38 protein-coding genes and 1 tRNA gene are annotated in these 50,075 nt (G+C 64.6%); 10 read left to right on the top strand and 29 right to left on the bottom strand.

The genetic code is table 11. The annotated features are described in order from the left end of the window. The 4 genes from PMI38_RS04645 to PMI38_RS04660 form a co-directional block, all read right to left on the bottom strand. Positions 1 to 569, bottom strand: a 569-nt coding sequence (locus PMI38_RS04645; protein WP_008091264.1) for a LacI family DNA-binding transcriptional regulator, incomplete at its 3' end; no start/stop codon positions are given. A gap of 4 nt (positions 570 to 573) precedes the next feature. Next, positions 574 to 1,569, bottom strand: coding sequence for an ABC transporter permease (locus tag PMI38_RS04650; protein WP_008091267.1), 996 nt, complete (start codon positions 1,567 to 1,569; stop codon positions 574 to 576). Then, on the bottom strand, positions 1,566 to 3,116 hold the full coding sequence (locus PMI38_RS04655) for a sugar ABC transporter ATP-binding protein (RefSeq protein WP_008091268.1): 1,551 nt from the start codon (positions 3,114 to 3,116) through the stop codon (positions 1,566 to 1,568). The genes PMI38_RS04650 and PMI38_RS04655 overlap by 4 nt, the downstream gene beginning before the upstream one ends. An 18-nt stretch (positions 3,117 to 3,134) precedes the next feature. Next, positions 3,135 to 4,091 (bottom strand): sugar ABC transporter substrate-binding protein, encoded by a 957-nt coding sequence (locus PMI38_RS04660; protein WP_008091270.1) that lies wholly within the window; start codon positions 4,089 to 4,091, stop codon positions 3,135 to 3,137. 321 nt (positions 4,092 to 4,412) lie between these two features. Here PMI38_RS04660 and PMI38_RS04665 point away from each other — a divergent pair, with 321 nt between their 5' ends. Together PMI38_RS04665 and PMI38_RS04670 are read left to right on the top strand one after the other, a co-directional pair. Next, positions 4,413 to 5,501 carry an asparaginase gene (locus PMI38_RS04665; protein WP_008091271.1) on the top strand — a complete coding sequence of 363 codons (1,089 nt, stop codon included), beginning with the start codon at positions 4,413 to 4,415 and terminating at the stop codon, positions 5,499 to 5,501. A 139-nt stretch (positions 5,502 to 5,640) separates the two neighbouring features. Beyond that, positions 5,641 to 5,883, top strand: a complete 243-nt coding sequence (locus PMI38_RS04670; protein ID WP_008091274.1) for a DUF1654 domain-containing protein — start codon at positions 5,641 to 5,643, stop codon at positions 5,881 to 5,883. Positions 5,884 to 5,902: 19 nt separating this feature from the next. On the opposite strand, the gene PMI38_RS04675 is transcribed toward PMI38_RS04670, so the two are convergent. Both PMI38_RS04675 and PMI38_RS04680 read right to left on the bottom strand, forming a co-directional pair. Further along, the gene (locus tag PMI38_RS04675) at positions 5,903 to 6,328 is read right to left on the bottom strand and encodes a hypothetical protein (RefSeq protein ID WP_008091275.1); all 426 of its coding nucleotides are present in this window, start codon (positions 6,326 to 6,328) and stop codon (positions 5,903 to 5,905) included. 87 nt (positions 6,329 to 6,415) lie between these two features. Beyond that, a complete protein-coding gene (locus tag PMI38_RS04680) occupies positions 6,416 to 6,988 on the bottom strand; it encodes an SPOR domain-containing protein (protein WP_008091277.1) in 573 nt (190 codons plus the stop codon). Between the two features lie 298 nt (positions 6,989 to 7,286). Here PMI38_RS04680 and PMI38_RS04685 point away from each other — a divergent pair, with 298 nt between their 5' ends. Together PMI38_RS04685 and PMI38_RS04690 are read left to right on the top strand one after the other, a co-directional pair. After that, positions 7,287 to 7,496, top strand: a complete 210-nt coding sequence (locus PMI38_RS04685) for a hypothetical protein (RefSeq protein WP_008091280.1) — start codon at positions 7,287 to 7,289, stop codon at positions 7,494 to 7,496. 72 nt (positions 7,497 to 7,568) lie between these two features. Beyond that, on the top strand, positions 7,569 to 8,219 hold the full coding sequence (locus PMI38_RS04690) for a HEPN domain-containing protein (RefSeq protein WP_008091282.1): 651 nt from the start codon (positions 7,569 to 7,571) through the stop codon (positions 8,217 to 8,219). Between the two features lie 362 nt (positions 8,220 to 8,581). On the opposite strand, the gene PMI38_RS04695 is transcribed toward PMI38_RS04690, so the two are convergent. After that, positions 8,582 to 8,658: transfer RNA gene (locus tag PMI38_RS04695), tRNA-Val, on the bottom strand. Positions 8,659 to 9,007: 349 nt separating this feature from the next. On the opposite strand from PMI38_RS04695, the gene PMI38_RS04700 reads away from it, so the two are divergent. Next, positions 9,008 to 11,119 (top strand): 3-hydroxyacyl-CoA dehydrogenase NAD-binding domain-containing protein, encoded by a 2,112-nt coding sequence (locus PMI38_RS04700; protein ID WP_008091284.1) that lies wholly within the window; start codon positions 9,008 to 9,010, stop codon positions 11,117 to 11,119. A 98-nt stretch (positions 11,120 to 11,217) separates the two neighbouring features. Here PMI38_RS04700 and PMI38_RS04705 read toward each other — a convergent pair whose 3' ends face one another. From PMI38_RS04705 to PMI38_RS04755, 11 genes are all read right to left on the bottom strand, one after another. Beyond that, complete coding sequence (locus tag PMI38_RS04705; RefSeq protein ID WP_043273045.1) at positions 11,218 to 12,570, bottom strand: DUF1329 domain-containing protein; 1,353 nt, start codon at positions 12,568 to 12,570, stop codon at positions 11,218 to 11,220. Between the two features lie 165 nt (positions 12,571 to 12,735). Further along, positions 12,736 to 13,890, bottom strand: coding sequence for an acyl-CoA dehydrogenase family protein (locus PMI38_RS04710; protein ID WP_008091288.1), 1,155 nt, complete (start codon positions 13,888 to 13,890; stop codon positions 12,736 to 12,738). Positions 13,891 to 14,146: 256 nt separating this feature from the next. Continuing rightward, positions 14,147 to 15,814 (bottom strand): AMP-binding protein, encoded by a 1,668-nt coding sequence (locus PMI38_RS04715; RefSeq protein ID WP_008091290.1) that lies wholly within the window; start codon positions 15,812 to 15,814, stop codon positions 14,147 to 14,149. 119 nt (positions 15,815 to 15,933) lie between these two features. Then, positions 15,934 to 17,046 (bottom strand): CaiB/BaiF CoA transferase family protein, encoded by a 1,113-nt coding sequence (locus PMI38_RS04720; protein ID WP_008091291.1) that lies wholly within the window; start codon positions 17,044 to 17,046, stop codon positions 15,934 to 15,936. A 51-nt stretch (positions 17,047 to 17,097) separates the two neighbouring features. Continuing rightward, the gene (locus PMI38_RS04725) at positions 17,098 to 17,553 is read right to left on the bottom strand and encodes a MaoC family dehydratase (RefSeq protein WP_008091292.1); all 456 of its coding nucleotides are present in this window, start codon (positions 17,551 to 17,553) and stop codon (positions 17,098 to 17,100) included. Positions 17,554 to 17,584: 31 nt separating this feature from the next. Then, on the bottom strand, positions 17,585 to 18,724 hold the full coding sequence (locus PMI38_RS04730) for an acyl-CoA dehydrogenase family protein (RefSeq protein WP_008091294.1): 1,140 nt from the start codon (positions 18,722 to 18,724) through the stop codon (positions 17,585 to 17,587). Between the two features lie 15 nt (positions 18,725 to 18,739). Next, on the bottom strand, positions 18,740 to 19,936 hold the full coding sequence (locus tag PMI38_RS04735) for an acyl-CoA dehydrogenase family protein (protein ID WP_008091296.1): 1,197 nt from the start codon (positions 19,934 to 19,936) through the stop codon (positions 18,740 to 18,742). A gap of 9 nt (positions 19,937 to 19,945) precedes the next feature. Then, positions 19,946 to 21,133, bottom strand: coding sequence for a lipid-transfer protein (locus tag PMI38_RS04740; RefSeq protein WP_008091299.1), 1,188 nt, complete (start codon positions 21,131 to 21,133; stop codon positions 19,946 to 19,948). 341 nt (positions 21,134 to 21,474) lie between these two features. Further along, entirely contained in the window at positions 21,475 to 22,275 is an 801-nt protein-coding gene (locus tag PMI38_RS04745; protein WP_008091300.1) for an enoyl-CoA hydratase/isomerase family protein, read from the bottom strand. A 16-nt stretch (positions 22,276 to 22,291) separates the two neighbouring features. Beyond that, entirely contained in the window at positions 22,292 to 23,419 is a 1,128-nt protein-coding gene (locus PMI38_RS04750) for an acyl-CoA dehydrogenase family protein (protein WP_202949536.1), read from the bottom strand. 150 nt (positions 23,420 to 23,569) lie between these two features. Next, complete coding sequence (locus tag PMI38_RS04755) at positions 23,570 to 26,281, bottom strand: LuxR C-terminal-related transcriptional regulator (RefSeq protein WP_008091305.1); 2,712 nt, start codon at positions 26,279 to 26,281, stop codon at positions 23,570 to 23,572. 164 nt (positions 26,282 to 26,445) lie between these two features. On the opposite strand from PMI38_RS04755, the gene PMI38_RS04760 reads away from it, so the two are divergent. The 5 genes from PMI38_RS04760 (at position 26,446) to PMI38_RS04780 (ending at position 33,138) form a co-directional block, all read left to right on the top strand. Beyond that, entirely contained in the window at positions 26,446 to 27,219 is a 774-nt protein-coding gene (locus tag PMI38_RS04760; RefSeq protein ID WP_008091307.1) for an enoyl-CoA hydratase/isomerase family protein, read from the top strand. Positions 27,220 to 27,263: 44 nt separating this feature from the next. After that, the gene (locus PMI38_RS04765; protein WP_008091309.1) at positions 27,264 to 28,508 is read left to right on the top strand and encodes a thiolase family protein; all 1,245 of its coding nucleotides are present in this window, start codon (positions 27,264 to 27,266) and stop codon (positions 28,506 to 28,508) included. Positions 28,509 to 28,595: 87 nt separating this feature from the next. After that, positions 28,596 to 29,510 (top strand): SDR family NAD(P)-dependent oxidoreductase, encoded by a 915-nt coding sequence (locus PMI38_RS04770; RefSeq protein WP_008091310.1) that lies wholly within the window; start codon positions 28,596 to 28,598, stop codon positions 29,508 to 29,510. Positions 29,511 to 29,619: 109 nt separating this feature from the next. Beyond that, positions 29,620 to 31,191, top strand: coding sequence for a class I adenylate-forming enzyme family protein (locus tag PMI38_RS04775; RefSeq protein ID WP_008091311.1), 1,572 nt, complete (start codon positions 29,620 to 29,622; stop codon positions 31,189 to 31,191). A 144-nt stretch (positions 31,192 to 31,335) separates the two neighbouring features. After that, entirely contained in the window at positions 31,336 to 33,138 is a 1,803-nt protein-coding gene (locus PMI38_RS04780; protein ID WP_008091313.1) for an acyl-CoA dehydrogenase, read from the top strand. 57 nt (positions 33,139 to 33,195) lie between these two features. Here PMI38_RS04780 and PMI38_RS27465 read toward each other — a convergent pair whose 3' ends face one another. From PMI38_RS27465 to PMI38_RS04840, 11 genes are all read right to left on the bottom strand, one after another. After that, complete coding sequence (locus tag PMI38_RS27465; RefSeq protein ID WP_008091315.1) at positions 33,196 to 35,517, bottom strand: DUF1214 domain-containing protein; 2,322 nt, start codon at positions 35,515 to 35,517, stop codon at positions 33,196 to 33,198. A 100-nt stretch (positions 35,518 to 35,617) separates the two neighbouring features. Further along, entirely contained in the window at positions 35,618 to 36,664 is a 1,047-nt protein-coding gene (locus PMI38_RS04795; RefSeq protein WP_008091317.1) for an NAD(P)-dependent alcohol dehydrogenase, read from the bottom strand. An 18-nt stretch (positions 36,665 to 36,682) separates the two neighbouring features. Further along, complete coding sequence (locus PMI38_RS04800; RefSeq protein WP_008091319.1) at positions 36,683 to 38,140, bottom strand: acyl-CoA reductase; 1,458 nt, start codon at positions 38,138 to 38,140, stop codon at positions 36,683 to 36,685. Positions 38,141 to 38,143: 3 nt separating this feature from the next. After that, positions 38,144 to 39,574: a hypothetical protein gene (locus PMI38_RS04805; protein WP_008091321.1), complete on the bottom strand. Its 1,431-nt coding sequence runs from the start codon at positions 39,572 to 39,574 to the stop codon at positions 38,144 to 38,146. A 199-nt stretch (positions 39,575 to 39,773) separates the two neighbouring features. Continuing rightward, on the bottom strand, positions 39,774 to 40,499 hold the full coding sequence (locus PMI38_RS04810; RefSeq protein ID WP_008091322.1) for a TetR/AcrR family transcriptional regulator: 726 nt from the start codon (positions 40,497 to 40,499) through the stop codon (positions 39,774 to 39,776). A gap of 13 nt (positions 40,500 to 40,512) precedes the next feature. Next, entirely contained in the window at positions 40,513 to 42,486 is a 1,974-nt protein-coding gene (locus PMI38_RS04815) for an alkyl/aryl-sulfatase (RefSeq protein WP_008091323.1), read from the bottom strand. Positions 42,487 to 42,503: 17 nt separating this feature from the next. Then, positions 42,504 to 43,649, bottom strand: coding sequence for an acyl-CoA dehydrogenase family protein (locus tag PMI38_RS04820; protein WP_043273047.1), 1,146 nt, complete (start codon positions 43,647 to 43,649; stop codon positions 42,504 to 42,506). A gap of 38 nt (positions 43,650 to 43,687) precedes the next feature. Next, complete coding sequence (locus PMI38_RS04825) at positions 43,688 to 46,162, bottom strand: efflux RND transporter permease subunit (RefSeq protein WP_008091327.1); 2,475 nt, start codon at positions 46,160 to 46,162, stop codon at positions 43,688 to 43,690. Further along, complete coding sequence (locus PMI38_RS04830) at positions 46,162 to 47,247, bottom strand: WD40/YVTN/BNR-like repeat-containing protein (RefSeq protein WP_008091329.1); 1,086 nt, start codon at positions 47,245 to 47,247, stop codon at positions 46,162 to 46,164. The genes PMI38_RS04825 and PMI38_RS04830 overlap by 1 nt, the downstream gene beginning before the upstream one ends. A 102-nt stretch (positions 47,248 to 47,349) precedes the next feature. Continuing rightward, entirely contained in the window at positions 47,350 to 49,041 is a 1,692-nt protein-coding gene (locus tag PMI38_RS04835) for a DUF1302 domain-containing protein (RefSeq protein ID WP_008091331.1), read from the bottom strand. A 173-nt stretch (positions 49,042 to 49,214) separates the two neighbouring features. Next, complete coding sequence (locus tag PMI38_RS04840; protein WP_008091333.1) at positions 49,215 to 49,961, bottom strand: SDR family NAD(P)-dependent oxidoreductase; 747 nt, start codon at positions 49,959 to 49,961, stop codon at positions 49,215 to 49,217. Positions 49,962 to 50,075 lie beyond the last annotated feature (114 nt).

Below are 50,075 nucleotides of genomic sequence, written 5' to 3' on the forward strand. Positions count from 1 at the left end.
CGGCGCACCTCGGCAGGACCGCCGATATAGGCGATATCGCGGTGGCCCAGTTCCAGCAAGTGGCAGGTGGCCAGGTAAGCGCCGTGTTCATGGTCGATACGCACCAGGTCGGCATCCACGCCTTCCAGTTCGCGGTCGACGATGACCATTGGCGTGCGCACGTTGGCCAGGCTCTGCAGCAAGTCGCTGTCTTCGCCCACCGACGCCACCACCAGGCCATCGATGCGCTTTTCCAGCAGCACGCGCAGATAGCTGCGTTGTTTTTGCGGGTTGTCGTCGGAGTTGCACAGGATCACACAGTAGCCATTGCGCTCACAGGCATCCTCGATACCCCGTGCCAGCTCGGCGAAATAGGGGTTGACGCTATTGGGCACGAGCAAACCGATGGTGGCCGTGCTGCGCGCCTTGAGCGACCGCGCAACGGCGCTGGGTACGTAGTCGAGTTCGACGATGGCCGCCTCGACCTTGAGCCGCACCTGTTCGCTGACCGGGCGGGTCTTGTTCAGTACATGGGACACGGTGGTGTAGGAAATACCCGCGAGTGCGGCGACGTCTTTGATGGTTGCCATGTTTTCAGTTCCGCCGGCTCGCGCGCCGGCTGCGATAAGTGTCGAGCACCACGGCGATGACGATGACCGCCCCGGTGATGATGCGTTTGGTGGGTTCCGATGCGCCGATCTGGGCAAGGCCTGCGGCCAGTACCGAGATGATCAGCACACCGAAGAAGGTACTGATGACCGAGCCGCGCCCGCCCATCAGGCTGGTGCCACCGATGACCACGGCGGCAATTACCTGCAGTTCGAGCCCGGCGCCGGCATTGGGGTCAGCGGCCTCCAGCCGGGAAATCTGGAACAGTGCGGCCAGGCCCGCCAGCAGCCCCATCAGGGCGAACACCAGCACCTTGTAAGGGCGCGGGTCGATGCCGGTCAGGCGCACGGCCTCTTCATTGGTGCCGATGCCGATCAGGTAGCGGCCGAACACCGTGCGGGTCAACACCAACTGGGCGAGGACGATCACCAGCAGGGCGATGATGAAGGCCGGCGAGATGCCAAAGGCGATCGGGTTGGAGAACCAGGCATAGGCATCGCCGATGTAGGCGGTGCGCGAGTCGGTGAACTGGTAGGCCAGGCCCCGGGCCATCTCCAGCACCCCGAGCGAGACGATGAACGAGGGGATGCGCCAGGCCACGGTGACCGCGCCCGTGACACTGCCTGCCAGGGCTGCCACGGCCATGCCGAGCACGGCGGCCGGCAGCACGCCCCAGCCCCAGCCGAGGATCGCCACGCTGACCGTGGACGCCGCCAGCGCGAGCACCGAGCCGACCGACAGGTCGATGCCGCCGATGATCAGCACGAAGGTCATGCCCACGGCCAACACCATCAGGTCGGGTATCTGATTGGCCAGGGTGCTGAAGGTGGCGTAGGACCAGAAGTGGCTGCTGAGCAGCGAGAACAGCACGATCATCGCCAACAAGGCGCCGGCCAGGCCCAGATAGGTACCCAGGCCGAAGTAGGTGCCGCTACGGCGCGCGGCCGTGCTGTCTGTCGTTTCGAGAGGTGGGGTCTTCATGCATCCATCCTGGGCGCTGCATCGTGCAGCAGGGCGTCACGTTTCTGATAGCCGGCGAAGGCGGCAGCGAGCAGCTGGTCCTGGCTCCAATGGTCGCGATCGAAGGTGTCGATCAGGCGACCGGCGCTGAGCACGGCGATGCGGTCACAGATCAGCATCAGCTCGCGCAGGTCGCTGGACACCACCACCAGCGCTTTGCCTTGGCGTGCCAGTTCGGCCAGCAGGCCGTAGATGTCGAACTTGGCGCCCACGTCGATGCCGCGGGTCGGCTCGTCGAACAGCAGCACCTGGCAGTCGCGCTCCAGCCAGCGGCCGATCACCACTTTCTGCTGGTTACCGCCCGACAGCTCGCCAACCGCCTGGGCAGCACCGGCACTGCGGATGCGCATGGCGGCAATCTGCCGTTCGGCAAGGGCCCGCTCGGCGTCGCCATCGAGCACGCCGGCACGGGACACGGCGCCAAGGTTGCCCAAGGCGATGTTGGCGCTGATCGACTGTGACAACAGCAAGCCTTCGCCTTTGCGGTCCTCGGTGATCAGGGCGATGCCGGCCTTGACCGCCGCCTTGGGCGAGTCGATGGTCACTGGCCTGGGCGGCTGACCCAGGGCGATGCTGCCACTGTCGGCGCGGTCGGCACCGAAGATCAGCCGCAGCAGCTCGGTGCGCCCGGCGCCGATCAGGCCCGAGATACCAAAGATCTCCCCTGCCCTGACCTCCAGCGACACGTCACGCACCTTGTCGCCGCGGCACAGGTGCTCGACCTTGAGCAACGGCGCACCGATCGTGCGGCGGCCCAGGTCGATGTGCTCGCCCAGCTCGCGGCCGACCATCAGGTTGACCAGCTCGGTGCTGCTGTAACGTTGGATCGGTTCGTCGCATACCAGCTTGCCGTCGCGCAGCACGACGATGCGCTGGGCAACACGCTGCAATTCTTCGAGCCGATGGGAGATGTAGACGATGGCCACGCCGCGCTGGCGCAAGCGTTCGATCTGCACGAACAGCAACTCCACCTCGCGCGCAGTGAGCATGGCCGTGGGTTCGTCGAAGATCAGCACATGGCAGTCGCCGATCAGGTTGCGCGCGATCTCGACCATCTGCTGATGGCCGATGCCCAGCTCGCCGACCGGGGTGTCCGGGTCGATGGCATCCAGGCCGACTTGGGCCATGGCGGCCGTGGCCAGTTGGCGCAGGCGCTTGCGGCTGATCCAGCCGAAACGGCTGGGCAGGTTGTCGAGGAACAGATTCTCGGCCACGGTCAGGGTCGGCAGGAGGTTGAGCTCCTGCATCACCATGCGCACCCCCAGACGTTCGGCATCGCTGCGGCTGGCGGGTGAGTAGGCCTGGCCGCGATAGGTCATGTGCCCGGTTGTGGGCGTCTCCAGGCCGCTGAAGAGCTTGGACAGGGTGCTCTTGCCCGCGCCGTTTTCACCGGTCAGGGCCAGCACCTCGCCGGCGCGCAGGGTCAGGCTGACATCGCCGAGCACAGGCTGGGCATAGCTTTTGCCCAGGCCGGTGGCGGTCAGTACCCCTTCATTGGCCGTCGACATGGCCGTTTCTCCTGGGCGTCAAGGCTGAGTGATCAGCGTGACCGGGGTCTGGATGACATTGTCGGCATCCACATCCGGTTTTTCTCCCTTGAGCATCTTCAGCGCCGCCTGGATCCCGAAGACGGCTTGCTCGCTGGCAGCCTGGTCGAGGGTGGCGAGTACGCGGCCGTCCTTGAGCATCGGTTTGATGGCGTTGATGTTGTCGTAGCCGACCACTTGCACCTGGCCGGTCTTGCCGGCGGCGCGCACTGCCGAGACAGCGCCCAGGGCCATGCTGTCGTTGCCGGCCAGCAGGGCCTTGAGGTCAGGGTATTCATTGAGCATCGACGCCGCGACGGCATTGCCCTTGTCGATCTCCCAGTTGCCGGACTGCACCGAGACGATCTTGATCTGCGCGGCTTCCATGGCGTCCTTGAAGCCTGCGGTGCGTTGCTGGGCGTTGGTGGTGGTCGGTACGCCTTCGATGATGCCGACCTGATCCCCGGCCTTGAGTTTTTCCTTGACCAGGTAATCGCCTACCAGGCGCGCGCCCTTGCGGTTGTCGGGGCCGACGAAGGGCACGCTGATGCCTTTGCTCTTGAGCACGTCGGGGTCGAGGCGGTTGTCGATGTTGACCACCGTGATGCCGGCGTCCATGGCTTTCTTGACCACGGGCACCAGGGCCTTGGAGTCGGCCGGGGCAATGATCAGCGCCTTGGCGCCGGTGGCGATCATCTGCTCGACGATGCGGATCTGGTTACCGGTGTCGGTCTCGTCCTTGATGCCGTTGGCCACCAGCTCGAAGTCGTCGGCGTGTTCTTTCTGGTAGGCCTTGGCGCCGTCTTCCATGGTGCGGAAGAACTCATTGGCCAGGGACTTCATCACCAGGGCAACCTTGGGCTTGTCTTCTGCGTGGGCTGCAGAAAAAGGCAGGGCGAGGGACAGCGAAGAAATGACGGCGAGCGCCAGCAGGCGACCGGGGAACGGCAGCTTCATGTCAGGTAACTCCGAATCTTGTGATTTTTATCGGATCGCAAACGTTTGCGTTGAGTAACTATGGAAACAGGATCCGCTTTTGTCAAATCCGTTTCGCTTTCCAGCCCAAGCCGCTCGTAGCGCAGATTATCGGGGATTTCTACGAAAAACCGAACAGCTTTTCCTATGCTTGTTCGGAGCCCCGAACGCGAGGGCAATCAACCGCCGCACTAAAGCCTTGTGGGGCCGGTAATAAGGGCAGATTAGACCCTGCTGGTACGAAAACTGCCTTGCATGCTTTGCGACACAGCAAACAAGCTCATTAGGAAGAGAACAATAACCATGAATGTTGCACTCAAGACCTTCGCCCCCAGCGCCCTCGCCCTGTTGCTGATCCTGCCAGCCACAGCGTCGGCCAAGGAAGTTGAAAACCAGCAGAAGCTGGCCAACGTGGTGATCCTTGCCACGGGCGGCACCATTGCCGGCGCTGGCGCCAGCGCTGCCAACAGCGCCACCTACCAGGCCGCCAAGCTTGGCGTGGATAAACTGATCGCCGGCGTACCGGAGCTGGCCGACCTGGCCAATGTCCGTGGCGAGCAGGTGATGCAGATCGCCTCCGAGAGCATCACCAACGACGACCTGCTCAAGCTGGGCAAGCGCGTGGCCGAACTGGCCGACAGCAACGACGTGGACGGCATCGTCATCACCCACGGTACCGACACCCTGGAAGAAACCGCCTACTTCCTCAACCTGGTGGAAAAGACCGACAAGCCGATCGTCGTGGTCGGCTCCATGCGCCCCGGCACCGCCATGTCCGCCGACGGCATGCTCAACCTGTACAACGCCGTGGCCGTGGCCAGCGACAAGGACTCGCGCGGCAAGGGCGTGCTGGTGACCATGAACGACGAGATCCAGTCCGGGCGCGATGTGAGCAAGTCGATCAACATCAAGACCGAAGCCTTCAAGAGCGCCTGGGGGCCGCTGGGCATGGTGGTGGAAGGCAAGTCCTACTACTTCCGCCTGCCCGCCAAGCGTCACACGGTCAACTCCGAGTTCGACATCAAGCAGATCAGCAGCCTGCCGCAGGTGGACATCGCCTATGGCTACGGCAACGTGACCGACACGGCCTACAAGGCGCTGGCGCAGAACGGCGCCAAGGCGCTGATCCATGCCGGTACCGGCAATGGCTCGGTGTCGTCGCGCGTGGTGCCGGCACTGCAGGAGCTGCGCAAGAACGGCGTGCAGATCATTCGTTCATCCCACGTCAACCAGGGCGGTTTCGTGCTGCGCAACGCCGAGCAACCGGATGACAAGAACGATTGGGTCGTGGCCCATGACCTGAACCCGCAGAAAGCGCGCATCCTGGCGATGGTTGCGATGACCAAGACCCAGGACAGCAAGGAGCTGCAGCGTATCTTCTGGGAATACTGATCGAAGCAGGCCCAAGGGCCGGTGTGCCAAGCGCACCGGCCCTGCCGCTACCGACGGTGGCTTTTTGCCTGACACGCTGTTGCGAAAATAACGGCAGTGAAATACTGTATGCGCATACAGCAAAACAAGGAAAATCCCCGTGGCCAGTACCGCTTCCGCAACGCCGAGCAGCTATGAACAACTGGGTGTGCGTATCCAGAAGATCATCAACAGTCCCACCGCCCAACGCAGCCGCGCCGCGCTGATCTTCCGCCTGGCGCACGAGTCGCCGGACGACTGGGAAACCCTGCTCGAGGAAATCGCCGAAAACGACAACGTCACCCTCGCCCACCGCGACGATGGCGGCGTGCAGATTTTCTGGACGGTGCCCAAGGAAGACTGAGCGCGCCTGTGCCTGAGGCTCAGGCCAGCGTCTGCAGGTAGGCGCTGGCTTCCCGGTAACGGGCCAGCCGCGCCAGGTCGGCGGGGCCGGGACACGGGATACGTGAGAGGTCGCTGTTGTCCGCCAGGTCCGCCAGCTTCACGGTGCGGGCCAACGGGTCGACACCCAGGCGCACCACGAAATCCTCGTAGCTTTCGCCCTGTCGCCGGCTCAAGGCGAGCAAGGCGGCGAGAATCTTGAGCGCGAACCCTTCGCGCGCAAGATCGGACAGTGTAAGCGGCGTATCTTCAATGACATCGTGCAGCACAGCGACGATCCGCTGTTCAGGCGTGGAAACCCGCATCATCACCCGCAACGGGTGAAGGATATACGCTGCGCCACCCTTGTCGTATTGCCCTTCATGCGCTCTGGCGGCCACAACGATGGCCCGCTCCAGTGTAGACATGAGGCTCTCCCCGTTCGGCCATCTCCCAACGCAAGCATAGCCGGCTCGGCAGGTAGATGACAGGGTGCCTTTCCCAGAGCCGCGGGGTCAGCGTTGGGCACCATGCTGGATGACGACCGAATCAGTACCCAGCTTGGCCATGACTTCGGCCTTGCGCGCCTGCGCCTCTTCCCGGGTCGGGAACGGCCCCATGAGCACCACCGGCTTGCCATCGCGGTATTCGACCGAGGACGGTATGCCCTTCTCGATCAGCCGCGCGGTCATGTCGCTCAATGCGCCCATGTTCGCGCCCTGGACCACCTCCACATCCCAACCTTCCGGCGCCGGCTGGTCGGCCAGTGCCTCGGCACGGCGCTGCAGGTCGGCACCGCCGCACAGTTCACGGATGCGCAGGTTATCGCCATTGTCGTCGACGATGATCTGGTACTGGCCATCGTCACCCTTGATGGCTACGTAGCTGCGATAGGCTTCGTACTGCCCGGCCTCGTCCTTGCCCCGTACTTGACCGCAGATGGTGCCTTTGGTGTCGATCCGCACGTTGCCGAACTTGGCGGTCTTGGGGTTGTGCAAGTGCTCGGCGACCTGCTTGTGCACACCTTCGACCTCGTTCTCACAGCCAACCAGGGCCAGCACTGCCATTACCACTGCCAGTTTGCGCACGCGTGTACCTCCAGATTCGAAGGGGCGGATTCTAGCATGACGGCCCATGGCCAGGACCGCGACCATACGTTACACCTTGCAACAGCCCTGTCCCGGTCGAACGCCGTACCGGGGCCGCTCTGCGGCCCATCGCCGGCAAGCCGGCCCCCACAGTAAAAGAGCAACCCTCGATGCTCACGCGGTCCCTGTGGGAGCCGGCTTGCCGGCGATGGGCTGCAAAGCAGCCCCCGCGACAGGGCGACACCATCTGTCGTCCTCTCAAGGCACAGTCACCCCACGTAAACCGTGGAGACCCTATATGCCTATACCGCCTCGGCCCCGCACCTTCATCTGCCCGGACTGTCATTGGCAGCGCACCACTATCCCAGCCAGCGACGCGCTGCAGGTGAACATCGACTGGTTCTTCCGCTGCCCGGTCTGCAACAGCGAACTTCAAACCCGGCCGGCCACCCGCGCGGAAATCATGAGGGCGCGGCTGACCCAGTTCTTTTGCCACCCACGCGACTGAACCTTTAATGATAGCCTATGGCCACAAAGCGCCCTGCGCGCACGCTCTCCCGGCCTTAGGAACCCCAGGAATATGGACTATCAGTCGCTCAAGACTCGCCACCGCAACGAACGCGACGCACATCACCCGAACCTTGCGCTGCGCGTTCACCGAGCGCTGAGCTGGCTGCATCGCGCCGAGCAGGCTGAAGACGTGGATGGTCGCTTCATTTTCCTCTGGATCGCTTTCAACGCCGCCTATGCCACCGACATCGATGAACATCATCGGTTGTCCGAACAAGAGGCCTTCAAGGCCTTCCTGCAAAAGCTCTGCCTGCTCGACACCGAGCACCTCATCGAGAAGCTGGTGTGGTCCGAGTTCCCTGGCAGCATTCGTGCCTTGCTGGACAACCCCTTCGTGTTCCAGAGCTTCTGGGAATTCCAGAACGGCAAGATCACCCAGGCCGAGTGGGAGCAACGCTTGCGCGGCGGCAAGCGCGCTGCCCACCAGGCGCTGGCTGAACGCGATACGGCAAAGGTGCTGGGGGTGATGTTCAACCGCATCTATACCCTGCGCAACCAGCTGATGCATGGCGGTGCAACCTGGGATGGCAGCGTCAATCGCTCGCAACTGCGCGACTGCACCAAGCTGCTGGGCAAGCTGGTGCCACTGATCATTCTGCTCATGCTCGACAACCCCAGGACGCTTTGGGGGGATGCCTGTTACCCGGTGGTCGGCGCATAACGCATCACCTTCGCCAGACCTCTGCCCCGCTAGCGTTGTTCCCGTACGAACTCGATATTGGCCTTCACTGGCGCCGGCTTGGGTTGTTGCTTCAGGCCGTCTTCAAGACAGCAAGTAGCCCGCGCACCTGATCGGTCGCGAAGGCTCGGTGTCACTGGGTGCTATCAGAGCGTCACAAAACCTACCTCGATAGTGCCCCGGGTCTTTGAGCAGGGGCAGATCTAATGCGCCTCGGCATCCACGGCCACACCGTCAGGCATATGCAGCGGGACGTGCGTCGCCGGAGGTGACCAAGGGGTAGTAACGGGGAGAGAGTGCAAAAACAAAAAGGGCGATCCTTTCGGATCGCCCTTTCTGAGATTTGGTAGGCACAATTGGACTCGAACCAACGACCCCCACCATGTCAAGGTGGTGCTCTAACCAACTGAGCTATGTGCCTGTCGTGTGGGGCGCATATTAGAGATCGAACACACACCTGTAAAGCGTTTTTTTCAAAAAAATCAAAAACTTTCAGATCCCGGGCAGCGCTTGTGTCCGGTGCCCATCGCCGGCAAGCCGGCTCCCACAGGTACACCACAGGCCATGAAAGCAGTGCTCTACCTGTGGGAGCCGGCTTGCCGGCGATGAGGCCAGTGGATTCGGAAGCAGATCTTGCAGCTCAAACCCCCGAAAAATGCCCCCTCCCCCTCCCTTAAGGGAGGACGCCTGTATGAACCAGATTGGGTCTACTGGACGCTCCGGAAGTCTCCGCGCCCTTGTAAACCATCGTTCCAGTCACAGGAGCCATCATGAACCCATTGATCCATTACCACGTCGACGCCGAGCTAGCCCTGATCGGCCTTGCCCGCCCGCCGGTCAACGCCCTGGGACAGCCATTGCGGGCTGCCCTCCTGGAAGCCTGCGAGCAGGCGCAGGCCGATCCGGCGGTTCGCGCCATCGTGCTGTACGGCGCCAACGGCCTGTTCAGTGCCGGTGCGGACATCAGCGAATTCGGCACCCAGGCCTCCTGCGCGGCACCCGACCTGCCTGGCCTGCTGCAGCGCCTGACCAGCATGGACAAACCCCTGGTGGCGGCCCTCGGTAAACTCGCACTGGGTGGCGGGTTGGAGCTGGCACTGGCCTGCGGCTACCGCATCGGCGAGCCAGGCACACGTGTCGGCCTGCCGGAAATCAACCTCGGCCTGCTTCCCGGTGCCGGCGGCACCCAGCGTCTACCTCGCCTGATTGGCGCTAGGCAGGCCTTGGATCTCATCCTTGCCGGCACGCCAGTGAACAGTGAAACCGCGCTGCGCCTGGGCATCCTTGACCGCGTCGCAAAGCATGCTGACGCGCTGCTCGACGAAGCCTGCGCCTTTGCCCGAGAGCTGCTTGGCGACCGCGCAGCCGCTCGCCCGGATGTGCCTTACCCCGACCCGGCAGGCGGCTTGCCCGATGACTTCTTCGAGCATTTTCTCGAAGCCAATGCCCCTCGCTGGAAAAGCCGCCTGGCGCCCAGGCTTGTGCTCGATGCCCTTCAAGCCGCGTGTCGGTGGCCGTTGACCGAAGGCTTGGCCCACGAACAGGTGCTGTTCAAGCAAGCCGAAGATTCCCGCCAGTCGGCTGCCCTGCGCCATGTCTTCTTCGCCGAACGCGAGGCAGCCAAGGTGCCTTGGATCGAAGCCGACCTGCCACTACGCCCCATCTGCAAGGTGGCCGTGATCGGCGCGGGCACCATGGGCGGCGGTATCGCCATGAACTTCGCCAATGCCGGTATCCCGGTCATCCTCCTGGAGCGTCAACAAGATGCGCTCGACCGGGGGATCGCGCAGATCAACCGCAACTACGCCAACAGCGTAAAGCGCGGCAAACTCGCACCCGAGCAACTCGAACAGCGCACGACGCTGATCTCCGGCACCTTGGACTACGCCGACCTGCGAGACGTCGATCTGGTGATCGAGGCCGTCTTCGAAAAGCTGGAAATCAAGCAGGAGGTGTTCCGCACCCTGGATGAAGTGTGCAAACCAGGCGCCATCCTCGCCACCAACACCTCATCCCTGGACGTCGACCGGATCGCGGCCGTGACTTCACGGCCGCACGATGTCATTGGTCTGCACTTCTTCAGCCCGGCCAACGTCATGCGCCTGCTGGAAGTCGTGAACGGGCGGCAAACCGCAGCGGACGTGCTGGCCACCACCCTGAAGCTGGGCCGCACCATCGGCAAGCTTCCGGTCGTGTCGGGCGTGTGCTTCGGCTTCATCGGCAACCGCATGCTCGAGCCCTATGCGCGCGAAGCCCACCGCCTGGTACTCGAAGGCGCCAGCCCCGCACAGGTCGACAACGTGCTGACGGGCCTGGACCTGAACATGGGGGTGCTGAGCATGCTCGACCTGGCCGGCATCGACGTGAACTTCCTGGTACGCGACGCCAACCGCACGGCAATCAACCACGACGACAGCTACTGCCGCCTGGGCGACGAACTTTACGCCCTGGGCCGGTATGGCCAGAAGACCGGCCGGGGTTTCTACCTCTACGACGACCGCGAGCGGCAGGAAGACTACGAGGTGATCGCCCTGGCCGAGCGCCTGGCGGGAGAGCTGCACATTCCACGACGGCCGATCGATGCCCAGGAAATCCACGACCGCTGCCTGTTCATGCTGATCAACGAGGGTATCCAGCTGCTGGACGAAGGCATCGCCTTGCGCGCCAGCGATATCGACCTGGTGTGGATCAATGGCTACGGCTTCCCGGCCCACCTGGGCGGGCCGATGCACTATGCCGAACAGCTCGGCCTGGACAAGGTATTGCGCGGTATCGAGCACTACCGCCAGACCCTTGGCGCCTACGGCGAAATGTGGTTCCAGCCGGCCCCGCTGCTGGCACGCCTGGTGGCCGCCGGCAAGACCCGTATCGAACGTTTCTGAGCACCGCCGGCTCAGGCCGGCCCCTCTCCCTGACACAAGCAAGTAAAAAAAAAGCGGAGCCGAATCCTTCGGCTCCGCCCAGGTCAAGCCGACCTGCGTTAGCGCACGCCCGACCCGGCAAGGCTGTCCGGTGTCCAGCGAGAATCAGAAGTCATGTTGTCGGACACCACCACGCCACCGGTGCTGGGCCAGATGTTGATGTAGTAAGTGCCCGCGATGAGATCGTAATGCCCGGAGGTCGTGGTGTTGATCGCATCGGCATCGTACAGGGCTGTCAGGTAGGCGAAGCCTGGGCGCCAAAGCTGGCCACGGCCGTCGTACTGGTCGTTGGAAAGCACCGCCCAGCTGTCCTCGTCGACGTAGAAGGTGCGCTTGGAGTAGATGTGACGCGCACCCGGCTTCAAGGTCGCTTCCACCACCCAGACACGATGGAGCTCCCAACGCACGAAGTCCGGGTTGATGAATGCGTTGCCGAACACCTGGTCAGGATCAGCGGCATAGGTAAAGCGATAGGTGTTGTACGGCACGTACATTTCTTTCTTGCCGACCAGCTTCCAGTCGTAGCGGTCCATGCGGCCGTTGAACAGGTTGACGTCGTCCATGGTGGACATGCCGGAAGTACTGGGGTTTGGCGTGTCGTAGGCCAGGTCTGGCGCCAGGCGTACCCGACGTTGCCCTGGCAGGTACTGATAGGCGCGACGGGGTTTTTCGCCATCGACGCTCTCGAAGGTCATCACCGCCTCGCCCGCCCGACGGGCCGGGCCGCTGTAGTTGGTCCGGGCGCGGTTGTAGAGGGTGGGCTCGCCTTCTTTCTGGCTATAGAACGGGCTTTCCAGTGTCCAGGCCCCTTGGGTCGAGAGCACACGCTTGCCAGCCGCATCGACGTTGTAGGCGGAATACCTGGGAATCACATAGGACGGTCCCTGGTAGCGGGCGATGTGATTGATCATGACCTCGATGCCCTGCTTGGGGATCGGGAAGGGAATCCCGCCGCTGGCACCCACCGCGGTATCGCCCGTATCGGACAGCTTGGCCTGCGTGGCATTCTTCATGGTTTTTTCACGCACGGCCTGGGGATAGACGACCGTCCGGTGAGTCGGATAGACGTCCATACGAAAACCGGAGAGCTTCTTGAACATCGCCTTTTGCCCATCGCTGAGCTTGTCTGCGTACGCGTCGGCGTTTTTCGCATCGATGGAGAACAGCGGTTTCTCGTTGGCGAAGGGATCCGGACGCACCCCTTTGCCCTTGTCGAATCCGGCGGGTGCCGTGGTCAATCCGCCGGTGTACGCGGGAATGCTGCCATCCTTGTTGCCTGCCATCTCGGCGCCGATCGGCGTCAGGGTGACGCCCAACTGCTTGGCCTCCTGATCAGACACCGCAGCATGGAGCACGCCTGTGTGCGCCGCCATCAAGCTGGCCGCGAGCAGGATTTTTGTCAGTGTGGTCATGTCTCCACCTTCTAAGGTTGTGATGTTCGAAGTCAGCGCATCACGCCGGTCTGGGCACACGCCCTGTGGCTTGCGTGAACGCGGACTTGCCTGGTTGTTGTATCCAAGCAGCCGCCGCATTGCCCCTCCCTAAATGGCCAGTGGGGAGGGGGCGCCCTGGAGGGCTTAGACGAATGCGCCGATGCCGGTAAGCGCGCGGGAGATCATCAGTTTCTGGATCTCGGTGGTACCGTCGGGAATCGGGATGACGATGGCCTCCCGGGCCAGGCGCTCGACATCGAACTCCTTGGTCAGGCCATTGCCGCCATGCAGCTGCACCGCGTCACGGCAGACCTTCACGGCCATTTCGGTGGCGAACCACTTGGCCATCGACGACTGCACGTCACAGCGAATGCCGGCGTCCATCATCGAGAAGGCCCGGAAGCACATCAGCCGTGCGGCGTCGGTCAGGGTGGCCATTTCGGCGATCTTGGCAGCGACCAGTTGATGGGCGGCAATGGGCTTGCCGAACTGCTGGCGCTCCTTGGCATAGCTGATCGACGCTTCGAGCGACGCACGCATCAAACCTACGGACAGCATGCCCACATTGGCGCGTGCCTTCTCGAACAGCTTCATGGTGTTCTTCAGGCCCGACCCTTCTTCCCAGACCATGTTGCTGGCGGGCACCCGTGCACCGTCGAAGAACACCTGGGCCGTGGACTGGCCATTGAGCGCGATCTTGTCGATATTGCGCGTCTCGTAGCCGTGCTCCTCGCGGTCGACGAGGATGTGCGACAGCGCCTTTTCACCCGTGCGCACGGTGGTGATCAAGAAGTCGGAGTAGTGCCCGTTGGAGATCCAGGTCTTCTCGCCCTTGATGATGAAATGCTCGCCATCGCGCTTGCCGGTAGCCTTGATATCGGCCACGTTGGAGCCCACGTCCGGTTCACTGATGCAAAAACCACCAAAGGTACGCCCGGCCATGATGTCCGGCAGGTAACGCTCGCGCAGATGGGCCTGCGATGCCGGCAATTCCGCCAGCGTGACCGCCATCCCCTTGTTGATCATCACGCACAGGCCAATGTCGACGGACACGGCGCACAGCTCTTCGAACAGCATGGCCTCGGTGACCAGATCAAGGCCAAGGCCGCCATGCTCCTCGGCGACGCTCACCCCGGGCAGGCCGAACTCGGCGATCCCCTGGGTGATTTCACGCATCCGCTCCTTGGGAATGTGCTGGTCGCCATAGCGGCGTGCGACGGGGCGGATTTCGGCATCGAGGAACTTGCGAAAACTCTCGACGGCAAGGCGTTGCTCTTCACTGGGCATGCAAATTTTCATTGTGTGTCGCTCCTTCGGGTCGCAGTGCCGGTGCGAACACAGTCGCCCTGGCTCAGGTGATACGTGGGTTGTCGCTGGTGCGATGGATCACCAGTGGCTACCGACGTTACGTGAGCCCTGTGGGCGATTCCCCCCCACGTTAGAGGGGCCAGAGGGGGTCTGGTGGGGTGCCGTTGCCAGGTCTGGAAACGGAGGCGACACCGGGCCCGTCACTGCAATCGCAGGCGAGCCCGGTCTTGGCGCTGGAGGGGAACACTCACTCGAAGATAACGGTGCGACCTGATGCCAGCCATTGCCCGGCCTGCCCCAGGTAACGGCTTTCGATGACGTCACGCTTGATCTTGAGGGTTGGGGTGAGGAAGCCGTTCTCGATGCTCCAGAGGTCGTTCACGACGACCACGTAGCCGAGCCGCTCATGGGCTTCGAGGTCGAGGTTGAGACGCTCGCGCAACGTGTCCAGCTCACACTGCAACTGGTGGCGCGCGTGCGTATCGGCCAGGCTGTCACGCCCCTCGGGCGACAGCATGAGCAACGCGAAGGGCGCAGGCTGCCCGGGCCCGGTGACGCACACCGCCTCGACCCAGCGGTGTGCGATACGGTTCTCGATGGGCACCGGCGCCACGTACTTGCCCTTGTCGGTCTTGAACAGCTCCTTCACCCGCCCCGTGATCTTCAGGCGCCCCTCCTCGTCGAGCACGCCACGGTCACCGGTCTTGAAGTAGCCATCGGCGGTCATGCTTTCGGCCGTCAGTGCCGGTTGCCGGTAATAGCCCAGCATCCGCGTGGCGCAATCGACGAGCACTTCGCCGTCCTCCGACAGGCGACAGCGCACGCCGGGCAATGCCTGCCCGACATAGCCCACGCGCACCTGGCCCGGCCGGCTGTAGTGGGAATAGCAGAAGTTCTCGGACATGCCGTAGACCTCCAACAACTCCAGGCCAAGGTTGCGGTACCAGTTGACGATCTCCAGCGGCAGCGGTGCCGAGCCGGTAAAGGCAATGCGGGTGCAGTCCAGGCCCAGCATGACCAGCACCTGTTTCCTCAGTGCCGCACCCGCTTCGCACGGGCTGGCCAACAAGGCCTGCTGCTCGGCCGGAAGGCGTGTGCAGATCGCCTGGTAGAACTTGGTCCAGAGCCTGGGCATCGAGATGAACATCGATGGCCGCGCGCGGCACAGGTCCTGGGTGAAGGTTTCCAGGGTGTCGTTGAAGAAGACCTGCACGCCATGGCAGAGCGAATTGGACTCTACCGAGGAACGCTCGGCGGCATGGGCCAGCGGCAGGTAGGACAGCAAGCGATCATCCGGTCCCAGCTGGATGAAGTCACCGCCAGCCAGCGAAGCATAGGCATGCATGCTGCCGAAGCTGTGCATCACCCCTTTGGGCGTACCCGTGGTACCCGAGGTGTAGATGATGGTCGCCAACTGATCGGGGTCGGGCAGAAGGATATCCTGCAGCGGGTCATTGGCGGCACACACCTCCTCCCATTGCCGATAGTCGCCCTCGGGCGCCAACGGCAATGCAATGACCGGCACTTCGGCTGGCAGCATCTGCTGGATACTGCTGCCGGGCTCCATCCGCCCGAGGAACAGCAGGCGGATGTCGGCATGATCGACGATGTAGCGCAGGGTATCGGCATTCATCGTCGGGTACAGCGGCACGGAGACATGACCGGCCATCCAGATCGCCAGGTCGGCCATGATCCAGTGAGCGCTGTTCTTGCCCAGGATGGCGATACTGCTCCCGGCGGGCAGTTGCAACGCGGCCAGGTAGGTGGCCATCCGTCGCGCCTGGTCACCCACCTGGCGCCAGCTGTACTCATGGACCTGACCCGCCACAGGCTGGGTCAGGTAGATCGCATCGGGTCGGTTGGCTTCCCAGTGCAGGAAGCGATGGAGCAAGGTCGTCGAGTTATTATTGTTCATGCAACGTTCCTTCCAGGTCATGACCGGTCGCGGCCCGCCCTCACGGGCGCGGACGCTGTTGAACGGCCGGATCAGGGGGCGGCTCAAGGTGCCGAATCGGCTGACACGCCCCGTACCGCTCACCTTGCGCACCAATCGCGCAACACCGCCTCCGAATCCTGGCCGCGGGCCGGTATGGCGCCTGGCGCTGCCGGTTGGGTCACCGAAAAGCGCGGCGCCGGGTTGGCCTGCAGCACGCCATCGATCCGGCTGTACACGCCCCGCGCCGCCATATGCGGATGCTGCGCCGCCTCGTCGAGATCGAGCACCGGCGCGAAGCAGGCATCGGTGCCTTCGAGCAACGCGCACCATTGCTCGCGGGTGCGGGTGGCGAACAGCTCGGCGAAGCCTTCGTGCAGGTTCGGCCACAGCTGTGGATCATGCCCCTTGGCATAGGCCGGGTCACCTGCCAGGCCGAGCTTGTCCAGCAACAGTTTGTAGAAGCGCGGCTCCACCGAGCCCACCGAAATGAACTTGCCGTCGGCACAGCGATAGGTGCGGTACCAATGCGGCCCGTCCAGCAGGCTGGTGCCACGCTCGTTGTGCATCTGCCCTGCCGATTTGAGCCCCAGCATCAGGTTCAGCATATGGGCGCTGCCATCGACGATCGCGGCGTCCACCACCTGGCCCTGGCCGGTGGCCCGGGCGTTCATGATGCCGGCCAGCAGGCCCACCGCCAGGTACATCGAACCGCCACCGATGTCGCCCACCAGGCTCGGCGGGGCCATCGGCGCCTGGCCCGGCTGACCTGACCACCACAACGCGCCGGACAGCGCGATGTAGTTGAGATCATGACCGGCAGCCTGGGCCATAGGGCCGGCCTGGCCCCAACCGGTCATGCGGCCGTAGATCAGCTTCGGGTTGCGTGCCAGGCATACGCCGGGGCCCAGGCCCAGGCGCTCCATCACACCGGGCCGCATGCCCTCGATCAGCGCATCGCAGTTTTCCACCAGGCCCAGCACGGTATCGATGCCTGCCTGGCTCTTCAGGTCGACGGCGATGGAGCGTTTGCCCCGGTTGCACACGGCGTGCTTGCCAAGGTCCAGGTCCTCATCGCCTGCGGCCAGGCGATCCACCACCACCACATCCGCGCCCAGGTCGGCGAGCAGCATGCCGCAGAACGGTGCAGGCCCGAGCCCTGCGATTTCCAGAATTCTCAGCCCCTTCAGAGGGCCAGTGCGTTCTTGTGCCATCAGGTCATTTCTCCATGGGCTGGCAGCGCCAGCCTCCTGTCACGCTGCCGTTCAACCGAACACACGCAGGATGCATTCCGCCACGCAGGCGGGCTTGGCGACGTGCTCGATTTCCACGGTCATCTCGTAGGTGACCTGGGCACCATTGCCCTCCAGCGGCTCCCAGGACTGCACCTTGAAGTGCGCGCGCAGACGGCTGTCCACCGGCACCGGCTGGACGAAACGCACCTTGTTCAGGCCGTAGTTCACGCCCATCTTCACGTTGCGCACCTCGAACGCATCGGTCATGAACGTCGGCAGCAAGCTGAGGGTCAGGAAGCCATGGGCGATCGTCTTGCCGAACGGGCCTTTGGCGGCGCGCTCCGGGTCGACGTGAATCCACTGCTGATCGCCGGTGGCCTCGGCGAAGGTATCGATACGCTGCTGATCGATGGCCACCCAGTCGCTGCTGCCGACCACCTCGCCAACCAAGCCCCGCAGCGCGTCCACGTTCTCAAAGCTGTTCATGTTGCTCTCCCCCTGGAATTGTTGTTGTCGTTCAGTCGAGCAGCTCGGCCTGCAGGGCGGCCGCACAGGCGGCCTCGTGGCTGTCGCTGCTGCCCAGCAGCAGGTCGGCGACCACGGCGTGCTTGTAGTAGTGGCCCACCAGGTACTCCTCGGTCATGCCGATGCCGCCGTGCAGCTGGATGCCATGGGCACAGACCCACTTCGCGGCGCGACCGATCAGCATCTTGGCGCTGGAGAGGGTCTTGTCGCGGTTCGACGGGCTATCGTTGGCCACCGATGCCAGGGCCGCATGCAACATCGAGCGGGCAAGCTCCGTTTCCGCCGCCATGTCGGCAATGCGGTGCTGGAGCGCCTGGAACGAACCGATGGGCACGCCGAACTGCTGGCGGACCTTGAGGTACTCGGCGGTCACTTCGAGGGTCTTCTCCATGCCACCGACCAGCCCGGCACACAGCGCCACGATGCCGTGGGCAAGCCCTTGGCGCAGGGCAGCAAGGCCCTGCCCTTCAGCGGTCAGCAGGGCGTCAGCCCCCACCTTGACGTCCTCCAGGCGCAGCTCCTGCACCCAGGTGCCGTCGTGCAGGGGCAGTGACTGGCGCACCAACCCGGCGCTGTCGGCGTTCACCCACAGCAGGCTGACACCCTCGGTACCGGTGACGTGCGCCGAAACGATGAAGGCCTGGGCACCGTCAGCCCCCATGACCAGGGTCTTGGTGCCATTGAGGGTGAACCCTTCGCCGCTGCGCTCGGCGCGCACGGCGACGGTCTCGGGCATGCCACGTGAGCCCGGCTCGCTGTAGGCCAGGGCAATACGGCATGCGCCTTCGGCCAGTTGCGGTAGCCAGCGGGCCTTGTGCACGGTGTTGTCACAAGCGGCCAGTGTCTGCGCGGCGAGTACCGCGCATCCCACATAAGGCTCGAGCACCAGGGCGCGCCCCAATTGCTGGGCGATGATGGCGGTCTCCAGCAATGAGCCTCCGAGCCCTGCGTATTCCTCTGGCAAGGCGGCCATCAACCAGCCCTGGGCGGCGAAGATGCCCCAGTTGTCGGCGCTGCCGTTCTTCCCGGCCCCCAGCAGGGCCATGCGCGAATCGAAGCTGTAGGCCTTGTCGACATAGCGTCGCACGCTGTCCTGCAGCAGTTGTTGTTCCGAAGTCAGCTCGAAATCCATACCCGTTTCCTGCCCTTAGAGTTGGAACAGCAGCTTGGCGATGATGCCGCGCTGTACTTCGCTGGTGCCGCCATAGATGGTGGAGGCTCGGCGGAAGAACATTTCGTTGGCGATACCGGTCGCCAGGGCCTGCAAGGGGTAACCCTGTTGCAGGTTCGGTTCGTGGGGATGCGGGTAGGCGATCGCGCCATAATCCCCCAGGGCTTCCACCTGGGCTTCGGTGATGCGCTGCTGGAACTCGGTCGCGCGGATCTTCAGCATCGAGCCCAGGGTGTGGGACTCTGGCCGGTGCTCCTGCTCCAGGCGGGCCACGCGCTGGACCAGCATCTCCAGGGCCTGCAGCTCGGCCTCCAGGCGCGCCAGCTTCAGCGCGAATACCGGGCGCTCGCACAGACGCTGGCCGTCAGCCTGCAAGGTCGAGGCAAACAGTTTCAGCTCGCGCATGTAGCGCTTGAGCTCGGGCAGGTCGGCGGTCGTGGCATGCTCGTTGTTGAGCAGGAACTTGGTGATGCTCCAGCCCTGCCCTTCCACGCCGATCAGGTTCTCCACCGGCACGCGGACATTGTCGAAGAAGGTTTCGTTGAGGTGGTGCGCATCGTCGATGCTGCGGATCGGCCGCACGGTGATACCCGGGGTGTTCATGTCCACCAGCAGGAAGCTGATACCCGCCTGCTTCTTCACGTCCGTGTCGGTGCGCACCAGCAGGAAGATCCAATCGGCATGGTGGGCGTAGCTGGTCCAGGTTTTCTGGCCATTGACCACATAGTGGTCGCCATCGCGCACCGCACGGGTACGCAGCGAAGCCAGGTCGGAGCCCGATCCAGGCTCCGAGAAGCCCTGGCACCAGAGGCGCTCGCCCTCGAAGATGGCGGGCATGTGCTGCGCCTTCTGCTCGGGGGTGGCGAAGGCATTGAGCACCGGCCCCAGCAACTTGTGCACGAAGCCGTCCTGGGTCGGGGTACCTGCGGCACTGCATTCATCGTCGAAGGCCAGGATCTGCGGCACGGTCCAGCCGGTGCCGCCATGTTCCTTCGCCCAGTAGGGCGCGCCCCAGCCGCGCTGGTTGAGGATCTTCTGCCAGCGCATCACCTGTTCACGCGGTGACCGGGTAGCGCGGCGAAGCCCTTTTAGGTCCGCCGGGACGTCCTCGTCGAGAAAGCGCCTGACTGCCTGGCGGAATGCGACCAGGCTCGAATCGGGAGTGAAATCCATGATCCTTCCTCAGTTCTTGCGGTAAAGCGTGACCACGCAGGCCCCACCGATACCGACGTTGTGCTGCAGCGCGACGCGCGCACCCTCGACTTGCCGCTGCTCGGCCTGGCCACGCAGTTGCTGGACCAGTTCGGTGCATTGGGCAAGGCCGGTGGCGCCGATGGGGTGCCCCTTGGACAGCAGACCACCGGAGGGGTTGACCACATAGCGGCCACCGTAGGTGTTGTCGCCATCATCGATGAACTTCTGCGCACCGCCCTCCGGGCACAGCCCCAGGGCCTCATAGGTCAACAGCTCGTTATGGGCGAAGCAGTCGTGCAGCTCCACCACATCCACCTCGTCGGCGCCGATTCCGGCGATTTCATAGGTCTGTCGGGCCGCCGCACGGGACATGGAGAAACCGGCCAGGTCGCGCAGGTCGCCGGACTGGAAGGTTTCCGCACCATCGGTGGTCAGCGCCTGGCCGGCGATCACCACGGTGCTGTCCAGGCCATGCCTGCGGGCATAGGCTTCGCTGCACAACACCACCGCCGCAGCGCCACAGGTCGGAGGGCAGGCCATCAACCGGGTCATGACTTCCGGCCACATCACTTGATCGGCCATCACCTCTTCGGTGGTCACAACCTTGCGGAACACCGCTTTGGGGTTGTTCGCGGCATGCCGGCTGGCCTTGGCGCGGATCTTGGCGAAGGATTCCATCGGCGTGCCAAAGCGCTTCATGTGCTCCCGGCCGGCGCTACCGAACAGGCGCAAGGCGTTAGGAATGCCCGCCGCCTCTGGCAAGGCCGCATCGCACTGCTGCATGAACAGGTCCAGCGGCGCTGGCCGGTCGCTGAAGGTGTTGCCCAAGGCACCCGGGACCATCTGCTCGAAGCCGACGGCCAGCACGATATCCACCATGCCGCTGGTGATGGCCTGGTTGGCCAGGAACAGGGCGGTGGAGCCGCTGGAGCAGTTGTTGTTGACGTTGATCACCGGGATGCCGGTCATGCCGACGTTGTAGAGCACGCGCTGGCCACAGGTGGAATCGCCGTAGATGTAGGCGGCGTAGGCCTGCTGGATGGACTCGTAGCCAACGCCGGCATCGGCCAGGGCCAGACGAACGGCCTGTTCACCCATTGCCACATAGGTGTCGCTCTGGCCAGGCTTAACGAAGGGAATCATGCCAACGCCCGCGACGACGACTTTCTGCCTCATGTCTTTCTCCTCAGCTTTGGGTATCCCGCCTACCGTTGGGCTCGTGCCCTGCGGTACTGGCTGGCAGGCTCTTGAGCTTCAAGAGTAAGCATGCCCCTTCCTGGGTCGCCCCTCTCCATTAGGGGAGGGGCTGCGGACGCCCGGTCTGCCGTTGTTTTCGCCAGTCTGGCACCCTGCCGGTGGCATTGAACAGAGACCGACGAAGTGGCCGTCTGGTATGGCATGAACGACCTGCTCGACCCCCGTTTGAGTGGCTGAAACCAGCACGAACACCACCCGCGAGCCTTCGCTCCGGGTGGTGATGTCAAAAACGCAACCGCAGACTGCGCGGCGCGGCGGTTTCAGGACGCCGGCAGCTCGGCACCGACGTAGGCCAGCGCTTCCTTGGCGAGGAACCGGCGCACCGCCTCGGCATGGTACTGACTGGCCCCGCACAGCGACTGGGCCGCCGCTTCCAGCTGGTTCATGGTCGCCCGATCGGTCTCGAACGAGCGGTTCAGCAGGGTCTTGGCCAGGGCCAGGGCACGCGGCGGCGCGTCATCGAATTGCCGCGCGTAGTCCAGTGCCCGCGACAACAGCTGGTCCGCCGGCACCAGGGCCTGGGCCAGGCCCAAGGCCAAGGCTTCCTCAGCGCCGATGGCGCGCGCGCTGAAGATGATCTCCTTGGCCCTTGCCAGGCCCACCAGTCGCGGCAGGACATGGAACATCGAAAGGTCCGGCACCAGGCCAATACTGACGAACGACGCCATGAGCCGGGTGCGCGGGGTCACGAACATGAAATCCGCCGCCAGGGCCAGGGAAAACCCGGCCCCCGCCGCCGGGCCGTCCACGGCTGCGATCACCGGTTTTTCCAGGGCCGCCAGCTCACCGAGCCATCGCTGGTGGCCAAGCACCAGGTCACGGCCAAAGAACACCGGGTCGTCGCTCGCCGCGTCGCCCGCAAGGTCGGCACCGGCGCAAAAGGCTCCGCCCGCGCCGGTGAGCACCACCGTCCGCACGGACGGGTCCTGGCGGGCGGTGCTGACCGCCCCCTGCATGCCCTCGGCAACGGCTGCATCCAGCGCATTGCGCCTGTGCGGACGGTTGAGCGTGATCACCGCCGTGTTGCCGAGCTTTTCGTAGCGCACTGCTTCGTCTGTCATGGCCATTCCTCCCTGATTACAGGTTGCGAGCGATGATCACCTTCTGGATGTGGCTGGTGCCTTCGTAGATCTTGGTCACCCGCACATCGCGGCAATAGCGCTCCACCGGGAAGTCGCTCAGGTAGCCGTAGCCGCCATGGATCTGCAGCGCATCGGAGCAGACTTTCTCGGCGATCTCGCTGGCGAACAGCTTGGCGATGGAGGCCTCCTTGGCACAGGCCACGCCGGCCTGGTTCAGGCGCGCCGCATGCAGCATGTAGGTGTGGGCCACCTCGAATCGGGTCGCCATGTCGGCCAGGTCGAAGGCCACGCCCTGCAAGTGGATGATCGGCGCACCGTAGGCCTCGCGCTCCTTGGCATACTTCACTGCCGCTTCCAGTGCGGCCCGCGCTGCGCCCACCGCCACGGCAGCGATGCCGATGCGGCCTTCGGACAGGGTGCCCATCAGGCGTTTGTAGGCACTGCCCTCCTCGGCCAGCAGGTTCGCGGCCGGAACCCGGCAGTTGTCGAGCTGGATGGCAGCGACCTGGGCCGAACGCTGGCCCATCTTGCTCTCCACGCGGGTGACGGTGTAGCCGGGCTGGCGCGGGTCGATGATGAACATGCTCGGGCCTTTGCGACCCTCCGGCGTATCGGTGACCGCGGCGATGGCAAAGGCGATGCCCGCCTCGTTGCCGTTGGAAATGAACTGCTTGCTGCCATTGAGCACGTAGCTGTCGCCTTCGCGACGCGCCATGGTGCGAAACGCTGCGGTGTCCGAGCCGGCCTGGGGCTCGGTGAGCAAACCGGCGGCGATCAGTTCGCCGGAGACCATGGCCGCCAGGTACTGGTCTTTCTGCGCCGGCGTGCCGTAGCGATGGAGCATGTCGGCCATCCCATTGTGCACATGCAGGATGGTGGCAAAGCCCGCATCGGCCGCGGCGAATTCGGTGATGGCCAGGCAGTACTCGGCAAACGACATGCCCGCGCCACCGAACGCCTCGGGGATGTGCATGCCCAGAAAGCCCAGCTCTGCCACCGCCTTGAGTTCGGCATGGGGCCAGGCCCCGGTGCGGTCGCGCTCGGCGGCCGTGGCCGCCACCACTTCCTGGGCCACCTTGCGGGCGGCATCACGGATCATGACTTCCTGTTCGCTCAGGAACACTGCGGATGTATCGCTCATATTTTCCTCACACGCTAGAGAAAGGCCATGCTGCAGCCAGGGGCACGCAGCGCACTGACCGGAGCATGGCGCTCGCCCCGCGTGCGTGCGCCTCCCCTCTGGGTAGGGGGACCCGATTGGCCAAGCGTCCGCCTATCTCAGCAGCCCCTGCTGGCGTGCCAGGGAAATCGCCGCATAGCGGCTCGACACGTCCAGCTTGGCGAGGATGTTCTTCACGTTCCACTTCACCGTGCCGAACGTGATGTTGAGCGTCAGCGCGATACGCTTGTTCGACATCGCCTGGGCCACCAGGCCGAGAATCTCCAGCTCCCGAGGGGTCAAGCTGGGGCGAGGCCCATTGCTGGCGTTGCGTGTCGGGACCCGCTTCACGGGTGCTTCCTCTTGCGTCTCCCGGACGGCCAGCAGGTGCTCCAGGTAATCGGCCAGCAGCGGCTCCAGTGCTACGTCCCGGCGCCAGCCTTCGAGCAGCTCGACGAGCGCGGCGCCCTGATCGAGCACGGTGCGTACCAGCCCCAGCCGCGCAGCGGTGCCGATAGCGCCTTGCAAGTGCTCCCTGGCGGCGTCTTGCTGGCCCAGGTCATGTTGTGCCAGCGCACCGAGCAGGCTCGCCTTGACCTGCGTGCGCACACAACCGACCGCGGCCGCGAACGCGCCCACGGCGTCCAGGTCTTCCAACGCGCGCGCGGGCTCCTGCGCCGCCAACGCCAACCGAGCGCGCGACATGGCGGCCACTGCGGCAATTTCGTCACGTGTCTCGGCGCTGTTCGGTTCAGCCGCCTCCAGCGCGGCCAGCCGCGCCACCAGCTCTGCCGCGCGGCGCATCTCACCCTGCCCCACCAGCAACCTGACCTGCTCGGCCAGCACCAACGCCCGCGGGCGTTCCAGGCCCAGCACATGAAAGTGCGCAGCCTGGGATTCGAGCAGATCCAGCGCTGCCTGGGGCGACTCGCGCTGCGCGCTGATGCGGGCGCGGTTAAGGGAGGCGCGGGCCATCACATCAGGCATGGAGGAACGCAGGATGCCGCTGCGATTGGCCAGCACACTCAGGGCATCGTCGATCCGGTCCAACTCGTAGTAGGCATCGCAGAGCGTGGCGGCGCACAGGTTGGCGCAGACCGAGCCACGCCCGTAGGCTGTCTGGGCTCGGGACAGGATGCTGGCCCCCAGGCGCGCGGCCTCGCGAGCGTCGCCATGGGCCAGGCTGGCCATGGCGCGGGTGTTCTCGAACACCATGGCCATGTCGTTGTCACTGTCCTCGGCATGGATCGGGTGCTGTGCATGCAACGCGCTGGCGGCGTCCAGACGCCCTACGGCAAGGTAGGCGCAGGCCAGGGCCGACAGGCCGATGTAGCGCAACGAGCGATTCTCCAGTGGCGCCCGATAGGCCGGCTCCAACAGGCCGACCACCCGGCGCGGCTGGTCCAGCTGCAAGGCAATGGCGGCATCGGCGAGGGCAAACTTGGACGAGATCGCCGGGTTGCGCGCCGCCTCGGCGCGACGGATCTGTTCCAGCCAACGCCGTGCCTGCTCCGGGCGGGCGGTGAAGGCATACGTCAGGCAACCCAGGATGAACAGCCGCGGATGGGCAAACAGCGTCTCTTGCGGCAGGCGCTCCAGCAAATGCAGCATGGGGCTGATGTAGGCCATGCTCCAGGCACTGGAGGCCGCCTCTTCCATGGCCTTGACCGCATAATCCACATCGCCGCCCAGATTGGCGTGTCGCACCGCCTCCACCAGGTAGTCGTGCTCGGCGAACCATTGGCTGGCCCGCCGGTGCAGCCCCTCTACCTGTGACTCGCCGCGTGCCGACAGGCGCTGCACGAGAAACTCGCCGAACAGCGGATGGAAGCGATACCAGGGCAGGTTGTCATCGGACTCGATGCGGTACACCAGCAGGTTCTCCTCCTCGGCCCGCTTCATCAAGGCATGCGCTTGCGCGTTGCCGGTGACGAACTGGGCCAGTTCGGCATTGAAGCGCCGAAACAACGACACCTTCTCCATCAACTCGATCATTTCGGGCGCCAGGCAAGCGACCACATCCTCGGCCAGGTACGCCTGCAGGTCGCTGGACTTCCACAGGATCGAGCGCAATTGCGAGCGTTTGCCCGGACGAACCCTCAGCATGGTGGCGATCGGTTGCAGGCTGGCGGGCCAGCCACGGGTGACGTCGTGGATCAGGCGCTCCTCATCGGCACTGAGCGTCAGGGTCGTGAGGTTGTGCTGGAAAAAATCCCGCGTCTGCTCAAGGCCGAACGGCAATTCGGCCGAATCGATCTCGGCCACCTGCCCTTGCATGCGCAGGCGCCCCAGGCTCAAGGACGGAGCGGCCCTCGAAGCGATGGTGAAGTGCAGGTTGACCGGGCAGTGGTCCAGCAGCTTTTGCATCAACCGGTGAGCGGCGCTGGATTCCACGTGATGGAAGTCATCCATCAGCAGGTGCAACTCCTTGCCCACCGCCTCTGCCTCGCGGGTGACGATGGCGATCAGGGCGTTGATCGACGGCTCGCTGCCGTCGCACTGCAGCCACTCAGGTTCGATGGCGATGCCCAGGCGCTGCAGGGCGTGCAGCAGGTAGGCGAGGAAGCTGGCGAACTGCCGGTCGTCGAGGCTGAACGAGATCCAGGCCACATCCAGCCCGGCACGCATCAACTCCAGTCGCCACTGCGCCAGCAGGAGGGTCTTGCCGAAACCGGCGGGGCCTGTGATCAGCGTCGCACTGCCGTACTGCGCCTCACGCAGCCGGGCAAGCAGCGGCTCCCGGGCGATATGCCGGGCATTGAGGCGCGGCGGTGAAAACTTGGTCGCGACCAACAGGTCGTCGGCGTCGATGACAGATGTGGACATGCTCATTTTCTCCACCTTCGTAAGTGTTCGTGACGTCGCCTGCATCCTGCTACAACCGCAGGGAAGTGGACCCCGTCCGCAAGGGGGGGGGTGTGTCCGCAAGGGCCTCGCGTAAGTTCGGATCCAGGCAGAAAAGCCCTGTGAATTGCGAGCGAGGTGATGAGATGAGCGAGTCCGTATCGTTTGAAGTGAAGGGTCAGGTGGGCTGGATCACCTTGACCCGCCCCAAGGCCATGAACGCCTTGAACCCGGAAATGCTGCAGGCCATGACGGCGCGCCTGGACGCCTGGGAGCACGACGATGGCGTGCGGGTGATTGCCGTGACCGGCACCGGGCCGGCCTTCTGCGCCGGCGCCGACCTCAAGGTCGGTGGCACGCCGCAACCCGGGGAAAAGGACCTGCTGGACAACATCGTGGTGTTCTTCGATGCCCTGCGTGCCTATCCCAAGCCTGTGATCGCCGCCGTCAACGGGCTGGCCCTGGCCGGTGGCCTGGAAACCGTCCTGTGCTGCGATTTCGTCATCGCCGCAGAAAGTGCCCGCTTCGGCGATGCCCACTCCAACTTCGGTGTATTCCCCGGCGGCGGCGGTGCCGCGGTGCTGCCACGCAAGATCCCCGAGAACATCGCCAAGTACCTGCTGTTCACCGGCGACTCCCTGCCCGCTCGGGACATGAAGCAGTACGGGCTGGTCAGCGAAGTGGTGGCCGATGCCGAGCTGGTGGCGCGGGTCCAGGCCATCGGCGACAAACTGGCCGAAAAGAGCCCGCTGGTGCTGCGCAAGATGAAGCGCGTGGCGGACGCCGCCGGCGACAAATCCCGTGCCGATGCCCTGCGCCACGAACTGCTGGAGCTGCGCGACCACCAGCGCTCTTACGACATTGCCGAGGGCATCCGCGCCTTCGCCGAAAAGCGCAAGCCGAACTTCAAGGGCTATTGAGCCGGGCGCCTGCCCTCCCCTTACCAGAACGATTCGAGGCAACGATGGAAAACGTATACATAGTCGGTGTCGGCATGACCCCGTTCGGTCGCCACGCGGACAAGACCATCAAGCAGCTCACCGCCTGGGCTGTGGAAGATGCCCTCAAGGATGCCAGTTGCGACCGCAAGTGGATCCAGGTCGGGTTCTTCGGCAACTGCACCCAGGGCCATTTCGATGGCCAGCACATGATCCGCGGCCAGGTGGCACTGCTGCCGCTGGGACTGGAAGGCATCCCGCTGTTCAACATCGAAGGCGCCTGCGCCTCCTCCAGCCATGCCTTCAACCTGGCGGTCACCCAGCTGCGTGCCGGCGCCGCCGACATCGCACTGGCGGTGGGCGCGGAAAAGATGTTCTACAGCGACAAGTCGAAGATGTTCTCGGCCTTCGAGTCGGCCTGGGATATCGAGACGTTCGAGGAAAACAAGCAGTACCTGGCCGCCATGGGCAAGGACATCGTGCCGCCGCCAGGCTCGCAGTCGCCCAAGCCCTACAGCCCCTTCATGGACGTCTACGCCGCACTCGGCCGTGGCGGCCTGATGGAGCGCTTCGGCATCACCCAGCGGCAACTGGCGGCCGTGTCCTCGAAGAACCATGGCCACTCCGTGCACAACGAACGTTCCCAGTACCGCAATGCCATGAGCATCGAGGAAATCCTCGCCGCGCCACCGATCACCTACCCCATCACCCTGCCGATGTGCTCACCGATTTCCGATGGCGCCGCCGCGGCCATCCTCTGCACCGAATCGGCACTGGCGAAGTACGGCTTCGACAAGCGACGTGCGGTCAAGGTGCTGGCCAGCGTGGTGCGCTCGGCCTCGGCACGTGCCGCCGATGACTTCGACAAAGGTTGCACCTACCAGGCCGGCAAGGCGGCGTTCGAACAGGCTGGCATCAGCGCGCAGGAGGTCGACGTCGCCGAAGTGCATGACGCCACCGCCATCGGCGAGCTGCTTTCCATCGAGTCGCTGGGCCTGTGCGAACCCGGCATGAGCGGGGTCATGGCCGAACGTGGCGACAGCGCCCTGGGCGGCCGCTTGCCGGTCAACCCGTCGGGTGGCCTGGAGTCCAAGGGCCATCCGATTGGCGCCACGGGCATCGGCCAGATCTTCGAGCTGGTCGAGCAGCTGCGTGGCAACTGCGGCAAGCGCCAGGTCGAAGGCGCGCGCATCGCCCTGCAAGGCAATGGCGGCGGCCTCTGGCGCGTGGAAGAAGCCACCGAACACGTCGGCATCTTTGCCCGGGGCTGATCTGTTTTGGAGAACGGCAACCGGGGGAACCCACGCAGTTTCCCCGCCGTTCTCCACCTATTACACTTTCTCAAGAGGACTCAAACCATGACTATTCGTTTCGATGACCGCGTTGCCATCATTACCGGCGCAGGCAACGGCCTGGGCCGCGTCCATGCCCTGCAACTGGCCGCTCGCGGCGCCAAGGTCGTGATCAACGACTTCGGCGGCAGCCGCGATGGCTCAGGCAGCTCCACCGAAGCCGCCCAGGCCGTGGTCGAGGAGATCCGGCAGGCCGGTGGCACCGCCATCGCCAACGGCGCCAACGTGGCCGACTACGAGCAGGTCCAGGCCTTGGTCAAGCAGACCGTCGAGGCCTTCGGGCGCGTCGACATCCTGATCAACAATGCGGGCATCCTGCGTGACAAGTCCTTCAGCAAGATGGACATGGCCGATATCCAGGCCGTGATCAACGTCCACCTGATGGGCTCGATCCACTGCACCAAGGCGGTGTGGGACCTGATGCGCGAGCAGAACTACGGCCGCATCCTGATGACCACCTCCGCCGCCGGGATCTTCGGCAACTTCGGCCAGGCCAACTATGGCGCGGCGAAGATGGCGGTACTGGGCCTGATGAACATGCTGGCGATCGAAGGCGTGCGCAACAACATTCGCGTCAACACCCTGGCCCCGATGGCCGCCACCCGCATGACCGAAGACGTGATGTCGGCCGAGCTGCTCGCCGCCAGCCGTCCCGAGCAGGTCAGCCCGGGCGCCTTGCTGCTGGTCAGCGAAGAGGCACCGACCAAGCTGGTGCTCAGCGCCGGTGCCGGAGTCTTCTCGGCCCTGCGCATGGAAGAGACCACGCCGGTATTCCTCGGCGGTGCCGACCTGACGCCGGAAGCCATCCTCGCGCAAATGGACCGCATCACCGACTGGAGCAACACCAGCCCACGCACCGATGCCAACCAGCAAGTGCAGCTGTTCATCGAAACGGCGATGAAAGGCCTCAAAGGCCTCTGACACGCCTCGTTTCGCGGCACTCATGTCACCCCGCAAGTCGCCGGCCTGCGGGGTTTCGGGTTTCGCTCGGGCCCTGCTGGCGGCCCGGGCAACAGGAGGGACGACAATAATGACAAGAATGAACTTCGCCCGCACGATGGGTAATCTCGCTGTCCGTTTCGCCGACCGCGAGGCGCTGGTCAATATCGAGCGCCAGCGGCGCTACAGCTTCCGCGAACTGCATGCACTCACCAATCGCATCGCCAACATGTTTCGTGAGCGTCTGGGCCTGGTGCGCGGTGATGTCTACCTGTGCATCCTCGACAACGACAGCCTGTCGCTGCTGCACGCCTGGACCGCCATGAAATGCGAGGCCGCGGGCGCCTATACCAATTTCCGCGACGCCCTTGAGGAGCATCGGGCCCAGATCGCACTGATCCGTCCCAAGGTGGTGATCCTCGAAAACGCGCTGCTGGCGCGCTACGGCGACATGCTCCAGGCGCAAGGCATCCAGGTGGTCTGCATGGACCGTCCGGAGCAGCCCCGCGACGGCTTGCTGTACTTCTGGGACCTGCTCGAAGGCGTGAGCGACGCCACCCCTGGCACGGTCCACGAAACCCAGGTGGACGTCGTGTCCTACCGTTTTACCGGTGGCACCACCGGCGCCAGCAAATGCGTGCCCTACACCCTGGACAACTGGTTGGCCCTGCGCGACTCCATGTACATGGAGAGCGAGCAGCCGTACCAGCCGGACACCCGCTTCCTGCACATGGCACCCATCAGCCATGGCTCCGGGCTGGGCCTGTTGCCCACGCTGTTCCGGGGTGGCTGCACCGTAACCCAGAACGTGCCGGACCTGACGCAGTTGTGCCGCAACATCGCGGCCGAGCGCATCACCATGACGCTGCTGGTGCCGACCATGATCTATCGGTTGCTGGAACTGCCGGCGGCCAGCGACCATGACCTGTCGTCGCTACGCACCCTGGCCTACGGCGCCGCGCCCATGAGCCCGGCCAAGTTGCGCCAGGCCCAGGCGCGCTTTGGCAACATCTTCATGCAGATCTATGGTGCGACCGAATGCCTGCATGCCGTGGCGATCCTCGGCAAGGCCGACCACCTCGATGCCAGCGACCAGCAGATTGGCAGCGCCGGGCGCATCGCCGCAGGGGCCGAGGTAGTCATCGTCGACGACCAGGGCAACCCCGTGGCACCGGGTGAGACCGGTGAGCTCTGGGTTCGCTCCCGTGGCACCGTCTCTGGGTACTTCAAGAACCCCGAGGCCAGCGCAGCCGAATTCGTCGACGGCTTCTGGAAATCCGGCGACCTTTGCTACCTCGATGAAGGGGGCTTTCTGCACCTGGTCGACCGCAAGAAGGACATGATCATCACCGGCGGCTTCAACGTCTACGCGGTCGAAGTGGAGGCTGCCCTCAACGCCCATCCCGCCGTGTCCAACTCGGCCGTGGTGGGTGTTCCCCATGAGGAATGGGGCGAAGCGCTGCATGCCGAGGTGGTGCTCAAGGCGGACCAGCAGGTCAGTGCCGATGCCTTGATCGAGTACGCCAAGGGCTGCCTGGGCCGCTTCAAGGTGCCCAAGTCGATTCTGTTCGTCGACGCCCTGCCCGTGAGCGTGGTCGGCAAAGTGCTGCGCCGCCAGGTACGGGAGAAATACTGGCAGGACAAGGCGCGACGCGTGTCCTGAAGCCACACGGTCCGCGGATCGGTGCCGGCGACGGTGCGGGTCCGCAGGCCCGGTTGCCCCCGCCCTCCCCCCCGTTAAGGGAGGACGCCGCCACCCACGACAGCAGGTCTACTAGGCGTTCGATCTTCGCCTGCGAGCCTTGCCATGACCCCTCGATTGCTCAACGAACGTGAACTGAATTTCCAGCTCTACGAACTCCTCGATACCGCGTCGCTACTCGATCGCCCCCGCTACGCCGAGCACGACCGCGCCGTCTTCGACGCCACCTTGCAAACCGCCCGCACCCTCGCTGCCAACTGTTTCGCCCCGCACAACCACAAGGGCGATACCCATGAACCCAGTTTCGATGGCGAGCAGGTCCACCTGATTCCCGAAACCAAGGCGGCCTGGGATGCCTTCGCCGAGGCCGGGTTCCTGGCCGCGCACCACGACGCCGACGACGGCGGGCTGCAATTGCCGGAAGTGGTACTGCGCGCCAGCATGGCCTACTTCAATGCGGCCAATATCGCTTCGGTGGCCTACTGCTTCCTGACCATCGGTGCCGCCAACCTGGTCAAGAGTTTCGCCTGCGACGCCCTGCGCCAGCGCTTTCTGCCCCCCATGCTCGATGGCCGCTTCAGCGGCACCATGGCCCTCACCGAACCCGGGCAGGGCTCGGCCCTCGGCGACCTGCGCACCAGCGCACGCCCCGCTGCAGACGGTAGCTACCGCCTGTTCGGCCAGAAAATGTTCATCTCCGGTGGCGACCACTCGCTGACCGACAACATCGTGCATCTGGTGCTGGCACGGCTTGAAGGTGCCCCGGCTGGGGTGAAGGGTATTTCCCTGTTCCTGGTGCCCAAGTTCCTGGTCAACGCCGACGGCAGCCTGGGGCCGCGCAACGACGTGGCCCTGGCCGGCCTGCTGCACAAGCTGGGCTACCGCAACACGTCCTCCACCGTGCTCAACTTCGGCGAGCGCGAGGGCGCCGTCGGCTATCTGGTCGGCGAGGCCAACAAGGGCCTGGGCTACATGTTCCAGATGATGAACGAAGCGCGCATCGGTGTGGCCCTAGGTGCCTCGGCGCTGGCCTACCAGAGCTTTGTCCAGGCCTTGGACTATGCCCGCGAACGCCCCCAGGGCCGCCTGCCGGGCAGCAAGGACCCGTTGTCCCCCCAGGTGCGTATCGTCGAGCACGCCGACGTGCGTCGCATGCTGCTTCAGCAGAAGGTCTACGCCGAAGGCAGCCTGGCGCTGTGCCTGTACGCCAGCAGCCTGTTCGAGGACAGCCATACAGCGCCGGATGAGACGGCACGGCGCAACGCGGGCGAACTGCTGGACCTGCTGATCCCCATGGTCAAGTCCTACCCGTCGCGCTACGGCGTGATCGCCTCCGACATCGGCATCCAGGTACTCGGGGGTTCCGGCTACATCCGCGAATACCCGCAAGAGCAGAACTATCGCGACAACCGCCTGAACCCTATCCACGAGGGCACGGAAGGTATCCACGGCCTTGACCTGCTCGGCCGCAAGCTGCAACAGCACGCGGGCGCCGGCTACCGGCTGTTCCTCGACCAGGTGCGCAGCACACTGGCCGAAGGCCGGCGCAATGAACGCTGTGCGGCGCTCGCCGATGCCCTCGCCGCCGCGCTCGCCCCACTGCAGGCGGCCAGTGAAAGCCTGCAGGACCAGGTCGCTGCCGACGCAAGCCTCGGCCTCAGCAACGCCACCGCCTACCTCGACCTGTTCGGTCGCGTGCTGGTGGGCTGGCTCTGGCTACGCATGGCGCTGGTCGCCAGCCAGGCGCTGGAGACCGGGGCGCAGGGCAGCGAAGCGGACTTCTACCAGGGCAAACTGCAGGCAGCACGCTACTTCATGGACTGGGAACTGGCGGCGGTTCAGGCGCAGGCCAACTTGCTGATTGCAGGCAACCGCCTCTGTTTCGACATGCAGGACCGCTGGTTCTGATCACAATGCCCCTCGGCACCGCGCCGAGGGGCATACAGGCAGTGCACGGATGACGGCTCAGGAGGCGGGTTGCGCCTCTGGCAGCTTCCAGCGTCCGTCAACAATGCTGGAGTCGGGCAGGTAGTAACGCACCATGTAGTTCCAGCCCTGCATGATCGGCAGGCAGTTGGCGACCTGCGCCGTGCAGCCGCCAAAGCGTATGTCGATGCTGCCGTCCTCGCCCTGCTTCGCCGTCAGGCTGTTGAGGCTGTAGGCCTGCGAGGCGTTGGGTACGAAGTACCCCTGCGCGTTGTAGACACTGACAGACCAGAAAGCCCCCACCGGCACTTTGCCGACCGTCAACCGATAGGGCGTGGCACCGTCGTTACGCACGGGGGTGACGATCTGGTAGAACGCGTCCTTCTCCGGGTTACCGCCCCAGGCGATGGCGCTGCCGACCAGATGGCGCAACGGATCGACCTTTGCCTCCCTGCCAAACATGCCGCGCGAGTCCGGCACACCCTGGCCCAGCACCCGCAAGGCGGCCCGCAGGGCGTCCTGGCTGGGCTTGTCCCAGGCAGGCACCTCGAACTGCCCCGGCCCGGCGGGCTGGCTCGCGCCGATGCCATCCTGCAGGGCCCAGGCCTTGCTGACATCGGTGGGGTTGGCAGGGTCCACCAGCGTGCGCACGCCGATCAGTACGTAGCGCGTTCCGGCCGTTTTGCGGTCGAAGCGGTAAGTACCGGCACCGTACTTCATGCCGAGCACTTCGTGGTTTTCATTGATGGCGGTGAGGGACATGTAACGCCGCTCGGCATCGGGCAGCGTCACGGTCACGGGGCCGGCATCCAGGTCGAAGACAGCGGTGGAATACAGCGTGTCGCGGTTTGCCCGCACCACCGATTGCCGATCCACCGGCATCAGCTCGCGCATATGGCCGAACTTGCCCAGCCCGGCGCGCATGACCGTAGCGCTGAAGTAGCGGTCGGTTTCGGCGCGAATGAAGTTGTCGAGCGTGACTGGCACGGGCCGGGGCGGCGCGACATCGGCCTGCGCGCTCAACGCCGGCGGGAAGTAGTTACCGCTCGAGACCTTGTCCTTGGCGCCGTAGTAGCGCAGCAGCAAGCGGTATTGCACACCGGCAACGGTTGGCAGCCAGTTGCCTTGCGGTGCGTCCTTGGGCTTTTGCGGCCCGAAGTACAGGGTCAGCGAGCCGTCCTTGCCGTATTGCAGCGAAGAATGGCTGTTGAGCACGAAGCGATCGAGCGGGTTGGGCAGCACGCGGAAGGTCTTCGCGTCCGTCGCCGTCACCGACCAGTAGTACTCGACCTGTTTGTCTGGCAGTTGGTCGGCAGTGAAGGTCAGCGTGTAGGTCCGCTCGCCTGACAGCGTTGCACCCTGCGCGTCCACCGCAGCACGGTAGTAGTTCACCTCCGGTCGGGTGTTGCCCCAGATACCGCCGTAGTTGACCAGGGTGCGGGTCAGGTAGTCACTGCCGTAGTTACCCGCCACGGCGGGCCGCACCCAACCGTTCACGAGGGTGCCTGGGCCGATCTTCGGCCCGGCCTTGGCCAGGTCGGCGAATGCCCGTGTGCGAATCACCTGGTCGATGCGGGCACGCTCGGCCGGATCCGCCAGCCGGCTGGCAATGGTGCGGACCTTGGCTTGCACTTCTTCCATGCCAGGGTTCAGATCGGGCTCCTGCAGGGCAACCTCAGCGACTTCGAAGGCTTCCACACCCGGCAACTGCCGTGGATCGAACAGCGGCGTGGCCGGAACGGTCGGCACGCGCGGCGTACCCATTGCCTTCATCGAGAACTGCTGCTGCAGCGCCTCGGCCTCTTTCCAGTCGCTACCCAGCTCCACACGCGAGAGCACGCGCGCGGTGCGAGCCGGCAGGTCGAGGCGCTGCACGCCTGCCGGCAAGGCTACGCTGGCGCCTTTGAGGCACACCGCAAAATCGCCGTTGGGGTGGTTCGGGAAGTTGCGTTCGTTGATGTTGGCCAGCGTCTCGCCCCAGCCATTGAGGAACTGCACGGTGTAGTAGCGCGCCTTGATGGGCGGCACATGGACCAGGGTGCAACTGCCTTCGTCCAGCGCCACCCAGCCCTCGGAATAGACCACATCCAGGTTGGGGTTGGGCCACTCCACGGCGCCGGGCTTGCGGTGCACCAGTTGGTTCCAGCCCATGCCCTGCTGCTGGTCGAGCTGCAACTGACGCAGGACCAGCAGCCGCCCAAGCAGGTAGATGTACCCATCGCTGATGTCCTGATCGGCGATGGACGTGGCCTGGAGCGGTGCCTCGGTGGTGGCTGCACGGGCAGAGGGCACCTGCCAGGCAAAAACGGCGGCAGAGAGTGCAAGGGCACTGCCGGTCAGAGCGAGAAGAGGTAAACGCATCGTTGTTGTTCTCCGTTCGGATTTACCATCCGAAAGGTTATGCCGCCCCGGCGGCTTGCCCCCCCTCCCATTCGGGGGGCATGCGCCGAAGCAAGGTGGCCTAACCGAGCGAGGCCATGTCGATCACGAAGCGGTACTTCACGTCATTGCGCGTCATGCGTTCGAATGCCTGGTTGATGTCCTGGATGCGAATCATCTCGCAGTCCGGCAACACCCCATGCTCCGCGCAGAACGCCAGCAGCGCCTGGGTCTGCTCCAGGCCGCCGATCAATGAGCCGGCAATCGAGCGGTTGTTGCGCGCCAGCAGCGCACCATGGATCGGCTCCAGGGGTTCCAGGGCCCCCACCAGCACCAGCGTGCCGTTGCGCCCCAGGAGCATCAGGTAGGGGTTGACGTTGTGCGTGCGCGGAATGGTGTCGAGGATCAGGTCGAAACCGTTGGCCGCTGCGGCCATCGCCTGCGCATCGTTGGACAGCAGCACCTGGTGGGCACCCAGCGCGCGAGCATCGTCGGCCTTGCCCGGCGAGGTGGTGATCACCGTGACCTGCGCGCCCAGGGCGACCGCCAGCTTGACGGCCATGTGCCCAAGGCCGCCCAGGCCAACCACCGCGACCCGGCTGCCCTGCCCCACCTGATACTGGCGCAAGGGCGACCAGACGGTAATGCCGGCGCACAGCAGCGGCCCGGCGTAGCGCATATCCAATGCCTCGGGCACGCGCAACACGAATTGCTCGCGCACGACGATGTGCTGCGCGTAGCCGCCATGGGTAATGTCGCCTGTCACCCGGTCGCGGCCGTTGTACGTGGGGGTGGTGCCGTGCTGGCAGTGCGGCTCCTGGCCGTCTTCGCAGGCCGCGCAGTGCTGGCAGCTGTCGACCAGGCAACCCACGGCCACACGGTCTCCCACCTTGTAGCGGCTCACGGCACTTCCGACCGCCGACACATGGCCGACGATCTCGTGGCCGGGCACGCAGGGGAACACGGTGCTGCCCCAGTCGTTGTGGGCAAAATGCATATCGGTATGGCAAACGCCGCAATAGGCGATGGTGATGGCCACATCGTCATCGCGCAGGGCGCGGCGCGCGATGCGAAGCGGGGTCAGGTCGGCGCGGGCTTCGGTGGCGCCGTAGCAGAGGCAATCGGTCATGCAGCTCACTCCTTTGGTTCAGATCGATGGGCGCAACCAGGGGGCTGGCGTGGTTTCTGGCGAGGCAATCTGGTTCGAGACCCACTTGCCCATGCGCCGCAGCGGCTCGATGGCGTCCTGGGGCGCCGCAAACTTCATGGCAGCTGCATAGCCCAGCGAAACGATGCGCTGGGCGCCATGGAGCGGCAGCACGTCCTTGAGTTCGTCCTTGATGCTTTCGGGGTACACACCGACGGTCTGGGTGTAGGCATCGACGGCGTCGAGCATGTCGTCGAGGCAGTCGACCGGCACCAGGTTGGCCGTGCGGTCGTCGAGCAGCGTCGAGAACGGTACTGCCTCGGGCAGTTGCGAACAGATGATCGCGCCCTCGCCGGACTGACCGCCGATGACCTTGTACCACTCGTCATCCAAGCGCAGCGCATCGACATGCGCCTTGAGGTTCTGGTCATAGCGCTTGGGTGCGGTGCTGAGGCTGTTGGGCAAGCCCAGCATCGCGTCATACACGTAGCCACCGAACGTGTTCAGCTTCTCCAGGCCCTGTTCGTCAGTACCCGACTGCACATAGACGGTACGGGCGCAGACACAACCTTTCTGGTTGATCGCCCCGATATCCGAGGCCAGGCGCACCGCCGCCTCGCGCATGTTCGCCTCGCTGTCGAAAACGCCCTGGCCGATGATGCTGGCACTGCGCTTGGGGTCCAGGGAGATCAGTTCGAGGCCCGGCTGAATGTACCGGGTGACATGCTTGATGGAGGCAAAACCGCCCCAGGCAACGATCTTCTCCAGGTTCTGCGGCTGGTACAGGCGCTCCTCGAACGCCTGGTCACCGCCTTTCCAGTAGGCGACGCTGAGGTGGCGCGTGAGCGGATGGTCAGGCGCCATGTCGACCATGGTGCGGGCGATGGCCGCCGCAGTGAACGGGTCGTTGGAGGGGGCTTTGATGATGGCGTCGCTGCGCAGCACCATGTTGCGGATGATGGTCCACAACGACAGCGCCACGGCATTGCCGGCGACGATGTGCAAGGTGCGCGCGCCGAAGCAGCGCACTTCCAGCTCGGTGCCATCGAGCAACTGCTGCCTGACCCAGCCCTCGAGGTACTTGATGCCCACCGAGCTTTCAACCATCTCGCTGATCACGTCACGCCGCAGCAGGTTCTGCAGGCCCATGTAGGAGGCCTTGACGATGGTCGGGGTGGTTGGTGCGGTCAGGTAGGAGAGCTCGCAGGCCTCCTGCAGGTAGGGGTTCTTGTCGAGTGTCAGGCGCTCACCGAGGGCAACGGCATAGTCGAGGATATCGTCGAAACTCAGCCGGTACAGGTCGGCCAGTTTCGTCGGGTTGCCCAGTGGCAAGCGGTCGATGTAGCGGTTGGCATCGGGTGTGCGGAACGTCAGGTCGCCGCCCCGGCCACCGACTTCGATCAGGTTGTCGGTGATGACTTCGCCGCGCAGGATCATGGGTGCGATTGGATGGGACATGGCTCAAAGCTCCAGGGTATTGAGGAAGTCCATCGCCTCGCGATGGGATTGTTCGGAGGCAGCGCAGGTGATCTTGTCGTCGCCTCCGTGCTTGTCGCTGTAGCGCTGGATCGGCTCTGCCACATAGCGACTCGGCCGGCCACAGGCGCAGGGCTTGTCCCACTCGACGGTGATTTCGTCGCCCGTGATAAAGCCACCCCAGCGCAGGTCGGCGCCCAGGTCGAAGAACGCTGCCCGCCCTGTCTGGCGGCCTCGGCGAGGCAACGGCTCACCGCTTTGCGGGTCGAGCACGAAGGGAATTGCGGTGTGCGAGAAGTGGTAGTGGCCGTGCTCGCAGAGCGCATGCGAGCCGCTGGGCGTTTCCGACATGGCATAGGTTTCGAAGATCTTTCGCGCACCGGTGAAGCGCAGCACCTCCTCGCGCCAGCCCTCAGGCTGAACCACGCCCTTGGCGCCACCTGTGGTGGCAATGAACGAATCGGGGTGGAACACCCCTTCCAGCCCCCGCTCCAGCCCCGCCTTGGCCATGTTGTGCAACAGGTTCCAGGTGCCGCCGATGTAGACCACCTTGCCCTTGAGGCGGGCGGTCATGTCGGCGAAGAAGTCCGCCAGGTAGCTGGGCATGTCGGCCTGCAACTGGTCGAAGTCTTTTTTCTTGGCCATCAGTTCGGGGCTGATCACCAGGCGGTCCAAGGTGCCTTTGGCATGGGCCGCGCGCACTTTGGCGCCCAGGTGCAGCACATCGCTGGAGAGCGTGGCGGGATAGGCCGGGTGGAAATGGTCCAGGCTTGGCAGCACGGCCTTCATGATCGCCAGGTTGCCGCGCATGTGGCTGAGGTAGCCCTTGCGGTAGTAGGGGTACACCGAATGCATGTCCGGCACGGGTGATTGCGGGCCTTCCATGCGCCAGGCATACAGCCTTCGGACCTGCACCGCCTTTTCGAACTCGCGGTTGCTCAGCGGCAGGAACGACAACGTGCCAGAGGTCCCGGAGGTATGGCTGATGCACAGTTGCGGCACCGCCTCGTCCATGGTTTCGAACCACTCGTCCAGGCCTTGGCAGCCGCTGACATCGGCCGCCTCGATGGCTTGGGCAGTCTCGGCGGTGACCAGCTTGCACAGCCACCGGTTGATCGCCGCGAAGTTGTTCTTCTCCAGCAACGACGGCGGATAGGACTTGAACACCGTGTGTTCGAACAGCAGCGGCACCAGGTCTTCGATCCGCTCGATCTTCTCGACGCCTTCGGCATCGGCGAGTTTCTTGAGTACCGGGATACTGTCACGCATCTGGGCAAAACGCCGTTGGGCAGCGGCGAGCTGCAAGGCGTCGATGTCTTCGCGCGGCAACTGGTTCCAGTGCTGGCAGGAGTGCTCGACCAACGCCACGGGGTCGGTGAGCAGCAGCTCGACCTTGTCTTCGATTGTTCTTGTCATGTGCAGGGAAGCTCCTGGCTCTTACCCGTTTCGCCCATCGCGCGAAACGCCGGTTGTCCGGGGCTGGACAACCTTCTTGGCAAGGCCAGTGTAGGGCTAGAAAGGGCAAAATCATTTCCGCGTTCCACCCCTGCACAACAGATCGTAACTAGCTGATTTAAAAGTCCTTTTTATCAATCAGCGGCCCTTCGCAAGCACGTTACTCCGGGTCTTTGGTGGTCAGCAGCGCATGCAGCATGCGCGCGAGCAAACGCACCGTGTCGCCCTCGAGCAGGTAGTGCGGGCGGTCGATCACCAACGCCCGTGGCAAGGCGGTCACGGCCTGGTAAGCCAGGTAGCCGGCCTTCTCGCGGTCTGCGACCAACACTTCGTCACTGAAGCGCTCCACCAGTGCCGGTATCACCATGGCCGTCCAGAACTGCTCCGGCTTGACGACCTCAAGGCGTACCAACTCGCCATAGAAGGCCGTCTTGATGCTCAGTTGCGAATCAAGTTGCAGCCAGCGGTGCAAGGCCGCCAGCCCTGTCACCAGGACCATCTCGATCCCGTCGTAGAGCGTGGCCGAGGCGGGTAGCGCGCGGATGTTGGCAATCACCTCCAACCGGGCCGCTGCGCGATAGTCGTCGAAGATGGCGGCGACCAGGGCGTCGATAGTGGGGAAGTATTCGTAGATGGAACTGGTCGCCACCCCCGAGCGGTCGCTGAGGTGGTAGATCGTCAACGCCTCCCGCCCCTCCCGCTCGAGGATGTCGCGGCCGGCTTTCTTGAGCGCGTCGACCAATGCGACCGAGCGCGCCTGCCTGGGCTGCTTGCGCGGCCTGGCAGGCAACGCCACGTGCAGGACATTGTCCCGCACGGCGTGGTCGAGCGACGGCTTCGCTACCCTGCCCTCGTGGTGAAGCGGCACCTCGCTGCGATGGCCCATTACACGCGAGCCCTCACGGGGTGACGATATTGAAGTTCGGCACGAAGCTGCCGAGCATGCCGAGCAGTGCCGTGAAGCGGGAGGCATCGCCCTGCAGCTTGATGTCGCCTTGCTTGATCGCCGTGGCGAAGTCGAGTTCACGCAGGTTGATGCGGTCCAGTACCGCCTTGCTCATCTGCACCTGTACGTCTGGCTTGGCATGGCTGCTGTTCTCGCGGTAGGTGAGCACGCCGTTGCGCAGGGTCAGCGCAAAGCGCTGCTGAAGGTCATCGAAGTTCCAGTCCAGGGTCATGTCGTGCCCCTGGGCCTTGTCCGAATCCAGGCGCACGGCCAGCAGGTCGAGGAACATGGCGGGCGTGGCGGCGCGAACCAGATCGGCAACGGCCTTGCCGGACTGCGTTGGCGCACCGTTGCGCAATTCCATCGCGCCGACCAGGTACATGTTGCGCCAGGTGGCCGACTCGCTGCGGTAGCCCAACTGTTCCAGGGCATCGGCCTGGGCATGGCGGGCGGCCTGGTTGTCGGGTTCGGCGAACACCAGGTGATTACCCAGTTGCACGGCCCAACGGTAGTCACCCTGCTGCATCGCCGTTTGCATCAGCTGCAAGACCTTGTCGGCGCCCCCCAGTGCCTGGACGTACTGCTTGCCGGCCTGCTCCGGGGTCAGCGGGTCGAGGTTCGCCGGGTTGCCATCGTAGAAGCCCAGGTAGCGCTGGTAGACGGCGCGCGTGTTGAAGCTCAGGGTGCCGTAGTAGCCGCGGGTATACCACTTCTGGTCAAGGTCGCCGGGCAGGCGCTTGACGGCGTCGGCGATCTCCGCAGGCGTCAGGCCCTGGTTCAGCAGGTGCAGGGTACGGTCGTTGATGAACGCGTACATGTCGCGCTGGTCGGCCAGCAGCGTACTGATGGCGCTCGCCCCCCAGGTGGGCCAGCTGTGCTGGACGAACATCACCTCGGACTTGTCGCCGTAGCGCACCAGGCTGTCGTCGAGAAAACGCGACCAGGCCTTGGCGTCACGCACCTCCGCGCCACGCGGGGTGAGGATGTTGTGCATCATCATCACGGCATTCTCCGCCATGCCCAGTGCCTTGAACTGGGGCAGGTAGAGGTTCATTTCCGAGGGTGCCTCGGTGCCTGGCGTCAGTTGGAACTCGACCTGCACCCCGGCAATGTCGTGGGTCTCAAGCGGCTTGGTGATCAGGTCGGTCGGGGCAATCAGGCTGATGGTGCCGCCCACCGGCACCCCCTTGCCCAAGCCCGCGTCCAGTTGCCCGCGCTCGCCGCGCGGCAGGGTGCTGCCGCCCTGGTAGGTGCCACGGCGAAGCATCGCCGTACCGGCCAGGACGTTCTCGCTGATCGCATGCTCCATGAAACCGTCCGGTGCGTAGATCCGCACCTTGCCGGCCTTCACATCAGCCTCGTCGACCACCCCGCGCACGCCACCGAAGTGGTCGAGGTGGCTGTGGGAGTAGATGACCGCGACCACCGGCTTGCGTGGACGGTGCTGGTAATACAGCGTCAACGCTGCCTTGGCGGTCTCGGTGGCGAACAACGGGTCGATGATGACCAGCCCGTCCTTGCCCTCGATGATCGTCATGTTCGCCAGGTCCAGGCCGCGCACCTGGTAAAGCCCTTCTGCCACCTGGTACAGGCCCGCGTTGGCATTGAGCTGGGCCATTCGCCACAGGCTCGGGTTGACCGAGTCTGGCGCCTGGTCCTGCTTGAGGAAATCGTACTGGTGGGTGTTCCATACCACCGTGCCTTGCGCGTTGAGTACCTCGCCTTCGAAGGCCGCCACCAGGCCGCGGCGAGCAGCGTCGTACTCGCTGCGCTGCGCGAAGGGCAGTTGCTTGAGCACGGCCTGGTTGGCGTTGGCGGTATCAAGGCTGGCGGCCTTGGCCGCGTCAGGGGTTTCAGGCGCCTTGGCCATGGCCTGGGTCGTGACCAGTGAGAGCGCGGCAAGCAGGACAACAACAGAGGTTTGCATCGGAAGTTCCTTCAGTGTCAGAGGCTGCGGGCGATGATCAGCTTCTGGATGTGGCTGGTCCCTTCGTAGATCTTGGTCACGCGAACATCGCGGCAGTAACGCTCCACCGGGAAGTCATTGAGGTAGCCATAACCTCCATGGATCTGCAACGCACCGGAGCACACTTTCTCGGCCATCTCGCTGGCGAACAGCTTGGCCATGGAGGCTTCCTTGGCGCAGGGAACACCGGCCTCGCATAGACGCGCGGCATGGAGCATGAACTGCTGGGCGACTTCCAGCTCGGTGGCCATGTCGGCCAGGTCGAACGCCACGCCTTGCAGGTTGATGATCGGCGCGCCGTAGGCTTCGCGCGCCTTGGCGTAGCCCACCGCTGCTTCCAGTGCGGCGCGGGCGGTGCCGGTGGCGACCGCAGCGATCGCCACCCGCCCCTCGGACAGCGAGCCCATCACGTTGCGATAGCCTGCCCCCGCTTCGCCCAGCAACTGGTCGACCGGTACACGGCATTGCTCCAGCTGAATCTGCGCCACATGCGCCGAGCACTGGCCCATCTTGTGCTCCACCCGGGCCACCACGTATCCGGGGTCCACGGTCGGGTCGACCATCAACAGGCTGCATCCTTTCTTGCCCGCCGCTTTGTCGGTCACCGCCAGGACCAGGCCCAGGCCGGCTTCACTGCCATTGGAAATGAACTGTTTGCTGCCATTGACCACGTAGTGATCGCCCTCACGCCGGGCATGGGTACGAAATGCCGCCGTGTCCGAGCCGGCATGCGGCTCGGAAAGCAGGAAGGCACCGATGCGCTTGCCGCTGGCAAGGTCAGGCAGGTACTTGCGTTTCTGCGCTTCGGTCCCCAGGCGCGCGACGGTCATGCCCACCGAATTGTGCACATGGATCAAGGTGGCGAAGCCTGCGTCGGCGGCCGCGAATGCCTCGATGGCCAGGCAATAGTCGATGAAACTGGCCCCCGCACCGCCGTATTCCTCGGGAATCAACATGCCCAGAAAGCCCAGGGCAGCCACGGACTCCAGCTCGGCACGCGGCCAGGCACCCCTTCGGTCACGATCGGCCGCTGTCGGCGCCACCACTTCAGCGGCAACCTTGCGCGCCGAATCGCGGATCAGGACTTGCTGCTCATTGAGGAACACTGCATGGGTATCGCTCATCACGCTTTCCTTATCTATCAGGTACACACGGGCCGGCCTCATACGCAATGCGCGGTCGGGCTCTTGGGCTCTAGGGAGGTGGAGGGTTGCGCCATCGTCACGGTGGCCGGCACAGGGCTGCCGGCTGCACCGACATCGCGCAGCAAAAAGTGCGACAGCGCCGGGATCAGCACCAGGGCACCGAGCATGTTCCAGAGGAACATGAAGGTCAGCAGGATGCCCATGTCAGCCTGGAACTTGATCGGCGAGAACGCCCAGGTGATCACCCCGGCGGCCAGGGTCACCCCCACCAGCGCCACCACCTTGCCGGTAAAGCGCAAGGCATGGCGGTAGGCATCGCCCAGGGCGTCGCCCGCGCGCTGGCGGGCGAGCTGGATGCTCAGCAGGTACAGCGCATAATCCACGCCGATGCCCACCCCCAGGGCGATCACCGGCAAGGTGGCGACCTTGACCCCGATGCCCAGTACCACCATCAGCGCCTCGCACAGCACCGAGGTGATCACCAGCGGCACCACGGCCACGACCACCGCGCGCCAGCTGCGGAAGGTGATGAAACACAGCACGATGACGGCCGCGTAGACATACAGGAGCATGGTGAAGTTGGCCTTTTTCACCACGATGTTGGTGGCCGCCTCGATCCCGGCGCTGCCGGCGGCCAACAGGAATTGACGGTCCGGGGTACTGTGGGCGCTGGCAAAGTCCTGTGCCGCCTTCACCACCCGCTCCAGGGTTTCGGCCTTGTGGTCGGTCAGGTAGGCGACCACGGGCATCACCGAGCACTCGGTGTTGAACAGCTCCGGATTGCTGGTGCTGGCGGTACGCGCGGCATAGTTCAAGACGTCCTGGTTCGGCGGAATCGACATCCATTTCGGACTGCCTTCGTAGGAGCCTGCCGTGATCTTGCGTACGGCGTCAGCCAGGGACACCGTGGTCTGCACCCCCGGCACCTGCTTCAGGGCCCAGCCCAGGCGATCGGCCTCGACCAGAGTCTGGTACTCCAGGCAACCTTCGGGCTTGGTCTTGACGATGACCGCAAACTGATCGTTGGACAGCGAGTACTGGCGGGTGATGTAGGCGTTGTCCAGGTTGTAGCGCGAATTCGGTCGCAGCTCGGAGGCGCCGGCATCCAGATCACCGATCTTCAGGTGCGTGCTGACGACGAAGCCGACCACCGTGAGCAGCGCCGACCCCACCAGCAGCAGCGTGGCCCAGCGGCGCTCGGTGAACCGCTCCAGCACGCGCCAGACCCCACCGGCCTTGCGTTGCTCGGCGCGCAAGCTGCGTTCGGCTGCGCGGTGGCTGACACCGGTATAGGACAACATCACCGGCAACAGGATCAGGTTGGTGATGACCAGCAGTGCCACGCCAATGGAAGCGGTGACAGCCAGGTCCTGGATCACCGGGATATCGATCAGCATCAGCACGCCAAAACCCACCACGTCGGCCACCAGCGCGGTGACCCCGGCCAGGAACAGACGGCGGAAGGTGTACCGGGCCGCGACCAGACGGTGGGTGCCACGGGCAACGTCCTGCAGGATGCCGTTCATCTTCTGCGCGCCATGGGACACGCCGATGGCGAACACCAGGAAGGGCACCAGGATCGAGTACGGGTCCAGTGCATACCCCAGACGCGCGATCAGGCCCAGTTGCCAGAGCACGGCGATGCAGGAGCACGCGAGCACCAGCACGGTGCTGCGCACGCATCGGGTCCAGGCGTAGATGATCAGCGCGGCAATCGCAGCGGCGACACTGAAGTAAAGGATCATCAGGCTCAGGCCGTCGAGCAGGTCGCCCACGACCTTGGAGAAGCCGACGATGCGGATTTCAAGGTCTGCGCTGCCCTGCGGCCCGGCGTATTGCGCACGCAGGCTTTCCAGGTGCTTGGACAGTGCCCAGTAGTCCAGCGGCTGCCCGGTGCTGCTGTCCTTGTCCAGCAGCGGCACGAAAATCATGCTGGAACGGTAGTCGTTGCCCACCAGGCTGCCGAGCAGCTGAGCACGGCCGATGTTGCGGCGCAGTTGGTCGATGCTGTCCTGGGAGCCGGTGTAGTGGTCGGGCATCACCGGCCCACCGGTGAAGCCCTCTTCGGTCACTTCGTTCCAACGGACCACCGGCATCCACAGCGACTTGACGTTCGCACGGTCCACACCGGGCGTCAGGAACAGTTCATCGTTGATCTGCTTGAGGGCTTGCAGGTAGGCCGGGTCGAAGATGTCCCCCGAGCGGTTCTCCACCACCACGCGCACCGCGTTGCCCAGGCCTTTGAGTTCGTCACGGTTGTCCAGGAAGTTGCGGATGTAAGGCTGGTTGTGCGCAATGGTCTTCTCGAAGGCGGCATTGAGCGTCAGGCGGGTGGCGTCCCAGCCCAGCAGCAGCGTGATCACGCCGCAGAGCAGGACCACCAGCAGCCGGTTGTTGAAGATCAGCCGCTCCAGGAGGCTGCCTGACTTCGGGTCGAACGCGTTCACGTCACTGATGACCCGCAGTTTTTCACTGAGGTTGTTGGCACCCATCACGGCTCTCCCAGGTTCTTGTTCCATTGCAGGTCTTGCACGCGAACGCCGCCCAGGCCGGCCAGGGCTACTGCCCCGCCAGAGGTGGGCGCTACCGCAAAGTTGGGTGCCAGACGATCGACCTTGACTCGGCGAAAGCTCGCCCCACGGTCGGTGGAGCGCAGCACCTGGCCGGCCTGGCTGACCAGAACGAGGCTGCCGTCGTCGGCGACGGTCCCCCCGGTGATACCCGCGTCGATACCGGTGTCGACCTTGCTCCAGCGGGTGCCGCCGTCGAGGCTGCGCCAGACGTTGCCCCGCAGGCCGTATACCAGCACCAGGCCCGCGTCCCCCAACACGCCGAACAGCGTGCCCTCGTAAGGCAGCGCCCGGCGCTCGAAGCGCTGGCTGACGCGGTCCAGTTCCAGCACCAGGCCCTGCTCACCGACCATGAACAACGTGCCCTGCGCAGGACGCAGGCTATAGAGGTGCATGGACCTGGGGTTGTCGACGCGATCGAGCCACGGTACCCAGTGCTTGCCGCCGTCCTCGGTACGCAGGATGAGGTTGAACGCGCCGATGACGAAGCCGTTGCGCTCGTCCTCGAACCAGACATCGAGCAGCGGTTTGTCGGCGCCCTGGGCAGCGAACAATTCAGCGTCCTGCTTCAGCCGCTGGGCCTGGGGCTCGTCAGGATTGGCGGGGTTGCCGTAGTGACGTATCAGCAGCGCGGCGATCTGCCTGCCATCGAGCTGTTTGCTCCAGGTCTGGCCACCATCGCGGCTGTGCAGAACCACCCCCTCATGCCCGACGGCCCAACCCTGGTGGGCACTGGGGAAGGACAACGCGGTGAGGTCCGAGCTGGACGGCACCTGGGCCTGGGACCAGGCCTTGCCGTCGTCGGAATACAGCACGTGGCCGCGCTGGCCGGCAGCGACCAGTCGCGTTCCGGCCCGGGCCAGGGCAGTGAGCGGTGCCTCGAGTGCCAGCGCGCTGGGCATCGCCGGAGTATCCATGGGTGCAATGAAGCCTTCCTGTGCCAACGCCTGCCCCGCCAGTAGCGCGAGCAGCAACGCCAGTTGCGGCCGAACGATTTTTCTGAACACCTTGCTTTCCTCGCATCCGTAGCGCCGTGGCGCACATTGATAGCGGGAACCCCGGCGAACCGGGGTTCCCCTTCACAGACCGGTAACGGCGGTGGTCACCGCTCAGAGCGTGGTCTTGAAGGTGAAATACACGGCACCGCGATCCTCCAGCAGCGCCTGGCTGCCGCTGGGCGTCAGGGCGGCGCCGTTGGCGGAGGTCGAGTAGTCGCCGAAGTAGTCGACGTACTTGAGGTCGAAGCGATAGCGGCTGTAGAGGTCCAGCGCGATGCCGACCGCATAGCTGCCCGCGTCCTTGTTGCCACCGGAGGACACCGCGGAGTTACCCGACAGGCCCTGCGAGTAGCTCAGCGGCATCGACAGGTCGCCACCCGGGAACACCTGGTACCAGACCGGCGTGAAGTTGACGGCCATGCCATAGGCATCGCGGGAGACTTCGTCGATATTGCTTGGGACAGCCTTATAGGCGGATGAGCCCTTGAACAGGTTGAGCGGGTCGGAGTTGACCGACACCCAGCGGCTCCAGGTGAGTTCGGCAGACCAGCTGGCGCTGTCGAACAACGCGGTGGGGCTGACCGTGCCGATGGCGTTCAGCACGCCATGCAGGGTGTCGCCACGGGCACCGAGCACATCGCCATCGTCCGGCAACTCTGCCGCCGTCCTAACGCGCGCAGCAGAGCTGACCAGCGGCATGTTGTGGCGATAGTTGAGGTCTGCACCCACGCTGATGCCGGCGATCTGCTTCGACAGGCTGATGCCGTACATGTCGATGTCATCGGCATAGTTGAGGAAGTACTGCGGGCGTGCATTGGCCAGCAGGATGACCTGCGGCAAGGTGTCGGAGAACTGGCGCACATAGAAGCCCAGGGTGCCATCCAGCCATTCAGGGCTCCAGCGCGCCATGACGCCCCAGTCGCCAGACTCCTTCGGCTCGATATCATCGCCATGGATAGCGCGCAGTGTCGGGCTGAGGATGAAGGATTCGCCGCCCTGCTGGTAGATGTCGGCGAGCCCGAGGTAGGTCCCGGCTTCCGGCAGACGCGAGGGGCGCCATTCGAAGAAGTACTGGGCGGCGAAAGACAGCTCCGGGGTGGCCTGCAACTGCAGGGACAGCTGGTTGCGCGGCAGGTACAGCTCCTTGGCCTCGATCCCTGGCAGGGCCAGGGCCTTGCCCTGGTCCAGCGGTGCCTGGCCGTAGGCGATACCGTGGATGGCGCCGGCGCCCAGCAGGGACTCGCCCCAGTTCACCGTGTGCCGGCCCAGGCGCGCCTTGAGGGGCATGTTGCCAAGGTCGTATTCGCCAAAGACGAAAGCGTCCATCCATTCACCGGATGGCCCCTGGTAATAGCGATCGGCGTAGCGACTCAGGCCCAGCGCCGGGGTACCGGAGGATGACAAATGGTTGGACGTGGCGACGCTGTCGTTGTCCAGGCCGCCGGCATACGCCGCGTCATACCACAATGCGGCGCTGGCACGGGCACCGTACTTGCCTTTGTAGATGATGTCGGACTCGGTGAGGATGTCGACACGGTTGTTGACCAGGCGGTGCTTGTCGAAGTTGCGGTCGCCATCGTCGTTGTTCGGGTTGGCGATGATCGCCGCATCCTGGCCTTCGGTGCGCATGCCGAGGTTGTAGCGCAAGGTGTTGTCCCAGCGCAGCTGGATGTCGCTGTTGCCGGTGTCGATCTCGACGGCATTGGCGCCGCCGCAGGCGATCGCGCACAAGCTGAAGGCTGTGGCGCGCAGTGCAAGGGTGTTGGCTGGACGACAGTGACTCAATTTATTCTTGTTATTCATCTGGGTGTCTCTCCACCTCGGTTGAACCAGAACCAGGTGCCGACCTCCACCTGGTTCGCAGCACCTCAATCAGTGATCAAGTGGCCAAAGGGTGCCAGCAGCCCCGTGTGTTCTCCCCCCCCTTCTTGAAGGGGGAGCCCCCCCCTACCCCTTGGCGGGATATCGGCCGCCGATCAACGCATGCCGCACTGGATGTCCAGGGTCAGGGCATTGAGATAAGGGTTTTCCACCACGTGACGGACCAGCGCGGCGAACTCCTGCGGCTGCCCCATGCGCCGGGGAAACAGCAGGCTGTTGACGATGCTCTCGGACACTTTGGCCGGCATGCCGGCCGACATGCCCGACTCGAACAGCCCCGGTGCCAGGCTGAGCACCCGGATGCCGTGCTCGGCCAGATCGCGTGCGATGGGCAGCGTCATGCCGATCACCCCGGCCTTGCTGGCGCTGTAGGCGGCCTGTCCCATCTGCCCTTCCCGCGCGGCGCCAGAGGCGGTGTTGACGATGACGCCCCGCTCCCCGGTTTCTTCAGGTTCGTTGGCGGTCATCGCCAGGGCGGCGTGACGGATCACGTTGAAGGTACCGGTGAGGTTGACCGCCAACACGCGGTGCCACAGGTCGGAGGGGAACAACTGTCCTTTGGAGAGGGTTTTGCTCGGCCCGAGGATTCCCGCGCAATTGACCGCCACGTGGAGAGCACCGAAGCGCTCCATCACCTGGTCGATGCCGGCTTTCACGCTGGCCTCATTGGCGACATCGACGGCGATGCCGAGGATCTCGCCGCCCAGGGCCGCATCGAGGCGCGCCTGGTCAAGGTCCAGTCCCACGACCCGCGCCCCTGCGTCGCTCAGTGCTCGGCATGTGGCAAGCCCAAGCCCCGACGCCGCGCCGGTAACGACGACGACTTTGTCATTCAGATTCATGAGGGTTCCCCGCTTAGCGTCCATTGAAAATGTTCGGGGATCTTAGGAAACAAGCCCGGTCGCCCGTCCCTCCCTTTGCGGGGGGAGGCGAGCGGCAGCGGATGGACGCGGCTC

It is taken from the genome of Pseudomonas sp. GM84 (assembly GCF_000282535.1).
Classification (GTDB): domain Bacteria; phylum Pseudomonadota; class Gammaproteobacteria; order Pseudomonadales; family Pseudomonadaceae; genus Aquipseudomonas.

Coding starts and splice junctions, on each gene's coding strand:
- PMI38_RS04690 (WP_008091282.1), top strand. CDS start 7,569: ATGGACTATCAGTCGCTCAAGACTCGCCACCGCAACGAACGCGACGCA.
- PMI38_RS04800 (WP_008091319.1), bottom strand. CDS start 38,140: ATGTCCCATCCAATCGCACCCATGATCCTGCGCGGCGAAGTCATCACC.
- PMI38_RS04655 (WP_008091268.1), bottom strand. CDS start 3,116: ATGTCGACGGCCAATGAAGGGGTACTGACCGCCACCGGCCTGGGCAAA.
- PMI38_RS04665 (WP_008091271.1), top strand. CDS start 4,413: ATGAATGTTGCACTCAAGACCTTCGCCCCCAGCGCCCTCGCCCTGTTG.
- PMI38_RS04825 (WP_008091327.1), bottom strand. CDS start 46,162: ATGGGTGCCAACAACCTCAGTGAAAAACTGCGGGTCATCAGTGACGTG.
- PMI38_RS04745 (WP_008091300.1), bottom strand. CDS start 22,275: ATGACAGACGAAGCAGTGCGCTACGAAAAGCTCGGCAACACGGCGGTG.
- PMI38_RS04740 (WP_008091299.1), bottom strand. CDS start 21,133: ATGAGGCAGAAAGTCGTCGTCGCGGGCGTTGGCATGATTCCCTTCGTT.
- PMI38_RS04715 (WP_008091290.1), bottom strand. CDS start 15,814: ATGAACAATAATAACTCGACGACCTTGCTCCATCGCTTCCTGCACTGG.
- PMI38_RS04770 (WP_008091310.1), top strand. CDS start 28,596: ATGACTATTCGTTTCGATGACCGCGTTGCCATCATTACCGGCGCAGGC.
- PMI38_RS04840 (WP_008091333.1), bottom strand. CDS start 49,961: ATGAATCTGAATGACAAAGTCGTCGTCGTTACCGGCGCGGCGTCGGGG.
- PMI38_RS04775 (WP_008091311.1), top strand. CDS start 29,620: ATGACAAGAATGAACTTCGCCCGCACGATGGGTAATCTCGCTGTCCGT.
- PMI38_RS04730 (WP_008091294.1), bottom strand. CDS start 18,724: ATGGATTTCGAGCTGACTTCGGAACAACAACTGCTGCAGGACAGCGTG.
- PMI38_RS04710 (WP_008091288.1), bottom strand. CDS start 13,890: ATGAAAATTTGCATGCCCAGTGAAGAGCAACGCCTTGCCGTCGAGAGT.
- PMI38_RS04725 (WP_008091292.1), bottom strand. CDS start 17,553: ATGAACAGCTTTGAGAACGTGGACGCGCTGCGGGGCTTGGTTGGCGAG.
- PMI38_RS04780 (WP_008091313.1), top strand. CDS start 31,336: ATGACCCCTCGATTGCTCAACGAACGTGAACTGAATTTCCAGCTCTAC.
- PMI38_RS04805 (WP_008091321.1), bottom strand. CDS start 39,574: ATGACAAGAACAATCGAAGACAAGGTCGAGCTGCTGCTCACCGACCCC.
- PMI38_RS04835 (WP_008091331.1), bottom strand. CDS start 49,041: ATGAATAACAAGAATAAATTGAGTCACTGTCGTCCAGCCAACACCCTT.
- PMI38_RS04700 (WP_008091284.1), top strand. CDS start 9,008: ATGAACCCATTGATCCATTACCACGTCGACGCCGAGCTAGCCCTGATC.
- PMI38_RS04765 (WP_008091309.1), top strand. CDS start 27,264: ATGGAAAACGTATACATAGTCGGTGTCGGCATGACCCCGTTCGGTCGC.
- PMI38_RS04760 (WP_008091307.1), top strand. CDS start 26,446: ATGAGCGAGTCCGTATCGTTTGAAGTGAAGGGTCAGGTGGGCTGGATC.
- PMI38_RS04810 (WP_008091322.1), bottom strand. CDS start 40,499: ATGGGCCATCGCAGCGAGGTGCCGCTTCACCACGAGGGCAGGGTAGCG.
- PMI38_RS27465 (WP_008091315.1), bottom strand. CDS start 35,517: ATGCGTTTACCTCTTCTCGCTCTGACCGGCAGTGCCCTTGCACTCTCT.
- PMI38_RS04820 (WP_043273047.1), bottom strand. CDS start 43,649: ATGAGCGATACCCATGCAGTGTTCCTCAATGAGCAGCAAGTCCTGATC.
- PMI38_RS04815 (WP_008091323.1), bottom strand. CDS start 42,486: ATGCAAACCTCTGTTGTTGTCCTGCTTGCCGCGCTCTCACTGGTCACG.
- PMI38_RS04720 (WP_008091291.1), bottom strand. CDS start 17,046: ATGGCACAAGAACGCACTGGCCCTCTGAAGGGGCTGAGAATTCTGGAA.
- PMI38_RS04660 (WP_008091270.1), bottom strand. CDS start 4,091: ATGAAGCTGCCGTTCCCCGGTCGCCTGCTGGCGCTCGCCGTCATTTCT.
- PMI38_RS04735 (WP_008091296.1), bottom strand. CDS start 19,936: ATGGATTTCACTCCCGATTCGAGCCTGGTCGCATTCCGCCAGGCAGTC.
- PMI38_RS04705 (WP_043273045.1), bottom strand. CDS start 12,570: ATGACCACACTGACAAAAATCCTGCTCGCGGCCAGCTTGATGGCGGCG.
- PMI38_RS04675 (WP_008091275.1), bottom strand. CDS start 6,328: ATGTCTACACTGGAGCGGGCCATCGTTGTGGCCGCCAGAGCGCATGAA.
- PMI38_RS04650 (WP_008091267.1), bottom strand. CDS start 1,569: ATGAAGACCCCACCTCTCGAAACGACAGACAGCACGGCCGCGCGCCGT.
- PMI38_RS04795 (WP_008091317.1), bottom strand. CDS start 36,664: ATGACCGATTGCCTCTGCTACGGCGCCACCGAAGCCCGCGCCGACCTG.
- PMI38_RS04685 (WP_008091280.1), top strand. CDS start 7,287: ATGCCTATACCGCCTCGGCCCCGCACCTTCATCTGCCCGGACTGTCAT.
- PMI38_RS04755 (WP_008091305.1), bottom strand. CDS start 26,281: ATGTCCACATCTGTCATCGACGCCGACGACCTGTTGGTCGCGACCAAG.